This window comes from Rubripirellula obstinata, assembly GCF_001642955.1.
Taxonomy (GTDB): Bacteria; Planctomycetota; Planctomycetia; order Pirellulales; family Pirellulaceae; genus Rubripirellula; species Rubripirellula obstinata.
In genome coordinates, this window is the sequence record NZ_LWSK01000014.1 from 1 (window position 1) to 57,671 (window position 57,671).

General features: G+C 54.1%; 51 protein-coding genes, 1 tRNA gene and 1 other RNA gene (1 of these 53 running past the window's edge). 30 read left to right on the plus strand and 23 right to left on the minus strand.

What is annotated here, in order from left to right; genetic code table 11:
* Nucleotides 1-290 precede the first annotated feature (290 nt).
* The 6 genes from ffs (at nucleotide 291) to RC85_RS06370 (ending at nucleotide 5,773) form a co-directional block, all read left to right on the plus strand.
* An RNA gene (ffs, locus tag RC85_RS06345) (signal recognition particle sRNA small type) lies at nucleotides 291-385 on the plus strand.
* 75 nt (nucleotides 386-460) lie between these two features.
* Nucleotides 461-2,296: a DNA polymerase III subunit gamma/tau gene (gene dnaX, locus RC85_RS06350; protein WP_068260076.1), complete on the plus strand. Its 1,836-nt coding sequence runs from the start codon at nucleotides 461-463 to the stop codon at nucleotides 2,294-2,296.
* A gap of 488 nt (nucleotides 2,297-2,784) precedes the next feature.
* Nucleotides 2,785-3,714, plus strand: coding sequence for a hypothetical protein (locus RC85_RS06355; protein ID WP_068260079.1), 930 nt, complete (start codon nucleotides 2,785-2,787; stop codon nucleotides 3,712-3,714).
* A complete protein-coding gene (locus RC85_RS06360) occupies nucleotides 3,702-4,412 on the plus strand; it encodes a class I SAM-dependent methyltransferase (protein ID WP_084422399.1) in 711 nt (236 codons plus the stop codon). The genes RC85_RS06355 and RC85_RS06360 overlap by 13 nt, the downstream gene beginning before the upstream one ends.
* A 16-nt stretch (nucleotides 4,413-4,428) precedes the next feature.
* The gene (locus tag RC85_RS06365; protein WP_068260085.1) at nucleotides 4,429-5,232 is read left to right on the plus strand and encodes a hypothetical protein; all 804 of its coding nucleotides are present in this window, start codon (nucleotides 4,429-4,431) and stop codon (nucleotides 5,230-5,232) included.
* Between the two features lie 76 nt (nucleotides 5,233-5,308).
* Nucleotides 5,309-5,773, plus strand: a complete 465-nt coding sequence (locus RC85_RS06370; RefSeq protein ID WP_157593888.1) for a hypothetical protein — start codon at nucleotides 5,309-5,311, stop codon at nucleotides 5,771-5,773.
* Here the strand turns inward: RC85_RS06370 and RC85_RS06375 are convergent.
* A complete protein-coding gene (locus RC85_RS06375) occupies nucleotides 5,736-6,767 on the minus strand; it encodes a PDZ domain-containing protein (protein ID WP_068260091.1) in 1,032 nt (343 codons plus the stop codon). The genes RC85_RS06370 and RC85_RS06375 overlap by 38 nt on opposite strands.
* Complete coding sequence (locus tag RC85_RS06380) at nucleotides 6,760-7,998, minus strand: S1C family serine protease (protein ID WP_068260094.1); 1,239 nt, start codon at nucleotides 7,996-7,998, stop codon at nucleotides 6,760-6,762. Before RC85_RS06380 ends, RC85_RS06375 begins: the two co-directional genes overlap by 8 nt.
* A 174-nt stretch (nucleotides 7,999-8,172) precedes the next feature.
* On the opposite strand from RC85_RS06380, the gene RC85_RS06385 reads away from it, so the two are divergent.
* The gene (locus RC85_RS06385; RefSeq protein ID WP_068260095.1) at nucleotides 8,173-9,072 is read left to right on the plus strand and encodes an SDR family oxidoreductase; all 900 of its coding nucleotides are present in this window, start codon (nucleotides 8,173-8,175) and stop codon (nucleotides 9,070-9,072) included.
* Nucleotides 9,073-9,315: 243 nt separating this feature from the next.
* Nucleotides 9,316-10,116: an MBL fold metallo-hydrolase gene (locus tag RC85_RS06390; protein ID WP_068260096.1), complete on the plus strand. Its 801-nt coding sequence runs from the start codon at nucleotides 9,316-9,318 to the stop codon at nucleotides 10,114-10,116.
* A gap of 448 nt (nucleotides 10,117-10,564) precedes the next feature.
* On the opposite strand, the gene RC85_RS06395 is transcribed toward RC85_RS06390, so the two are convergent.
* A tRNA-Pro gene (locus RC85_RS06395) sits at nucleotides 10,565-10,638 on the minus strand.
* Nucleotides 10,639-10,766: 128 nt separating this feature from the next.
* Between RC85_RS06395 and RC85_RS06400 the strand changes: the two genes are divergently transcribed.
* The 3 genes from RC85_RS06400 (at nucleotide 10,767) to RC85_RS06410 (ending at nucleotide 13,513) form a co-directional block, all read left to right on the plus strand.
* On the plus strand, nucleotides 10,767-11,756 hold the full coding sequence (locus RC85_RS06400) for an NAD-dependent epimerase/dehydratase family protein (protein ID WP_068260098.1): 990 nt from the start codon (nucleotides 10,767-10,769) through the stop codon (nucleotides 11,754-11,756).
* Between the two features lie 186 nt (nucleotides 11,757-11,942).
* Nucleotides 11,943-13,205 carry a beta-ketoacyl-[acyl-carrier-protein] synthase family protein gene (locus tag RC85_RS06405; RefSeq protein WP_068260101.1) on the plus strand — a complete coding sequence of 421 codons (1,263 nt, stop codon included), beginning with the start codon at nucleotides 11,943-11,945 and terminating at the stop codon, nucleotides 13,203-13,205.
* Nucleotides 13,206-13,252: 47 nt separating this feature from the next.
* Entirely contained in the window at nucleotides 13,253-13,513 is a 261-nt protein-coding gene (locus RC85_RS06410; RefSeq protein WP_068260104.1) for an acyl carrier protein, read from the plus strand.
* Nucleotides 13,514-13,674: 161 nt separating this feature from the next.
* On the opposite strand, the gene RC85_RS06415 is transcribed toward RC85_RS06410, so the two are convergent.
* The 7 genes from RC85_RS06415 to RC85_RS06445 form a co-directional block, all read right to left on the minus strand.
* The gene (locus tag RC85_RS06415) at nucleotides 13,675-14,625 is read right to left on the minus strand and encodes a TIGR03009 domain-containing protein (protein ID WP_235033149.1); all 951 of its coding nucleotides are present in this window, start codon (nucleotides 14,623-14,625) and stop codon (nucleotides 13,675-13,677) included.
* 224 nt (nucleotides 14,626-14,849) lie between these two features.
* Nucleotides 14,850-16,766: a TolC family protein gene (locus RC85_RS06420; RefSeq protein ID WP_068260106.1), complete on the minus strand. Its 1,917-nt coding sequence runs from the start codon at nucleotides 16,764-16,766 to the stop codon at nucleotides 14,850-14,852.
* A gap of 792 nt (nucleotides 16,767-17,558) precedes the next feature.
* Nucleotides 17,559-19,784 (minus strand): HlyD family efflux transporter periplasmic adaptor subunit, encoded by a 2,226-nt coding sequence (locus tag RC85_RS06425; protein ID WP_068260109.1) that lies wholly within the window; start codon nucleotides 19,782-19,784, stop codon nucleotides 17,559-17,561.
* Nucleotides 19,785-19,800: 16 nt separating this feature from the next.
* Complete coding sequence (locus tag RC85_RS06430; RefSeq protein WP_068260112.1) at nucleotides 19,801-21,354, minus strand: efflux RND transporter periplasmic adaptor subunit; 1,554 nt, start codon at nucleotides 21,352-21,354, stop codon at nucleotides 19,801-19,803.
* Nucleotides 21,351-22,256: an efflux RND transporter periplasmic adaptor subunit gene (locus RC85_RS06435; RefSeq protein WP_068260115.1), complete on the minus strand. Its 906-nt coding sequence runs from the start codon at nucleotides 22,254-22,256 to the stop codon at nucleotides 21,351-21,353. The genes RC85_RS06430 and RC85_RS06435 overlap by 4 nt, the downstream gene beginning before the upstream one ends.
* 4 nt (nucleotides 22,257-22,260) lie before the next feature.
* On the minus strand, nucleotides 22,261-24,240 hold the full coding sequence (locus RC85_RS06440; RefSeq protein WP_338060569.1) for a preprotein translocase subunit SecA: 1,980 nt from the start codon (nucleotides 24,238-24,240) through the stop codon (nucleotides 22,261-22,263).
* A 794-nt stretch (nucleotides 24,241-25,034) separates the two neighbouring features.
* Complete coding sequence (locus RC85_RS06445; protein ID WP_084422401.1) at nucleotides 25,035-27,065, minus strand: arylsulfatase; 2,031 nt, start codon at nucleotides 27,063-27,065, stop codon at nucleotides 25,035-25,037.
* Between the two features lie 149 nt (nucleotides 27,066-27,214).
* Between RC85_RS06445 and RC85_RS06450 the strand changes: the two genes are divergently transcribed.
* Together RC85_RS06450 and RC85_RS06455 are read left to right on the plus strand one after the other, a co-directional pair.
* On the plus strand, nucleotides 27,215-27,802 hold the full coding sequence (locus tag RC85_RS06450; RefSeq protein ID WP_068260120.1) for a hypothetical protein: 588 nt from the start codon (nucleotides 27,215-27,217) through the stop codon (nucleotides 27,800-27,802).
* Entirely contained in the window at nucleotides 27,792-28,475 is a 684-nt protein-coding gene (locus RC85_RS06455; RefSeq protein ID WP_068260123.1) for a hypothetical protein, read from the plus strand. Before RC85_RS06450 ends, RC85_RS06455 begins: the two co-directional genes overlap by 11 nt.
* Before the next feature lie 118 nt (nucleotides 28,476-28,593).
* Here the strand turns inward: RC85_RS06455 and RC85_RS06460 are convergent, their stop codons facing one another.
* A complete protein-coding gene (locus RC85_RS06460) occupies nucleotides 28,594-29,049 on the minus strand; it encodes a hypothetical protein (protein ID WP_235033150.1) in 456 nt (151 codons plus the stop codon).
* Nucleotides 29,050-29,234: 185 nt separating this feature from the next.
* Here RC85_RS06460 and RC85_RS06465 point away from each other — a divergent pair, with 185 nt between their 5' ends.
* The 5 genes from RC85_RS06465 to RC85_RS06485 all read left to right on the plus strand — a co-directional run bounded on the left by RC85_RS06465 (nucleotide 29,235) and on the right by RC85_RS06485 (nucleotide 36,567).
* On the plus strand, nucleotides 29,235-30,335 hold the full coding sequence (locus RC85_RS06465) for a glycosyltransferase (RefSeq protein WP_149752538.1): 1,101 nt from the start codon (nucleotides 29,235-29,237) through the stop codon (nucleotides 30,333-30,335).
* A 94-nt stretch (nucleotides 30,336-30,429) separates the two neighbouring features.
* Nucleotides 30,430-31,668: a hypothetical protein gene (locus tag RC85_RS06470; RefSeq protein ID WP_068260127.1), complete on the plus strand. Its 1,239-nt coding sequence runs from the start codon at nucleotides 30,430-30,432 to the stop codon at nucleotides 31,666-31,668.
* Nucleotides 31,669-31,709: 41 nt separating this feature from the next.
* The gene (locus RC85_RS06475) at nucleotides 31,710-33,512 is read left to right on the plus strand and encodes a S1C family serine protease (protein ID WP_068260129.1); all 1,803 of its coding nucleotides are present in this window, start codon (nucleotides 31,710-31,712) and stop codon (nucleotides 33,510-33,512) included.
* Nucleotides 33,512-34,579 carry a S1C family serine protease gene (locus tag RC85_RS06480; RefSeq protein ID WP_084422403.1) on the plus strand — a complete coding sequence of 356 codons (1,068 nt, stop codon included), beginning with the start codon at nucleotides 33,512-33,514 and terminating at the stop codon, nucleotides 34,577-34,579. The genes RC85_RS06475 and RC85_RS06480 overlap by 1 nt, the downstream gene beginning before the upstream one ends.
* Nucleotides 34,576-36,567, plus strand: a complete 1,992-nt coding sequence (locus RC85_RS06485; RefSeq protein ID WP_068260131.1) for a PDZ domain-containing protein — start codon at nucleotides 34,576-34,578, stop codon at nucleotides 36,565-36,567. The genes RC85_RS06480 and RC85_RS06485 overlap by 4 nt, the downstream gene beginning before the upstream one ends.
* 24 nt (nucleotides 36,568-36,591) lie before the next feature.
* On the opposite strand, the gene RC85_RS06490 is transcribed toward RC85_RS06485, so the two are convergent.
* Complete coding sequence (locus tag RC85_RS06490; RefSeq protein WP_068260134.1) at nucleotides 36,592-37,080, minus strand: hypothetical protein; 489 nt, start codon at nucleotides 37,078-37,080, stop codon at nucleotides 36,592-36,594.
* 22 nt (nucleotides 37,081-37,102) lie between these two features.
* Entirely contained in the window at nucleotides 37,103-37,405 is a 303-nt protein-coding gene (locus tag RC85_RS06495) for a P-II family nitrogen regulator (protein ID WP_068260135.1), read from the minus strand.
* A gap of 1,007 nt (nucleotides 37,406-38,412) precedes the next feature.
* Between RC85_RS06495 and RC85_RS06500 the strand changes: the two genes are divergently transcribed.
* Complete coding sequence (locus RC85_RS06500; protein ID WP_068260138.1) at nucleotides 38,413-39,252, plus strand: purine-nucleoside phosphorylase; 840 nt, start codon at nucleotides 38,413-38,415, stop codon at nucleotides 39,250-39,252.
* Nucleotides 39,253-39,404: 152 nt separating this feature from the next.
* On the plus strand, nucleotides 39,405-40,529 hold the full coding sequence (locus RC85_RS06505; RefSeq protein WP_084422404.1) for an acyltransferase family protein: 1,125 nt from the start codon (nucleotides 39,405-39,407) through the stop codon (nucleotides 40,527-40,529).
* A gap of 300 nt (nucleotides 40,530-40,829) precedes the next feature.
* Here RC85_RS06505 and RC85_RS06510 read toward each other — a convergent pair whose 3' ends face one another.
* Entirely contained in the window at nucleotides 40,830-42,101 is a 1,272-nt protein-coding gene (locus RC85_RS06510) for a PQQ-binding-like beta-propeller repeat protein (RefSeq protein ID WP_084422405.1), read from the minus strand.
* A 728-nt stretch (nucleotides 42,102-42,829) separates the two neighbouring features.
* Here RC85_RS06510 and RC85_RS06515 point away from each other — a divergent pair.
* Both RC85_RS06515 and RC85_RS06520 read left to right on the plus strand, forming a co-directional pair.
* The gene (locus tag RC85_RS06515) at nucleotides 42,830-43,219 is read left to right on the plus strand and encodes a VOC family protein (RefSeq protein ID WP_068260147.1); all 390 of its coding nucleotides are present in this window, start codon (nucleotides 42,830-42,832) and stop codon (nucleotides 43,217-43,219) included.
* A gap of 80 nt (nucleotides 43,220-43,299) precedes the next feature.
* Nucleotides 43,300-43,578, plus strand: a complete 279-nt coding sequence (locus tag RC85_RS06520; RefSeq protein ID WP_068260148.1) for a TIGR03643 family protein — start codon at nucleotides 43,300-43,302, stop codon at nucleotides 43,576-43,578.
* Nucleotides 43,579-43,646: 68 nt separating this feature from the next.
* Here RC85_RS06520 and RC85_RS06525 read toward each other — a convergent pair whose 3' ends face one another.
* Complete coding sequence (locus RC85_RS06525) at nucleotides 43,647-44,243, minus strand: HD domain-containing protein (protein ID WP_068260150.1); 597 nt, start codon at nucleotides 44,241-44,243, stop codon at nucleotides 43,647-43,649.
* A 143-nt stretch (nucleotides 44,244-44,386) separates the two neighbouring features.
* Between RC85_RS06525 and RC85_RS06530 the strand changes: the two genes are divergently transcribed.
* Together RC85_RS06530 and RC85_RS06535 are read left to right on the plus strand one after the other, a co-directional pair.
* Nucleotides 44,387-44,668 carry a type II toxin-antitoxin system TacA family antitoxin gene (locus tag RC85_RS06530; protein WP_068260152.1) on the plus strand — a complete coding sequence of 94 codons (282 nt, stop codon included), beginning with the start codon at nucleotides 44,387-44,389 and terminating at the stop codon, nucleotides 44,666-44,668.
* Nucleotides 44,661-45,167: a GNAT family N-acetyltransferase gene (locus tag RC85_RS06535; protein WP_068260153.1), complete on the plus strand. Its 507-nt coding sequence runs from the start codon at nucleotides 44,661-44,663 to the stop codon at nucleotides 45,165-45,167. The genes RC85_RS06530 and RC85_RS06535 overlap by 8 nt, the downstream gene beginning before the upstream one ends.
* Nucleotides 45,168-45,319: 152 nt before the next feature.
* Here the strand turns inward: RC85_RS06535 and RC85_RS06540 are convergent, their stop codons facing one another.
* Nucleotides 45,320-46,057 (minus strand): DNA alkylation repair protein, encoded by a 738-nt coding sequence (locus tag RC85_RS06540; RefSeq protein WP_068260155.1) that lies wholly within the window; start codon nucleotides 46,055-46,057, stop codon nucleotides 45,320-45,322.
* Nucleotides 46,054-46,473: a hypothetical protein gene (locus tag RC85_RS06545; protein WP_149752539.1), complete on the minus strand. Its 420-nt coding sequence runs from the start codon at nucleotides 46,471-46,473 to the stop codon at nucleotides 46,054-46,056. The genes RC85_RS06540 and RC85_RS06545 overlap by 4 nt, the downstream gene beginning before the upstream one ends.
* A gap of 343 nt (nucleotides 46,474-46,816) precedes the next feature.
* On the opposite strand from RC85_RS06545, the gene RC85_RS06550 reads away from it, so the two are divergent.
* From RC85_RS06550 to RC85_RS06570, 5 genes are all read left to right on the plus strand, one after another.
* Complete coding sequence (locus RC85_RS06550) at nucleotides 46,817-47,119, plus strand: hypothetical protein (RefSeq protein WP_149752540.1); 303 nt, start codon at nucleotides 46,817-46,819, stop codon at nucleotides 47,117-47,119.
* A 385-nt stretch (nucleotides 47,120-47,504) separates the two neighbouring features.
* On the plus strand, nucleotides 47,505-47,753 hold the full coding sequence (locus RC85_RS06555; protein WP_068260160.1) for a hypothetical protein: 249 nt from the start codon (nucleotides 47,505-47,507) through the stop codon (nucleotides 47,751-47,753).
* Nucleotides 47,750-48,163: an HNH endonuclease gene (locus RC85_RS06560; RefSeq protein WP_068260161.1), complete on the plus strand. Its 414-nt coding sequence runs from the start codon at nucleotides 47,750-47,752 to the stop codon at nucleotides 48,161-48,163. The genes RC85_RS06555 and RC85_RS06560 overlap by 4 nt, the downstream gene beginning before the upstream one ends.
* Nucleotides 48,160-48,777 (plus strand): hypothetical protein, encoded by a 618-nt coding sequence (locus RC85_RS06565; RefSeq protein WP_068260163.1) that lies wholly within the window; start codon nucleotides 48,160-48,162, stop codon nucleotides 48,775-48,777. Before RC85_RS06560 ends, RC85_RS06565 begins: the two co-directional genes overlap by 4 nt.
* A complete protein-coding gene (locus RC85_RS06570; protein WP_068260167.1) occupies nucleotides 48,777-49,220 on the plus strand; it encodes a DUF3892 domain-containing protein in 444 nt (147 codons plus the stop codon). The genes RC85_RS06565 and RC85_RS06570 overlap by 1 nt, the downstream gene beginning before the upstream one ends.
* Before the next feature lie 475 nt (nucleotides 49,221-49,695).
* Here the strand turns inward: RC85_RS06570 and RC85_RS26670 are convergent, their stop codons facing one another.
* The 5 genes from RC85_RS26670 to RC85_RS06595 are packed head-to-tail and all read right to left on the minus strand — an operon-like array spanning nucleotide 49,696 to nucleotide 56,336.
* The gene (locus RC85_RS26670) at nucleotides 49,696-50,322 is read right to left on the minus strand and encodes a hypothetical protein (protein WP_149752542.1); all 627 of its coding nucleotides are present in this window, start codon (nucleotides 50,320-50,322) and stop codon (nucleotides 49,696-49,698) included.
* The gene (locus RC85_RS06580; protein WP_149752543.1) at nucleotides 50,322-50,630 is read right to left on the minus strand and encodes a hypothetical protein; all 309 of its coding nucleotides are present in this window, start codon (nucleotides 50,628-50,630) and stop codon (nucleotides 50,322-50,324) included. Before RC85_RS06580 ends, RC85_RS26670 begins: the two co-directional genes overlap by 1 nt.
* A complete protein-coding gene (locus tag RC85_RS06585) occupies nucleotides 50,627-53,062 on the minus strand; it encodes an Hsp70 family protein (RefSeq protein WP_068260174.1) in 2,436 nt (811 codons plus the stop codon). The genes RC85_RS06580 and RC85_RS06585 overlap by 4 nt, the downstream gene beginning before the upstream one ends.
* Nucleotides 53,059-55,167, minus strand: a complete 2,109-nt coding sequence (locus RC85_RS06590) for a hypothetical protein (RefSeq protein WP_068260177.1) — start codon at nucleotides 55,165-55,167, stop codon at nucleotides 53,059-53,061. The genes RC85_RS06585 and RC85_RS06590 overlap by 4 nt, the downstream gene beginning before the upstream one ends.
* The gene (locus RC85_RS06595) at nucleotides 55,164-56,336 is read right to left on the minus strand and encodes a VWA domain-containing protein (RefSeq protein ID WP_068260180.1); all 1,173 of its coding nucleotides are present in this window, start codon (nucleotides 56,334-56,336) and stop codon (nucleotides 55,164-55,166) included. Before RC85_RS06595 ends, RC85_RS06590 begins: the two co-directional genes overlap by 4 nt.
* A 484-nt stretch (nucleotides 56,337-56,820) precedes the next feature.
* Between RC85_RS06595 and RC85_RS06600 the strand changes: the two genes are divergently transcribed.
* Nucleotides 56,821-57,222 carry a hypothetical protein gene (locus tag RC85_RS06600; protein WP_149752544.1) on the plus strand — a complete coding sequence of 134 codons (402 nt, stop codon included), beginning with the start codon at nucleotides 56,821-56,823 and terminating at the stop codon, nucleotides 57,220-57,222.
* 221 nt (nucleotides 57,223-57,443) lie between these two features.
* On the opposite strand, the gene RC85_RS06605 is transcribed toward RC85_RS06600, so the two are convergent.
* Nucleotides 57,444-57,671, minus strand: the final stretch of a protein-coding gene (locus RC85_RS06605; RefSeq protein ID WP_084422406.1) for a DNA glycosylase AlkZ-like family protein. 963 nt of this gene lie beyond the right edge of the window; 228 of the gene's 1,191 nt are visible here — the last part of the coding sequence; its start codon lies beyond the right edge, outside the window; its stop codon occupies nucleotides 57,444-57,446.

Consider the following 57,671-nt stretch of genomic DNA (forward strand, 5'->3'; position numbering starts at 1 on the left):
ATTTTCATCAGCCCAGGCGATGCCCACGCGGTTAAACAATTTAGAAACCCTTCACGGCGTTGGGCATCGCCCCGCGCGCGGTGGAACCAGCGCGACGCGCGGGGCGATGCCCACGCGGTTAAACGAACTAGTACGTGTTTTCCGGGACCAAGGCTCCACACGGCCTACAAAGTGGCCTTCGGCGGTAAGTTTCGAGCGACGCCGGATAAGTAATCGCACCCTGTTTTCTAGCGACAGCAGCTACCAGAAAACGCTGCGACACATTATGATCTGAATCGAACTTGTTTGAGGGTGGCGGCCCTTGCGACTGTAAGTCGTGAACCTGGTCAGGCCTTAACTGGAGCAGCCATAAGCGGTGTAGCTTTGTGTGAGGGTCGCCTCCCCCGAGCAAGTTTTTTCATTCAGCCAGTGCCGAATTCGCGGCTAAATTCGCTCATAAAAACCTATCGCAAGCATTCACATGCCTTCACCATCGAATTCCGAAAGTGATTCTGGGCAGGCTAGCTATGATCGCGATGCGTCCAGTGACGGTTATGTCGTTGTCGCTCGGCGATACCGCCCCAAGGGTTTTGACGAACTGGTCGGCCAAGAACATGTCGGCCAAGCACTCAAAAACGCGATCGAAACTTCTCGCGTCGGTCATGCCTATCTGTTCACGGGGGCACGCGGAGTCGGCAAAACGAGTACGGCCCGCATCTTTGCAAAAGCGCTGAACGATCCGGGCGGCCCGACGGCCAACCCAGATCCAAAGTCCGACGTCGCGGAAGCGATCGATTCAGGCGAAGACGTTGATGTGATTGAAATCGATGGTGCCAGCAACCGCGGCATCGACGAAATCCGTTCGTTGCGAGCCAACGTGGGTGTGCGTCCGAGTCGTTCGCGATTCAAGATTTATATCATCGACGAAGTTCACATGCTGACCGGTGCCGCGTTCAACGCGCTGCTAAAAACGCTGGAAGAACCGCCGGAGCATGTCAAGTTTATTTTCTGCACCACGGACCCGGAAAAAATTCCGATCACGGTCCTCAGCCGTTGCCAGCGATTCGATTTTGCCCCGGTCGAAGTGGCAAAAATTGTTCAGCGGCTGACTGAGATTGTCGCTTGCGAAGGTGCGCAAGCGGACGAACAAGCGTTGGAACTGATCGCACGCCGGGCCGCCGGGTCCATGCGTGACAGCCAGTCGCTGTTGGAACAAGTGCTAAGTTTTAGCGACGGAAAGCTGAGCGCGGATTCCGTTCATTCGATGCTCGGAACGGCGGACGATGCGAGGCTGCACGAATTGGCCACGGCGATGGCTGATCGCGATTCCGCCTTGTCGATGAAGCTGATTGATTCGGCGATCGATGCCGGTGTCGATGCGGGACGCCTTGCCGAACAATTGCTTGGCTATTTCCGCGACCTGATGGCGGTCACGGTCGGCTGCGAACCGTCGCTGCTTCGCCACACTTCGGCGTCGATGCAAAGCGATCTCGCCGAACTTGGTCGTCGCTGGGGATTGCAAACCGTTTTGGCTGTGGTGGGATTGGTTGACCAAACCTTGGTCCGTATTCGCCACAGCGTTTATTCGCGAGTGTTGTTGGAAGCGACACTGATTCAGATTTGCAATCTGCCTGATCTGCAAAACATCGCCGACTTGGCTGCTGCGTCCGGCCAAGTGCGTGGAAAGAAACCCGCAGCGGAAAAAAAAAAGCAGCCACTAAGTCTTGATCCGCCAATCGCACCGGCGGCGGCCGAAACGATGGCGGCTGCTCCGATGGTGGCCAAAACGATGGTCGTTGCCGAGTCGTCTTCTGAATCAGATCCGCCGCTTGCGAAGAACAATGGATCGGCAAAGCCCGCGGCAACCGAACCGCCTGAGGCCGTGGCTGCATCCGCAACACTTGGCGACAAGACAAATCTTTCCCAGGACCAAGCCAACGCTTTGTGGAAAGAAAGCTTGGAGCAATTCGAGGGCATGACGGCGACGTTGGCCCGCAGCGTGATTGCGGTTGAGCCATTGCGACCGGGCCATTTGCGTTTGGTTTACCCGGCGGAAGCAGGCTTGGCGATGCGTCGCAGCGAAGCGCCCGAAAACATTGGTGAGCTGACCGAAAAGCTTTCGTCGGCCGCCGGAATGCCGATGTCTGTTGAGTTTCATGCTGCTCCTCCGAAACCAAAACCCAAGGTCGCGGAAGTCGTTGCCAAAGGGCCTTCTAAGATGCAGCGGATGAAAGACATCGAAACCAATCCGCTGATTCAAGCCTGCGTCAAAATGCTGGATGCCGAGATCATGAGGATCGATCGTCCACGCGGATGAGTCGGGTTTGAGGGATGCGGGCACGGCACTATCGAACCTTGCCGTATTTCGCTCCGCCCAAAACGGCCTACCGATCGCGATCCGATTAGGGTGCCTGCACCGGTATTTGAGACTGCATTCTCAGGGTGAGATTTTTGGCGATCGCTGTTGAGAGCTTGAGCCTGGTTGGAAGCCGGAAAACTCTCGCCGGAGTTCTGGCTAATCACTAGCGAAACTGCCAGAACTGCGCCGCGAAACGCGTCTTGTTGCCGGCCTACGTTAGGTTTGTCAACAAGCATGGTTTTGTTGGCATGATAGATGCGTTACTGGAGTCTTTAGTTATTGGGGGTCTCCCAACTTTATTCCTCCTGTTCCAGGTGACCCTACGTCCGGCAGCTCTCATTCAACGTCGGTCTACTCTCCGGTGCACAGTTCGCTCTTATGGCGGGCTGTGCATTTTTTTGGTTTATTGGGGAACAGCTTTTTACTCCGGCTAACAATTTGACGGAGTGTTTTCGTTTCTTTGGCGAACCAATCTTCCGGTGGCGAAACTCGCACGCATCATCAACGCCGTTTCGCTCGACGCGGTCGCAGTGGCTATTTTGTGGCAATTTGTGTTTTGCATCAACTTCACCCAGCGGGCTCCGACCATTGCTCAAAGCGTTTCGCTCGGCCTGACGGTTTGGCTGGTCTATTGTGCTGATCGACTGTTGGATGCCGCGCGAATGGATGTCCAAGGCCCGGCAACTTATCGGCATCAATTCCATCTTCGGCACCGCCGCGGCTTGACGATCACCTGGATGATCTTGCTGATGGTTGATGCAATGGTGGTCTGCTTTGGCATTGACGGTTCGATTCAGGTGCTAGGGATCGGCTTGGCGGCGGGAGTCCTGGTTTATGGAGCCGGAGTTCACTTCGCCGAAACACCGCTTCACCGAATCCCCAAAGAAGTGCAGGTCGGTTTTCTTTTTGCCGGCGGAGTCAGCGTGGTAACGTGGCCGGGCGTGTTCGCAGAGCCGTCAAAACAAATTCCCATGCTAGTGACGGTCGGACTTGCTTGGGTGTTGTTCGCGTGCAACTGCATTTTTGTAGCTGCATGCGAACTGGAATCAGATCGCGCCCAAGGCTTTGATTCGCTGCCCGGTCGCTGGATCAATCAAGATGGATCATTCGCGGGCGGAATTCTAATCGCACTGACGGCCAGCTTTGCCGCCGCATCATGGGTTGCCGTTTGGTTGGGGTGTGCACCTTGGGTTGCGGGCTGCCTGCTTTCGATCAGCTTTGCGTTTTTATCGATCGTCTCGTTTGCTCGATTCACTTCCAAACTGAATCGTCGAATTTCGATTCAGCGTTATTTGGATCGTAGGCTAACCGCTGGCTTCGTCGCAGATTCGGCATTGTTCCTGCCACCGCTTTTGTGCATGCCGTGGCTAATTTAGACGACGCCCAGCGTGTAACACGTGCGAGCATTGCCGGCTACGATCGGCTGTCATCGGTCTATCGATTGATCGAACGCGTTGCGTTTGGCGGCGTTCTGATGCGAGCCCGGAAATCGCTTGCGGGCGAACTTGCAGACGCTCAGCATATTCTGGTGCTAGGTGATGGCGACGGCAGATTGTTGACCGAACTCACTCGGCTGCAAATCCAAGCCAAGTTCACGTCGATTGAACAGTCACCCAAAATGTTGCAGTTACAACGAACCGGCATCCGCGACGTGGGAGCCGAAAAACGAGTCGAATTCATCCAAGGCGATGCGACGCTGCCCGACCATTTCAACCAAAAATACGACGCAGTCGTGGCTGCGTTTTTTCTTGATTGCTTTGACAGCGACTCGCTCGATCGCTTGCTGCCGATGATCCTGGGCTCGATCGCTGACGATGGTGAATTTTACTTCGTCGATTTCTGCGAACCGTCCAAGTCAATCCCGCGACTTTACTCAAAATGGATGCTGTGGATGATGCACCAGTTTTTCGCATGGCAAACCGGACTGCGAAACCGCAAGCTTGTTGACGTTCCAAAAAAACTTCGCGACCTGGGCTGGGATATCCAGCAGCAACAGGATCATCACTTTAAGATGATGACTGCTAGAATCTACAAGCGGCGGGTATCTAAAACGGCGTCTGCAAAACTCGAATAGCGGTGCAAGGAAAACGATGAGCAATTCAGCAAGCGAACTTTACTATCAACATTCGGGGCGAATCGGTTTTGCGCCGTTGCTAGTCTTGTTTTTGGGGATGCCGATCATCGCGGCATTGGCTGCCGCGTATTCGTACTTGGTCGTTTGGTGCCCTGTGATCGGGTACGTCAACATTTTGTTTTTGGGCGGGTTCATTCTAGCCAGCAGCTTTGTGTTGACGACGCTTGCCCGAATTGGAAAATCGCGAAGCCCGATCGCAATGGCGCTGCTTGGCTTGGCGTGTGGTCTGGTTGCCGTTTACTCCGCTTGGCTGTTTTTCATCAAGGCACTTTTCGAGGACCAGGTTTCATTGGTCGATTTGGTCACGAATCCAGTAGCGTTGGGGAACGCTGTTTACTTCATCAATCAACAGGGATGGTGGCAACCCAGCGGTCTGGCGCAGTGGGCGATTTCTGCGGTTGAATCCGGTGCGATCTTGATTGGCTTGACGATGGCCGGTTGGTCATCGACGGATCGCGAAGTGTTTTGTGAAGACTGTGGCGATTGGTGCGAACCGTTTGAAACAATGCGATTGACGCCCACCGAGGCGTTGTTGGCAACCAATTCCAATCAATTGAAACCAGAAGAATTGCTGACGCTTGAAGAATGCACCGAATCCGATTTCCCGCGATTCGATGCCGAGGTGTTGCAGTGCAATGCCTGTAAACAGTTGCAAGCGATTCGCTTTGACCGCGTTTCTCAAGTCATGGACGACGGGCAACTGAAAGAGAAACGCGAAGACATCCCCGGCGTGCTGATCCAACGCGGCGACTTCGGTTAAAAGCAACCGATCCTAGCCTGTTTAACCGCGCCGGGCATCGCCCCGCGCGTTTCATTCCGCGGGGACGCGCGGGGCGATGCCCACGCGGTTAAACAATTTAGAAACCCTTCACGGCGCCGGGCATCGCCCCGCGCGTTTCGTAGATCTTGTAGGCCGGAACAAGCTTGGCGCAGTTCCGGCAATTGCATTGAACTACGTTGGATTGCCGGAACTGCGCAAAGCTTGTTCCGGCCTACATCAGGGCTTCACCGTGCCGACCGGGCTTCTTGCAGATCTTGTAGGCCGGAACAAGCTTGGCGCAGTTCCGGCAATTGCATTGGACTACGTTGGATTGCCGGAACTGCGCAAGGCTTGTTCCGGCCTACATCAATGCTTCACTGAGCCGACCGGGCTTCTTGCAGATCTTGTAGGCCGGAACAAGCTTGGCGCAGTTCCGGCAATTGCATTGAACTACGTTGGATTGCCGGAACTGCGCAAAGCTTGTTCCGGCCTACATCAGGGCTTCACCGTGCCGAACGGGCTTCTTGCAGCATGCTGCTAAGTTCGGTCATCACCAACGATGATGGTAACGCGTAACTGACGACGCGGCCGGCGCGAGCGATATTGATTCCAATGACGCGGCCGGATAAATCGAGGACTGGCCCACCGCACTGGTCAGGGTCCAAGACGGTGTCGTGCTGGATCACTTTGTCAAATCCGCTAAGGCGAACGCTTCGTGGGCCGTTAACTTTGGTATCGTTCTCGGTCTCACGCAGTTGACTGAAGTCTCGAATGCTGGCCTGCATTTCCATCACTTTTAGGTTGACCAGGTTGCCCGACAGCGGCGTGGGACGCAGAACCTTCAACCGCACTCGTTCGCCAGGAAACATGCCGCCCAGCATTTCAACGACACTGTCACGGCCTCGTTTTTGCAAACCATTGATCGCCACAATCAAATCGCCAGGTTCGATACCGGCATCCGCTGCACCGCTGTTCTCAACGACCTGTCGCACAACCGCACGCCCACTGCCGTCGTCGTACAACCGAACGCCCAACCTTCCTTGATGATCGATCCGCCTAGCGGCGACGCCCAGCACACCAAAACCGATGGGACGCCCCGTGCGGCCGGCGCTGACCAGGAAGCTGCCCGCCGGTGGACTGGAATCGGTCAATTCGATCGGCGTTAGCGGAATATCGGCATCGATTTTTAGCAGAGCGAGATCGTGCGAACGGCGAACCGCGGACACGAGCGCCGAATACATTCGACCATCGGACAGCCGGACCTTGATCGGGTCTCCGCTAAGCTCGCTTCGTTTGGTTAGCAGATAACCGTCTGACGACACGGCTGTTGCCAGCGATACCGGACGACCACCGGTCACGACTTGCGCCACTGACTTCTTTACCGATTGACTGATCGGAGCGATCAAACGCGTCATCGCCGCACTGTCGCGACGTTCATCTGCCGAAGCTGGCAGCGACGGCGACAACACGAAAATGCCGACGAGAAACAACGCAGTCATCCATCGCTTTTGCATCGATACTTCCAACTCATTCATCGCGGCCAACCTCAATGATTCTCTTAAAGCTACTTCCATCCCGGCTGATCCAAACAGCAACACGTTCGCCCGGCATGGTATCGGCCACGGCTTTTTTTAAGTCTTCAAAGCTATGGATCACGACATCACCGAATTGGTCGATCGAGTCTCCGTCTTGGATTCCAGCATCGTCTGCTGGCGAGTCCGGGTAAACCGTGACCGAAGACGAATCAGGGCCGCGGACTCCGATGACAGGACGAAACCCGGGCAGGAACCCCCAAGCTTCGCCCGCCTGCATCCTGTCCCAAGATGTTCCGTAGAAATCGATGGGCACATGTAAGTTTTCGGTGACGTCATTTCCAATCCGGCTGTGAACCGCAATCAAACGACCTGCGATGTCAAACAATGGTCCGCCGCTGTCGCCACCAATCAGTGCGCAATCGGTTTCGATGGCACCCAAACGAGTTCGCAGAATTCGTCCCACTCGGGGCACCGGTCCGCGGGAAGCGTCGTAACCGCCTGGGTGTCCGGTCGCCAAACACCACATGCCCGGCATCAGCGATTCACTTTTTCCGAGCGATGCATGAGGCCAAGGTGTATTCCCGTTTTGGCCAGCATCGATTTTCATCAGGCCAGCGTCCACTCGTCGATTCATGCCCAAAGTTTTCGCCAAGATGACTCGACCGTTAGACATCGTCACCTTTGCCGTTTTCCCCGGCCGCATCGCAACATGGGCTGCGGTTAAGATGTATCCACTTTCGGTGATGATCACACCGCAACCTTGCGCCGGACCGATCTGGACGCTGACGGTGCAGGAGGCCGCTTTGTCGGCGATCAACCGATTCTGTTTTTCCAGCAACCGCAACTGTTCGATCGTGTTGGGCTCGCCTCCGCGGTCGAGCAGAACCTGCAGTTCGCTGGGCACTGCGATTTCAGTCCCCTCGGATTGCGAACGACCGGTGTCCGACGACGCGGCCTCCATTCCAACGGATGATGACATCGGGACTGATTCAGCGACCTGCGTTGGTGACCCCGGAACCGGTGAACCCAAAGCCGGTGAACCCAGAACTGGCCCACTCGATCGCACATCCGGCATGGATTGCCCGAGTGGTTGTTGGGTCAGCACATCGGTTCGTTCGAGGTGCAGTTCTTGCCCCCAAGTCACGAGCTGATCGCCCAAGAACATCGCGATCATCATCGACCCGATGATCGCAAGGCGATTGACCAAATCAATGAGTCGCGATTGGTGCAAGGGGCTGGCTCTTGGGATGAGAGAAATGAATCGACGACAACGATAACGGCGGCTTGGAAAAGTGCAAACGCTGGTCGCCTGCGATGTCTCATTGTAACCTCCGCAGGGCCTGCTTTATTGTAGCCGGTTGTGACAGAAACCCTGAAATTACATTCTAACGAAGAGAACAGCCAAATGAATCGCTCCCTTGTCGTTGGATATGGGTATTTGGGGCGACGAGTCGCCAGTCTGGCAAAAAAAAACGGTGACATCGTTTATGCGACGACTCGCAATTCGCAAAAAATGAAGTCTATTTACGAAGACGGGATTCATCCGATCCAGTGCGACTGGACGGATCGCTCTTCGTTGATTCGATCGATAGGAGAACTCGATAAGATCGACCGCGTTCTGGTCGCCGTTGCCTATGATCGAAGCAGCCAGATCGATCGAGATACGGCGATGGTCGGCGGGCTTGGCAACTTGATCGATGCGCTGCGGATTGATCCAAGCAGTGCCGCCAAGACCAAGTTCTGTTACATCAGCACCACCGGTGTTTACCACCAAACCGGCGGCGTTTGGGTGGACGAAACGTCGCCAACTCGGCCAACACGCGACGGCGGTAAAGCACACTTGCGAGCCGAGGCATTGCTACGCAAAAAACTTGGACCGACGGGCTTTCGTACGCTGCGGTTGTCCGGAATCTACGGCCCCGGCCGCGTGCCACGAGCCGCCGATGTGATCGCCGGTCGGCCAATCGCCTCGCCAGCCGACGGCTACCTAAACCTGATTCACGTCGATGATGCAGCCAGCGCCGTGATGGCTGCTTGGCAGTTACAACCAGGCGATGGTCATCACACTTACGTCATTAGCGACGACGCACCGGTCGTCCGGCGAATGTTCTATCAACACATCGCAGACCTATGCCACGCCGCATCCCCAACTTTTATCGATCCTGATAAAGATGCATCCGTTCGATTTCGCAGCGAGACCAATAAACGAATCTGGAATCGCAGGATGAAGAAAGACCTGGATTTCAAGCTTCAATTCCCAACCCATCGCGAAGGCCTGGCGGATGTACTGAAACCCGAAGCGTGATGAAGCAAGTGTTAATCAGTTTTTAAAAATTGGAACGCGAGCCGCGGACTCGCGTAAGCGGCCGGGCTGATGGAAATGCTCGAGGCGTTACCGCCGGTGGCTCACAAGAGCTTGCCCAGATTCGAAAAGAGAGTTGCCCTTGGCAGTGGAGTCAATCGAATCGACAGCCCCGGCATCCTGGCCTACAATTCGCCGTCGATCACCACTCTCGTTTGCTGTTCCTAGTTCATTTTTTTATAAAATATGCTGACAAGAAAACCTATCTTCCCCGGAATCATCGAACTGAATTTTCAAGCCGGTGAAGTTTTGGGCTGCAACGTGTACTTGATTTACGACTGTGATGAATGGTTGCTGATCGACATCGGATACGAAGATACCGTGGAGGATTTCGTTGAGATCATCCGTCAGCTTGATTTCCCTCTTTCGCAGTGCAAGACCCTGGTTGCCACGCATGCCGATGTGGACCACATCCAAGGACTGGCAAAGCTAAAGCAGATTCTAAAGACCACCGTGACCGCCCATCCCAACGCGGTCAAACCGCTGGAATCCGGCGACACGCTGGTCACGTTGGCTGAGATCGAGGCACAGAATCTGAAACTAGAAATGCCGCCGGTCACGATCGAGCATCAGGTCAACGATGGTGATGTCATCAAAGTGGGCGGCATCGAATTAGAAGTTTGGCACACGCCAGGGCATACCGACAGCCAGTTGGCGTTCCGAGTCGGTGACGTTTTACTGAGCGGTGACAACATCTATCGCGACGGATGCATCGGTGCGATTGACGCTCACCATGGCAGCGACATCAAGGCATTTGTTGGATCGCTAGAACGGATCCGCGATAGCGATGTCCACTGGCTTGCACCAAGTCATGGCCCAATGTTCCGTAACGATAAAGCGTTCATGAACAAGACGATTGATCGAGTGCGTGGCTATCTGGAAATGGCCGACTTTGGAACGCTAGCCGAACGTTGGCCGTTGATGGACCAATGGGATGACGAAGTCGCCAGCGGTACGCTGCCCGAAGGACTTCAACTGCCTTCTTGAAACCTGGTTTAAAACGTAGCTGATCCCGCCAGGGTTCAGTTTGGCATCGGGTCGAGTTCGACTGAACCCTGGCGGGATCAGCTACGGGCAGGTCCGAGCTGGACATCACCACTTTCGGCAGCCGCCTCGCGATAGAGAACGTTCGGCTTAGATCTGCAGCATGCCCGACGGCCAGGATCCACTAGTATTCCGCGTCACCTCAATTTTCGGGTAGCGGAACTCGCCAAGAGTTTCGGCTACGAGGGGGACGCCGAAAGTCTACGCGACTTCCGCTACCTCCTAACCGAAGATTGAGCTGACATGGACTACTAGGACCACCAGCCGATTAGCCTGCCTGCGGCGTTTTCAACGCATCTGATTATCTAAACGCGACGAAATAAGTCGATGCGATCTGTCAGCCCACAAAAAAAGCCGCTCGCACTTCGTGAGAAATGCGGCGACTAATAAGTCGGGGCGACATGATTCGAACATGCGACCTTCTGGTCCCAAACCAGACGCTCTACCAGGCTGAGCTACGCCCCGATTGTGAAAATCGGTTTTTTGCCGACGTGCGGCAGAATAGCTGACGGATCGGTTTTGCGAAAGGTTCGTTTGGGAAGGTTTTTTTGAGGTCCTTTCATCGGGGCCTCACAACCGTCATTCTGGTCATCATGCGTGTTTTAGTGACCGGTTGCGGCGGATTCCTGGGTAGCGAGATCGTGCGGCAATTGATCGGCCGCGGCGACCAGGTGGTCGGTGTGTCGCGTGGCGATTACCCGAAATTGGCCGCGTTGGGGATGATTCCTGTTCGTGGGGATCTGGCGGAACGAGATTTCGTGCGGTCGGCGATCCGCGACATTGACGCGGTCGTCCATACTGCGGCGGTGGCCGGGGTTTGGGGGCCGGCGAGCTATTACGAGCGAAACAATAAGGTCGCGACGGATCATGTGATTGAGGCTTGCCAGGGCTCGGGGATCGGTTCGTTGGTGTTTACCAGCAGTCCCAGCGTGACCTTTTCGGGCGATCACCAGCGGAATGTGGACGAACGCGAGCCGTACCCAGACCACTGGTTGTGTCATTATCCCCGGACCAAGGCACTGGCGGAGCAGGCGGTTTTGGCGGCGGATAAACCGGGCGGGCTGCGGACCGTTTCGCTGCGACCTCACCTGATTTGGGGAAACGGCGACCCACATTTGCTGCCCCGAATCGTCGCCAGAGCAAAAAGCGGGCGGCTGAGGATCGTTGGCGACGGGACCAATCGGGTGGATACTGTTCATGTGGTCAACGCTGCGGCGGCTCATTTGGATGCGCTGGATACGTTAACGCAATCGACGAATCAGGCGGCTGGGCGGGCCTATTTTATTGCTCAGGATGAACCGGTGAATTGCTGGGATTGGATTGCGCAGATTTGTCAGATCGCTGGCGTGGCCCCGCCGAACAAAAAGATCTCGTTTTCGGCCGCCTTTCGGTTGGGAAGCGTTTTGGAAGCGGCTTATCGCATCACGGGGCGAAAATCTGAGCCGCCGATGACGCGTTTTGTGGCTGCTCAGTTGGCAAAGGATCACTACTTTGACATTTCCGCGGCTAAAGAACGGTTGGGGTATCGGGTCCGGGTCAGCATGGCGGAGGGTTTGGATCAGTTGCGGGGTGAATTCTTCTAGTGCTGGCTTTGCGGGCTCTAGGAATTTGTCGGTGAAATCGATCGCTCGGAATCGCTGCCGAGACATTGCGGGTTTTGGTGTGGATTGTTAGCCTTTTGAATTGCCAGCGGATATGCAATCCGGCAGGCCGATAACCGTTTTGCACTTAAAAACTTTGCCTTTTCGCACGTAGGCTTTTTCTCGACTGTGATCGCTCCCAACCTGGCTTCTGATTTACCCGACAACCAACGCATCGTGATTACCGGTGTCGGATTGACCGCGCCCAACGGCAACGATTGGGCTTCGTATCGCGAGGCTCTGTTGGAGGGTCGCAGCGGCGTTCGTCCTTATGAGATTCGCTACTTTGGCGAGACTCTGGCCGGCGTCTGCGACTTTGACAACAAGCGTTATCAAACCAAAAAAGACCTGCGTCGTGGAACGCGTGCGGGCAGCGTCGGGTGTTACGCGGCCAACGAAGCCGTCAAACATTCCGGGCTGGATTGGGACAATTTCGATAAGTCACGCGTCGGCATTTACGTCGGTGTGACTGAGCACGGGAACGTCGAAACCGAAAACGAAATTTTCGTGATTAAGGGATTTGATTACGACACCAGTTGCTGGTCGCATCACCACAATCCTCGCACAGTCGCCAACAATCCGGCGGGCGAGATTGCGTTGAACATGAACATCACCGGGCCGCATTACACGATCGGTGCCGCCTGTGCCGCCGGCAACGCTGGGTTGATCCAGGGTGCCCAGATGTTGCGTTTGAACGAATGTGATTTGGCGATCGCGGGCGGAACTAGCGAGAGTATTCACACGTTTGGAATCTTTGCCAGTTTCAATTCACAGAACGCTTTGGCCACCAACGAAGATCCCTCGAAAGCGTCGCGGCCGTTTGACATGGACCGAAACGGAATCGTCGTTGCCGAAGGCGGATGCCTGTACACGTTGGAACGGCTTAGCGATGCAAAAGCACGCGATGCAAAGATCTACGGCGAGTTGGTTGGGTACGCGATGAACACGGACGCGACCGACTTTGTGTTGCCCAATCCGGAAAGGCAGGCACAGTGCGTTGAAATGGCTCTGAAACGAGCGGGTTTGAACGCCGACCAGATCGACATTGTCAGCACTCATGCGACCGGCACGTCCAGCGGTGATTCGCAGGAATGCAAGGCGCTTCGCAGCGTTTTTGGCGAGTGCAGCAGTACTCGGATCAACAACACCAAGTCATACATTGGCCACGCGATGGGTGCGGCTGGGGCGTTGGAATTGGCCGGCAATTTGGCGTCATTTGATGATCATGTCGTTCACCCTACAATCAATGTGGACAGCCTTGATCCCGAATGTGCTCTGCCCGGTTTGGTGCTGAACGAGTCGCAGCAGGCAAAACGAGTGGACTATATTTTGAACAATTCGTTCGGGATGTTGGGAATCAATTCAGTCGTTATCATTGGGCGAATGAATTAACTTTTGGGTCACCCTTCAAATACACCTTTCGACAAGCAAGAAAAAGAATGACGCCTGCTGAAATTCGCGATGAAATCATTGACATCCTGGAAGACATTTCGCCTGATGACGAGATGGACAACCTGGATGATGACCAAGCCTTCCGCGACCAATTAGAATTGGACAGCATGGATTTCTTGGACATTGTGATGGAATTGCGAAAACGCCACCGCGTGCAAATTCCAGAAGAGGATTACGGCAACCTGGCCAGCATGACTTCGACGGTGACTTACCTTGAACCGAAGATGAAGGACATCGTCAAGGCGTAGCCGGGCACGGATCGGTTTGAACGTAGCTGATCCCGCCAGGGTTCAGTGCAAGATTAGTTCAGGCCACGATTAGTTCAGGCCACCATTGGTTCAGTTCACGATTGGTTCAAGCTCGACTGAACCCTGGCGGGATCAGCTACGGGCATGTCGCATGCTACGTCTTATCGCTTCGCGGGGCCGTTTGGACCTTCGGCTTGCTGTGCCGCTGGTTCCTCTGGAACGGCAAATTCTTCGCGAAGGATTTTCCAGTCGGATGGTGGTTTTTCGGGAATGAAATTCCGGGTCACGAAACGTTGGAAGTTATCCGCCAGGCTGTTGCGCTTCACTTCTTGGAATTCGTAGTGATCCCAAACCGGTGCAAGTTTTGCGTCGAAGTTGGGTGCGTACATGACCAAGGCTTTGGGTTGGAACGTTTTGGCCTCCAGAGCGACCTGCACCATCTTGTATTGGGCTCGATCTTCGCCGCGTTTCGGCCAAACTTCCAACAGGATGACGTCGGGTGCGGGAGCTTGCGTTTGGCGAACCCAATAGCGTTGTTTCAGTTGAGCCGCGTCCAGATTGAACACGAACGGCAACGGGCTGCTGATAATGTTTTTGCCTTGCATTCCCGGTGGCAAATCTTGGATCCGGCATTCTTTTGCGTTGCGGTCAAATTCGATCAACTGCTTGCCGTTGCAGACCCAGTGTTCGCCGAAGCGATCCGCAGCCGGCTTGAAGTCAGGTTTTGCGGCAACCATGCCAGCGTAGAAAACAATTTGTTCGACACGAATCAGGCCGCGATCAGGCGCGGCATACTTGATGATGCCTTGCGATTTATTGGCGGGCACGCCCAAGGGAGCTGACGCGGCGTCGTAATGAAAACGCAGGAACTTGACGTCCAACGTTTTGGTGCCGTTGCTCTGGTTTTGCCAGTTTTGCAGGACTTGATCGAGCTGTTGTTGGGCGGCCGGAGAGATCGCGCCAAAGGGCGCTTGCCCAGCGGCGTTTGCATTTCCGTTTTGAGCTGCAGCTTGTTGTGTTCCAGCTTGTTGTGTTCCAGCTTGTTGTGTTCCGGCTTGCTGTGTTCCAGCTTGCTGGGCAACAACTGAACTGGAAACCAGAAAGACCAACATACTAGTCAAGATCGATCGCATCATCCGTGAGCGCCTGTGTGGGTACGCGTGAAACTCGCCGGGCAAAGGTTCCTTCCCTCGCCCGCGTCCTGCCCTTGTAACAAGGCTAACCCAATCAGCGAAAGGTCAGAAAGCCAATTAGATCCCGTCGTTCCATCAAAGTAGGCCGTAGCGAGTGAAACGAGTTACGGCAGGGCGCGTAGAACGTCTGCCGATTGGGGTGTCTACCTAGGTTCCATCAAATCGACGTCTTGCAGATCCATTGAATTTTCGTCGAAGAAATCCAGGGTGCCTTCGTCAGCAACAGGTTGCGTTAGCGTACCGGTGTCGCTTGGCGATTCGATCGTGTGCATGAACGGCGCATCCAACATGTCGCTGTCAATCATGTCGGTGGCGGCAATCGAATAGTCGGGTTCTTTGCTGAGAACATTTCGCGGCAAACCGCATTCGCAAATTCGGCTGATATCAACACGCTCGCTCTGCAACAACAATCCGGTCACTCGTTTTAGATTGACCAGCGACAGGTTGTAGGTCAGTTGAGCCGTCAGGTATTCAAACTCGGCACCGGCGAGCTGGTTTTGTGCGATCAACAAGTTTTCCAACGACAGCGCTTTGTCGGTTTGGTCGCCAGGCAGGCTGTCCCAGCGAGCCGTCATCGCGTCAAGCTGAGCCGCCCGAGCTCGCATGGCGGCTTGCTTGGTTGATAATTCTGTCATCGATGTCTGCAATTCGCGAACACCCACGGCGACTTCGTGGCGAATCGTTTCCAGCGTCGTGTTGTACTGGTTACTGATCTGCCGAACTTCCAACTTGCGACGACGCAAACGAGCTCTGGCGGCCCGGTTGCCGACGGGGCGTTCGTACTGCAAACCGATTCCGTAACTGGGGGCTCCGATCGAAAATTGGTTTTCAAACGCTTGGACCGCATTGCCCTGAGCCGCCAAGCCGGCAACGTAAGTTTGTGTGACCAAGTTCAGCACGGGCATCAATTCGTTTTTGGACATGTCCAAGCGGATGCTAGCCGATTTGATCTGCTTGATCGCCTGCAACACTTCCGGCCGATTCTGCATCGCCATCGCGACGGATTCTTGCAGGTCAGCGGAACTGGAAACGAACGATGGTGCATCGGTGGGCAGCAATTCAACGTCGGCGTAGGCCGGATTGTTGACCAGCGAACGAAGGCGAGATTGTGCGTTGCGAACCGCAGCTTGGGCACGCACCAAATCACTGTGACGTGATGCGATCGCGGCTTCGGCACTGACCAATTGCGATGCGTTGGCGTCGAATTCACTGCGGGCAGCCAAGCGGTCATAGATTGCTTTGCCTCGCAAGTAGGAATTGGTTTTCTGGAACAACGCGGCACGTTCCAAGTACAACGCCCAATAGGATCGAGCGACTTCCAACAGGTGCGATTCAAGTTGCCGACGAAATTCATCGCTGGCGACTTCTTGGTCAATCTTGGCCAGGCAAATCAAGCTCTCGTTGTAACGTCGGCCACGGCCACGCATCAGCGGCTGAGTGAATCCCATCACCAATCTCGCGGTGCCTTGCGGATCGGGAACAAAGAATTGTGAATTGTTGTCCTGAAATCCGAATTGTTGCGAGACGTCGAAGGTGCCGCCGGTGCGAGTTCGTTTTCGCATTCCGCCACGCGCGGTCAGGTTATGATCGTTGAAACGGTCAATGCCGGCACCCGCGGTCAGCGTGTTGCCGATCGGATCGCTGACGTCGTCCCAGCGGGAATCGAGGTATTGGTGCCAATCGAACGACGCGGACGCTTCCACGACTGCGGTTTCGCGAATCAACGGCAGGTCGCTGAAGACTTGAACCTGGGCGCTGTATTGCAGCGTCGCCATCAACGCGTCTTCCAAGCGAAGTGGCATCGAGGTGAGTTCCGCGTTGAGCGGTTCGGCCACAAACGGCGTCCACCATCCCGCGTCGTACTGAACGTTGACGGATGGGGTAAAGGACTGTTCCAGGTTGGCGTGCGTTTGTTGCATCGCGGCCAAGTCGGGCGACAGTGACGACGAGGCCGATTGAGCTGACGCATTCTGCGTTGCTGCGGGAGCGGCCACACCAACGATCAGTACAGCTAAGCCGCATCGAAGGAATCGGCGAAGTCGTGATGGTTTGCGAGTCAAAGGTGCGGCTGATTTGTGAGAATTCGTTTCAGCAGGTGCGCACGAAGTTTGAGGCCGTTGAGGGAGCAAGGCACCATTCCGTTGGTGAGTGGGGGGGAGGAGGCCGGTAGCGCAGAACGCTACCGAATGCTTTGCTAGCATCGGAACGATCTCTCGCTCGGGCGCAGTGAACTTATTTGCGCCATCCCAATCGCTTCATTCGGAAAGATTCCGAAAGTTGGTTCATTAAGAAGCTTGGCAGATTAGTTCGGCCACTACGGTAAGACCGTGCCTGCTGCTCGCCTTAGCGTTCCGGAAAACGATGCCGCGTGTCGAATCGCTCCACACAGCCTTCATGCTCCCAATTTTTTTGTCTTTAATTTTTTTGTCTAATCTTCACCAGAAGGCGTGGTGTGCTGTCTGGTTGAAACGCGACATTGGGAGGATTTAGACAAAAAAAATAGCGACAAAAGATCGCGGTGGTCGCTGTGTCTTTGAGGCAATCGGCAGATAATTTCGTGCAAGTGTTAGTGGACGCACTAAGGAACTGTCCCTAACTAACTTCCCGGTTTTCCCGTAGCTGGTCCCGCCAGGGTTCAGTTCACTGCTAGTATTCCGCGTCACCTCAATTTTCGGGTAGCGGAACTCGCCAAGAGTTTCGGCTACGAGGGGGACGCCGAAAGTCTACGCGACTTCCGCTACCTCCTAACCGAAGATTGAGCTGACATGGACTGCTAGCTGTACCCGACTGAACCCTGGCGGGCCCAGCTACGATAGATTTCGCCAAAGACGGAACTTGTTTCAGGACAGTTCCTAACGCGATGCCATCGCGGCGATCGGCGATGCGTTGCGATACCACTGCATCACGTCGTCGACCAGGATCTGGCCCACCATCCGCCGGCCAAGCGAAAAACGTACGGTGCCGGTTTGGCCACTACGCAGTTCGATGCCGCCAAGCAACTGATCAGCGGCTTGATCGGAACCGAACCTTGCTTCCGCGACGACACGCGGCTGAACCAACTTCCATTGTTCGTTGACATTCTTGGCCTGTGGATTCGAGTACACCGACAACGGACCACCCAACGCACTTGCCATCGCCGGATGCGCCAGATCTCGGGTCGCACGAGGCTTCAAATGATCAAAACAGATCTCGTCGATCACACGGCCTTGTCCGCCGATCCATACGTCCGCCGAAAACTGATCTCGCGTCCGCAGCGTCACCGCATCGTCTTGACCAATCATCGCGACCAACTTGATGCGATCCGGATCAGCGATAACGAACAATCGTTTGCCAGCCGTTACTAACGTTCCCAACTGATCCACCAAGTCAGACTGCATCACTGTTCCGCTAACTTGGCTTTGCACCAACAAGCCATCAATGCGGTTTTGTAATTCGCCGCGGCGTGTTTGCATGGCAAGTTCATTGGCTCGTTCGATTTCCAATTCCACCAACGCACGCTCTCGACGAAGCACTCGTTGTCGATGGCGCGATTGGCTGATCTCTGTCCCCAAACGTTGCAAGTCGATTTCCAATTCTTTGTTTTCCAATCGACAAAGCACGTCGCCCACATCGACCGCCTGACCCGGCACCACCGATATCTCACGCACGAATCCGCGGACACTCGCACGAATTTCCGTCGGTTGGTCCAACGTCACGACCATCGGTGCCATCACACGGCGCTGATAGGGAATGACCAGGACGCCAATCAACACAACCGACAATCCAAGGCAGATTCGTTTGAAGTACCAACGATTGATTCGCATGGGATCGTTCCAGTTTGAAAGAAAGCGAGCGAGCGGTTTTCCTGTCCAGAATCCGATCGCCACGATTGCCAACAGAATGCCCGCACCCCAGAACAAACCGGTCGCAGCCATGGCCAGCGAAACACAAATTAAAATCCGCCAAACGAATGCGGCGACCGCGTAAGCCGCAACTAACCCGACACGTCCTTCGGGCCAAGTCGGACGAGTCACGTTGGCACCAAACAAATACTTTTGCCGCACATACGACAACCAGCGAGTCGCATTGGTGGAAAGATTCGGCATCTCCAGATAGTCCGACAACATGTAATAGCCATCGAATCGCATCAGCGGATTTAGGTTAAACAAAACCGTCGTGAATGTTGCGGTGACAATCAAGTTACGAGCATGCATTTGGACCAGCGGGTCGGTCGAGTGCATCCAAACCCAAATGCCAACACTGGCAAGAACCGCTTCGACGATCATTCCAGCGGCGGCAACTAGAATTCGATGCCACTTGTTTGGGAATGCCCAGGAACTGCTGACTTCGACGTACGGCAGCGGCATGAACAAGACCATCATCACGCCGGCTTCCCCCACGCGACCGCCCAACCATCGACAAGCAACCGCGTGCCCAAGTTCGTGGACGCTTTTGACAATCAACCAAGTCGCGACCAACCACATCCAATTACCGCTGGCCAGCACATTTCGACTAGCCGCCCAAAACGAATTGAAATTCTCAACAACGGCCAAGCAAGTAATCGCAAACCACACCACACCGACAACCACGCCAATCAACATCAACCACTGATTCGCCAAACCGCGTTTCAGTAAACCTGCGATCGGGTTGACGAACCGCGAAGGATTCCCGAGCGGTATTTTTTGGAACATCGGATTAGCGGCACTGGCAATCTGCTGCTCGCGATCTTTTTGCTGCGACTGCGCGACCCGTGATCCCGACTGCGACGTCACCGTGTGGGCCAACCCCGATTCGACCAACCATCCGACCAGCGATATGGCATCGGATTCGTCCAGTGCATCGAGTCCATGCTTCGACGCCGTCGCGGACAAACATTCAGCGACCGTGGTTCGCCCATCAAGCAGCGACACAAACGTGTATTCAGCAACGCCCAACCGAGAGAATCGGCCCGAGGTGGGATCTTCAATCAGAAAACTAATCTGCCCCGAATCAATGTGCCTGGTAATTCGCAGATCGTCACGAATTTGCGGACACATCCCCATCACTTCGACCGTGATCGGGTCGGCTGCAAGCGAATCGTTTGGTGAAGGATGATTCATAATTGTCGGCCGTAAACTACCACGGCATCCGCATGCAAACTTGTTCCCAAGCACGATGCAAGAACACCCAACCGATTGAATGTTTGGCACCACGAATCTTGGCACTGCCCTTCATCCCGGGCCGAAGTCTTCCGTCGGCATTGGCAAGAACACATTCGGCGACGAAAACGTTTTGATCGTCGCGAACTTCGCTTTGCGGCCAAATTTTTTCGATAATGGCAACAAATGTTTCGTTACCAAAACCCGCAAACATCATTTCAACGTCGGTGCCTTCGCTGATATGAGAAACATCGTCACCGCGGACACTCAGTTCAATCCGAAGTTCATCCAACGGCGAGATTTCATACAGCACTTGTCCTTGATCGACCGGAAAATTCTGTCTTCGATCCATGCTGCCTGACAAAACGATTCCCGAGATCGGTGCCGTCAACGTCAGGTTCTCTTCTCGGTGACTTAGCAAATCGATTTGCGATTGCAGCCGTTGCATTTCCAATTCAGCTTGCATCGCATCGGTCGTTTTGTGCGCAGCCAAATGAGCGTCATGTTGCTTGGCGGCGCGTCGATGCTGGGCAACCAACCCGGCCAATTCCCAGCGGACTTCACGCCCGTCCATCGATGCGACCGTTTGATCCGCCGTGACCACATCACCGGGTTCCACCAATGTTGTTTGCAGCAAACCGTCGTGCGGTGCGACACAGAATTGACGCTCCACCGGTTCAATGACCGATGGCGCAGCGACTTGATAGTCGATGGGAATCCAGGCCGCCGCAAACGCCGCGACGCACGCGCCCAACACGACCGTTCGCTTCGCCGCCGAACATGATTGATACCAACGAACCAACTTCGTTAACCGCGTGCCTTCGGATCGTTCGCAACTCATTAAAACGTCGGCGATGGGCGAAGCCGATGCAGCGACAAAGTCCAACGACCTTGGTTGTAACGCCAACTGACCACGAGATCCAATCACCAGCAAGCTACCAACCGTGATTCCATGCTTGGTCACCAAAGGAACCGACACGACCTCGCGATCCCGACCCGCAAGTTGCTTGTGTGAAAGCATCGATGACGTGTCTTCTTTACTCGCGGCCGGATCACGATTGGAAAGCGGATAGACGCCCAACGATTCGCGCGTGATCGCTTCATCCAAACACGACTGATACAGCAGCACTTCTTCGGACTGGTTGTCCTGATTTGCGACACCGGAGATTGAAACAACGCTTTGCCGCGAACGATTGCCCTGCCATCCCAGAACCACTCGAACGGAATTCAAATGAGCATGCATTTGTGAGGTCAATTCATGACAGGCCGATGCAAACCGATCGCAGGCCGCCAAAGTCTGCAACAGTTCAACCAACCAGCCAGCGTTCTGAACCTGTCCCGTTGCATCAGCCAAACGCAGCCGCATCTGAATCAATGAATCGTTTGCCGCTTTGGTGTCATCGTGTGATTGAGCGGTTTGATGAGACGCGTGAACGCGCCGTCCGGCAACCGGATTTCCCGACACCGTCGTGAAGGTTGATGGTGTGCCCAGCACCGGTGGATTTACGGGATTTGCGTTTCTGGATGTCATCGTTTCAACCTTCCGTTTTCAAAGGCGGGGGCATTTGAAATTTGAGTGTGCGGGGAATCGAAACGGCACCGCAAGCCACTGCGTAGTTGTCGATCTTTGTTCTCGATCAAAACATCCATTCGGACTCGTCCGCTATCGGCCTGAGTCACGGCAGCGATGTATTCCACTTGTCCAGCGACCCTGCGTTCACCCGATGCACCCGTGCGTTCCATCATGACGTCGACCGATTCGCCCGCTCGGTACAAATCAGCGACTGCCGTAGAAACAAAAAATGTGCATCGCAATTGGTCCAGCACCACTACCGTTGCAACGTGTGGATCTGCGGTGGAAACATACTCGCCCGGTTCACGCAGCACATCGATGACTAAGCCGGATACCTGACCGCGAACACATCGTTGTTCGATGCGTCCATCAATTTCAACCAAACGCAGAGCAGCAAGTTTTTGTTTTTCGATCGCCGCATCTCGGTTCAGTTCGGCGATCTTTGCATCCGCTTCGCTACGTCTGGCTTCTTCCCGGCTGACTGCGCCTTTGCCGAGCAACTTCAAGACTTGTTCGTGACGATTGCGTTTGATTTCATATTCGATGTTCAGCGAATCGATTTGCGTGGTGCTTTCTGCTTCCAGTCTTGCGATTTCACGTGACGCTTCCAAAACTTTGGAATCCAACCGCATCACGATCGTATCGTTTCGAACGTGATCTCCACGTTTGACGCCAACTTCATCGATTCGCCCTGGTTCTGACGCAGACAAATGAATCGTTTGAACAGGTTCAGCAAACGCATCAAACGAATCGGCGTTTGCGTTGCCGCCGCTGATGATGGTGCCAGCAAAAATAGTGACGGCGAAAAACGTAACAGCAAGAGCCGTGGTCCTTGCCAAGTTGATGAAACGAACGTGCATGGTTCTACCCGGTTTTGGCGAGTGTGTTTTGAATGTTTTCGAGCCACGCGTCACGTGACACCATTTGGCGGCGTTGCTGAAAGCGTTGGTTGCCGAGGCTGTGTTGCAACCGACTGATCGCCCTGTCCAAGGCTTGGTCGTGAACGCCAGCCCGCGATTGAATTGACGAGAGACGCTCGGCCAATTTGGGATCGTGATCCTGGATCAGCTTGTCGTCGGGGCAGGCTAGAAATTGAACCGAACCTGGATCGCCTTGTCGGGCGGCGCGGCCGGCCAGTTGGCGGTCCACTCGAGACGAATCTTGGTGTTCGGTGGCGATCACGTGCAGTCCGCCAGCATGTGTTGCTTGTTCGCCGACGGCAATGTCTGTCCCGCGACCCGCCATGTTGGTCGCGATCGTAATGCAACCGGGGTCGCCAGCTCGCGCGATGATATCAGCCTCGGCTTCGTCCTGAACTCCGTTCAAGACACGAATGTCCGAATCGGAAAAATGGTTCGCGACCGCGACACTTTCCAAGATCGATCGTGTTCCGATCAATACTGGCTGTCCGTTCGATTGACGCGTTCGGGCATCGGTGGTGATGTATCGCAGTTTGTCTTCGTGGTTGGCGAAGTACTTTGACGGCACCGTCGTTCGCTGGCATGGGCGGTGAGTTGGAATCACGCTGACGTCCAAACTGTAGAACTCGCGAAAGTCTTCCGAGCTATCGCCCACCGTTCCGGTCAATCCGCAAAGCCGGTCGTAATACTGGCAATAACGCTGACGCGTGATCCGGGCTTCGGTCAGGGTGTCGGCCGACGGTGTTAAACCACAGGCAATCTCGACCGCCTGGTGCAGTCCGCCTTGCCACCGGCGTTCTTCGTGAATCCGTCCCGTATTGGCATCGACGATCATCACTTCGCCGGCTTGAACGACGTAGTCAACATCACGAACCAATCCGATGCGAGCTTTCAATGCGTTTTGAACAAGAACCGTCCAACTGCGTGACAGTTTTCGTTTGGGCAGTGATTCAAACGCTTTTCGTGCGAGCGTTTTGCCATGCTCGGTCACCACGATCACTCCGCCTGATTCGATTTTGTAGCCCTCGCCTTCAATCAACGAATCTGCAAACCGATCCGCGATCGCGTAGAGCTCTGGATCGGTTTGCGGACCTGGTTCGCGGCCACCCAACACCAACGGAGTGTTGGCTTCATCGATTAGAACGCTGTCGGCTTCGTCGATGATGCCGAAGGCGCAGGGCCGTTGAACCGTTTGCGTTGTGGTGAACCGTTGGCCGCGAAGTTGTTCAGTAAAACGTTCGCCCAGATGCCGTGCATCACTTTTGCGACGCTGGATTTGGTCTCGCAAATAGTCGAAACCAAACTCATAACCAGGTCCGTAAGTAACGTCGCAACGATAGGCGTCTCGTTTGGCATCATTCTCATGGTCGGTGTCCAGATGAGCGGTGGTTAGTCCGAGTAGGCGGAATGCGGGGCGAGTGGTTTCGTAATCACGCCGCGAAAGGTAGTCGTTGGTGGTTGCAACATGCACGCCGCGACCATGAAGAGCAAACAAGAACGCCGGGATCGCAGTGATCAGCGTTTTGCCTTCCCCGGTCTGCACTTCGGCGATCGTCCCCTGGGCCAGTTTGTAACCGGCCAACAATTGGACATCGTAGTACGTCATGCCCGTCACCCGTCGGACCGCCTCGCTGATCAATGCAATTGCATCGATGATGGCGGCGTGTTTCACGACTGAGGAATCAAAACTGAATCCATCCGATTGCAGTGCATTCGTTTCGCCGACCAGAGCGTTGGTGGTCAGCTTCGACAGCGACACCATACGTTCACGCACGTCCTGCACGAGAGTTTTCTCCCGTGAGGCGAGCGAAGATGACGAAAAGAAATGGTTGAACAAAAGACGGAATGCACCGGCGGAAACGAATGACACAGTTCTTCCGATGTCATCGACACTGCGGGTAGCCAGCGGTGATCGCGCCCCCACCAATCGTTAAACTCCCCGCAGCCCGAACCGATGCAAAGTGCATCCGGTTCCCCAAATCCCGTCACTCCCAGATTGTGTGTCTAATCTTCACTAGAAGGCATGGTTTGCTGGCCGATGCAGGCACGAGGTGGCGAAGATTTAGACAAAAAAATTAAAGACAAAAAAGGTGCGTTCGTGATCGCCGTAGCTTTTTGCGGTTCTTAAAGTAGGCCGTAGCGAGCCTCAAGCGAGTTACGGCAGTGCGCAAAGTGCCGTAACTCGCTAGAAGCTCGCTACGGCCTACAAGCAACCAATTTTTTTGTCTTTAATTTTTTTGTCTAACTTTCACCATAAGGCGTCATGTGCTGGCCGGTGCAGGTAGGAGGTGGGAAGGATTTAGACAAAAAAATTAAAGACAAAAAAAGGTGCGTTCGTGATCGCCGTAGCTGTTTGCGGTTCTTAACCGTAGGCCGTAGCGAGCCTCAAGCGAGTTACGGCAGTGCGCAAATTGCCGTAACTCGCTAGAAGCTCGCTACGGCCTACAAGCAACCAATTTTTTTGTCTTTAATTTTTTTGTCTAACTTTCACCAGAAGGCGTCGTGTGCTGGCCGGTGCAGGTAGGAGGTGGGAAGGATTTAGACAAAAAAATTAGAGACAAAAAAATGGTGTGTTCGTGATTGGCGTAGTTGTTTGTGGTTTTTAAAGTAGGCCGTAGCGAGCTTCTAGCGAGTTACGGCGGTGCGCAAAATGCCGTAACTCGCTTGAGGCTCGCTACGGCCTACGATGTCCAACCTCCACTCGAAGGCGGCGTTTAATTACGGCCACGACATGAGGGTCTTGTTGGACTCATTGGTTAGGTGTAGTCCTCGAATACTGGCTTGTCCTTTGCCGTCGCTGACGTCGAGCCTTAGTTTGTTTAATTGCTGCGTCGTCGGAATCTTGATGACGTGTTCTTGCCAATTTCCATCGCGAGTGACGGGGATTGGGATTTGTGTGCCTTTATTTAGCGGAATTTTTGCATCGGTCGTGAAGTAGACTTCGCCGTCGCCGATCGCTGAACTGTTGAGTCCGAATCGCAGGACATAGGGTCCGGCGGGCAAGTGAGCCGGTAAACGATCCATTGCGATTCCGGGATCATCGCCGTTGAAAGTGAGTTGAAGCTGATTGTTTTGCACTTCGATCTTTGTGTTCTTGCGAGCACGCAACGAGGGAACTGGTTTTGATTTTGATGGATCGCGTTTGGGCGGTCGCGCGTCTCGAGCGGCGGTGGTCGCACTGCCTCGAATCCCGGCGACGGGATCGAGTGCAAAATTGGTCCATTCTGGGTGACGATGCGGGGCTGCGTTGGTGGCAACCGGGCTGATCGTTTTTCCCTTGGCATGCAAGACGTCGGCTGCCATCTTGGTCCACGTGTCGATCATCGATTGCAAACGCTCGGGTTCGCTGGCGGCCAAGTTGTTCAATTCACTGCGATCGTTTTTTAGGTCATAGAGTTCCCAAGGACCGCTGCGGAAGCTGACCAATTTCCAATCATCGATTCGCAATCCACGGTCGGTCGAAAACAGAAAATGCAATGGTTGCTGACGATCGAATGATTCGCCATCAAAGATCGGCCGCAGCGATTGACCGCTGACCGGACGCAATTCACGATTGGCAAAGTCGGATGGAATTGGCGAATCGGTAATGTCGGCCAGCGTTGGCATCACGTCGATCAGGTGGACTGGTTGCCGGTTAACTTCGCCGGGCTTAATTTTCAAACCGGCCGGCCAGTGCAAAATTGCCGGAGTGGAAATGCCGCCTTCGAATTGGTTTTGTTTGTAATAGCGAAACGGACTGTTGCGAGCCCACGCCCAACCGGTCGAATCGCCCCAAATGATTGATCCGTTGGTAGGCTTCTTGTCGATTTGATGACTCCATCGATCATACGGACACGCTCCGTTGTCGGAAACGAACAGAATCATCGTGTTGTCCAACTGATCGGTGTCCTTCAAGTGCTGAACCAGTCGGCCGATTTCTTGATCGAGTCGGTCGATCATCGCCGCCAACGTGGTCATGCGTTTGGATTCAAATCGTTGACGTTTCTTGCTAAGGGTGTCCCACGCCGGAATGTGTTCGGGTCGCGGCGAAGGTTTCAAATCGCTGGCCAAAAGCCCGAGTTTTTTCTGTTTGTTCAGGCGAGCATGGCGGACTGTATCCCAACCCGCGTCGTATCGGCCTTCGTACTTTTCATAATCACTGGGCAACGCTTGCAGCGGTTCATGCGGCGCATTGAAAGCGACATAGAGGTACCAGGGTTTCTGTGACTCGCCAGCATCTTTCAAAAACTGCAGCCCGAAATCAACCTTCGCCACGGTGGTGTAGAAACCTTGTTTGGGAACCGGCCAGGGTTCGCCATCGAGTCGAAAGGTGTCGTTGCCGTGGAAGTAGTTTGATGCGCCGCTGAGGTGTCCAAAGTATCGGTTAAATCCAAAGTCCGTCGGTTGTTTGTCCAGGTGCCACTTACCGGACATCGCTGTGTAGTAACCGCTATCGCGAAGGACTTCGGCACTGGTCACGGCATGCGCCAGGCTGACGTCGCCCGCCGCTAGGCAATACTGTCCCGTCAAAAGACTGACGCGAGAAGAGTGACATTTGGCGGTGTTGTAAAACTGAGAGAAACGTAATCCGCCGCCTGCCAATGCGTCCAAGTTCGGCGTTTCGATTTCGCCGCCGTAGCAACCGACATCAGAAAACCCCAAGTCGTCCGCCATGATGACCAGCACGTTGGGACGATCGGCAGCGAAAAGTATCGCTGGCGTCGTTATCGTTGCTAGTGCTAACAACAGGCGAAGAAAAGATTGCGGCATGATGGGTCTCGAGCGATTGGAAACTGTTTTGCATCACCGTAGCTGATCCCGCCAGGATTCAGTCGAACAGGATTCAGCTATGATTGCATCAGTATAGCGGCAACGATTCGTTGTCGCTGGTGAGCAAGATGGAATAGACTAACTCGACTATGAACAACGACAGCGAAAACGACAGCGTTTACAACCCTTACCAACCTACGGAATTCGTTGGGACCACTGAACCGATCACCATCGGCGGAATCACGTTCCCTGGCAACATGCGACGCGGTATGGTTGGGCACGTTCAGATTCTGGGTGTGTTGATGATTGTGCATGGGATCATCGATCTGTTGGCGGCGGTTTTCATGATGGCATACGCTTGGATGATGCCGGGCTTGATGCGTCAAATCGGTGCGGGCAACGGAGCAAAACCAATGCCGCCGCAAGCGGAGTGGGGCATGCTGTTGGTGATGGGCGGGATCGGTGTCGTGTTCTTGATCGCCGGCGTCAGTAATCTGTTGGGCGGCATTTGGGCGATCCAGTTTCGGCGTCGCCCGGGCGTCGTGGTCGGTTTGGTAGCGGGTTTTGCGATGCTGCTGAGTTGCTACTGCTTTCCGACGTCGTTGGCGTTGATGATTTACGGTATGTTCGTGATGTTTAGCCAGCCGGTGATCTACGCATTTTCGCTTCGCCAGCAGGGACACGATGTTAAAGAAATACAGCAAAGCTTTTTGGAGTTAAGGCAATATGTCGGATGAAAGACCTGAACCGTTAGGCGACGTTCCCGCGAGCGAGATACAGATGCCGCCTGCGAATTATGCCAGCACCGCTGGTACGCAATCGTCCGCGGTGCTTCGGCCATTGGGCGTTACCGTGATCATGGTGCTGTGCTTGATCTCTGGCATTGGCGGTTTGTTCAGCGGTTGTTTTGCGGCGGGTGGAATCGTGTTCGGTGAGACCATTTCATCGATGGCCGCGACTGTCCAGGATGAAACTCAAAGAAAGATGCAAGCTCGGCTGCAAGAAACAGCTCGCGAGATGATGATTCCCAACATCATTATGACCATCGCCGGTGCGGCGGTGTCAGCTTGTTTCCTGGCGTGCGGACTTGGATTGTTGAAGGGCAAACCGTGGACGCTGAAATTGCTAAGTCGAACTCTGTTGGCCGCGATTGTTTTCGAGCTTCTTCGCGGCGTTACGGTTGGTTGGATGCAGATGAAGAACGGCCCGATCATGCAAGAGGCCTACCGAGACATGGCAAAGAACAGCAAAGGCCCCGACATGTCTGGAATGATGGAGGCCTTCATGTGGATCGGCATCGCCGCATGGACGATGTGGGCGGTGGTCAAAATCGGCCTGATGATTTGGGGCCGAGTTTACGTGGCTGGCGACACCGCGAAGAACTACATCGCCGAAGTAAACAAAACGTAGGCGGCAGCCAAACGTAGGCCGGAACAAGCGAAGCGAAGTTCCGGCAGATTCTGCGTGACTGTAATGCCGGAACTGCGCCGCTGTCGCGTCTTGTTGCCGGCCTACGGGATCTACAAAATCACTTCTTGGCTAGGCGATCAACGTTGTCCACGAATGGGTTCAGTTGAACTTCGCCCTTGGTGACAACTTGGTTATCGCTGGGACGTTCGGCGCGAGTGTGGATGCACGGATTGCTCATCATCGGTGACGACGTCGGTGGTGCCATGAACCCGCTGCTTAAACGGCTGCGGTATCCGGGACCGGCACCGACAACTGGCGGAGCAGCGAAGGGGCTGATCCCGTAAGGTCGTGAATGGCGAGCTCCGTAATAAACCGGTGGGTTGGTCGCAAAGTAAGGCGGCGTTCGGATCGCTGAACCGAATTGGGCACCGAAAGGCTGGTAGAATCCGAACGGTTGGAAACCGAAGTTGCCGAAACCCTGGGCCTGGGCTTTGCCCGAATCGGACGACAAGCAAGCCGCGAAAACCAACGTCAACGAGGCCAAAAACATCGGGAAACGCTTAAAACGGGACATGAGTAGCTCTGGGGTTCAAGACGAATATCAGGTTGTGTGGAAAGTCAAATGCCCGCCGCGTGCTTTCGACCCTTTTCACGCTAGTTGCTCTCTGCGACCCTTTCAACTGCTGGTTTCGTAAGAATCCCACCAAACCTAACGCCACCAAACATCAGCCCCCCAAACATCAGCCCCCAGTTCGCCGCGTGAAAATAGCCTGCCTGATCCACTCGCTAGACGGAGGCGGGGCCGAACGAGTCATGGCGGGCCTGGCGTCTCGCTTTGCCAATCGCGGTCACGACGTCACGTTGATCACGCTGGGAAACGGGCACGGTGATCGACACGAACTAAGCCCCAATGTGTCGCGAATCGATCTAGATCTAATGCGGGGAAGCACCGGTTGGATGTCCGCGTTAAAGAACGTATCGAAACGAGTCCAGGCGATCCGCCAGGCCACGCAATCGGTATCGCCACACGTGCTGCTGTCGTTCTGCGACCGTACCAACGTCTTGGCAGGGTTATCCGCCGACTCAAAAATTCCGGTCGTGTTGAGCGAACGCAGTGACCCGAATTTCCAGACGCTTCCCTTTGCATGGCGATTGCTTCGACGATACTCCTACCGACGTTCGGGCGCGATCGTTGTGCAAACCGATTCAGCCGCAAGCTTCTTTGACGGTTACCAAGTCCCCTGTCACGTCATTCCATCAGCCGTCGATCCACCGCCAATCACGATTACTGCGGAAACGATTTCAGAAAGCAGGCAAGTGATTGCAATCGGTCGTTTCGCACCTGAAAAAGGTTTTGAGCGTTTGCTGGATGCCTTTGCGATCATCAACCGCAACCATCCACAGTGGAAACTTTGCATCCTGGGTGACGGTCCCCAGCGTGGATCGATGCAGGAACAAATCAAGCGATTGAAAATCAGCGGAGCCGTTTCGATGCCCGGCTGGGTCAATCCCGTGTGGTCGCAGCTCGCCGAGTCGGCGGTGTTTGTTTTGCCCAGTCACTACGAAGGCTTCCCGTCGGCGTTGTTGGAAGCGATGGCAGTCGGCGTGCCGTCGATTGCCTTACAAAATCAAGCTGGCTCGCGAGCGATCATTGATTCGGGCGTCAATGGAATTTTGGCGGACGATAACGCAGCGTCAATCGCCAAGGCTATCGATCATTTGATCCAGGATCCGGGACTTCGCAGCCAATTCAGTCAGGCTGGCCAGCAGGTCGTCAACACATTTAGTTGGGAATCGATGGTCGGCCAATACGAAACCGTGTTGCGGTCGGTTGTGAATTCGCCAGATGCGTTAGAATAAAACAACAGTCGCCTTTCGCTCCGCTAAAGTACGTCAGAGCACGCTTTCGCGCAGCGAAAGGCGACTATCACCAAGCTGTTCCGTCATCAACCTTATGGATCTTTCTAACATCGTGTATCGCTGCCAACGTATCGTCGTCGTCTTTCTACTGAGTTCTGTTTTTCTAACCAGTTCTTCGTCAGCACAAGGGCTGTCCGTCGATCTAACCACCAACACTGGTGCAACTCAGACCGGTACGCTCGCCGCGGTGACCGAAACCGGAATCGAAATCGATCAATCTGGGGAAGCGGTTTCGATCGACAACACCGAATTGATGTCGATGGAATTCAAGTCAGTCGAGAAACGTTCGTCTCCTTCGACAAGAGTGCTGTTGGTCAACGGTTCACAATTGGTCGTCGATGAAGTGCAAATCGATCGCAACCAGATCACCATCGAGCCTCGCCGGCAAGCCAGTTTGCAATTGCCGCTCAGTCAGGTCAAAGCGATCCGCTTCCGACGACCTTCCGCCGTTACCGACCCGGTGTGGTTGGGCATGTTGGAAACGCCTTCGCGCGGCGACCGAATGGTGATTCGTCGCAGCAATGATCGTTTGGATCCGACCGATGGAATCATCAACGGGATTGCGGATTCTAAGGTTGATTTTGACTTGGACGGCGACGCGATCTCCGCGCCCATCGATCGTTTGGAAGGCCTGATCTTTGGTGGGACTGACCCGACTCAAGGCTCATCCGGCGTCGTCATTTCCGATGCTTACGGATCCACTTGGGCGGCCGACGCATTGTTGCCAGTCCGTTTGGATCAACCGGCGGCCGATCAAGGGATGCGTTTCCAATTGCCTGGCAATGTGTTTCATACCATTCCGATTGACCTCGTTCGCAGCGTTCGCTGGTCCAGCGGTCTGGTAATGCTGGCCGAAGCCAAACCGGCCGAATTGAATGTTCAAACCGAGTTTGCAATCGACTGGAAGGATGACGCGTCAAAGAAATGGTTTGGCCCGCTGGCGGTAAAGGCGAACAAAGCATCTGCCGCGCAGCCCAACCAGGACCTGATGCTCTGCGGCGGCAGCGAAGTTGAATACCGAGTCGAAGAAGGGTTCCGTTTGTTGAGCGGTTCCGTGCGGCGAGCTAGCGAAATCAAAAACGCCAGCAGCGTGACGGTGCGAATCAAATTGGATGACAAATTGGTCTGGGAAAATGATTTACCCAACGCCGACTCGCTAGGTTTTGAATTAGAACTCGGTGAAGCTCGTCGAATCAAAATCGAAATCGACTCGGGTGACGATGGCGACCTAGGCGCGATGGTACGAATGGTCCGGCCAAGGTTTGTGAAGTAGTTTTTCAAATCATGAAAGCAAGTTTCTTGAGAACCAGTTTTATGCGACGCGGAAAATTGTTGACGCTATCCTTGTCGCTTGCGATGTTGATGTCGTCGCCGACGTTACGGGGTGCCGAACCGCTGACTCTTTCCAGCACCATTGAAAAAGCCGAGCAGCGACGTGTCGAAGCGATCGCGCGAGCGACCAAGTCGGCGGTCAGCGTGTTTGTTCCGGGCGGTGGCGGCGGAGGCAGTGGTGTTTTGATTTCGCCCGATGGCTACGCACTGACCAATTTTCACGTCACCAGTCCCGCGGGTTCGGCGATGCGATGCGGGCTTAGCGACGGCAACATTTACGACGCGGTCATCGTCGGCATCGATCCGGTCGGCGACTTGGCCATGATTCGTTTGCTGGGGCTGGACGGAAAACCGCGGTCGGACTTTCCGTATGCAGAACTCGGCAACAGTTTGACTGCCGAGGCTGGTGATTGGTGCATGGTGATCGGTAACCCGTTCTTGTTGGCGACCAACCTGCAGCCCACCGTGACTTGGGGCATCCTTAGCGGGGTCCGACGGTATCAGTATCCGTCGGGAACGTTGCTGGAATACGGTGACTGTTTACAAACAGACGCGTCGGTGAATCCTGGCAATTCAGGCGGTCCGATCTACGACGCCGACGGCAAGTTGCTTGGGATCGTCGGCCGTTGTTCGTTTGAAAAACGTGGCCGAGTCAACGTGGGTGTGGGCTACGCGATTTCGATCAATCAAGCCGTCAATTTCCTGGGGTATCTGCATAGCGGTCGGATCGTCGACCACGCAACGCTGGGTGCGACGGTGGCGACCGATCAAGACGATGGTTCGGTTCGCGTGACCAACATCCTGGAATCCAGCGATGCGTATCGGCGAGGTCTACGCTATGCATCGGAGGTTTTGTCGGTTGATGGTCGGATCGTTCAGTCGGCGAACGACCTGCAGAAAGTCTTGGCAACCATTCCGGCGGGTTGGCGAGTAAAGATGAGCTATCGCGAGGACGGCAAGACGGTCGACACGCTGGTGCGACTTCGCAGCGTTCATTTGCAAGACGAGTTGCTGGAAAAAATGTCCGGCGCGTTGCCTCCGCCGCCACCGATTGAAAAGGAAAAGGAAAAGGAAAAGGAAGACGACAGCGATGATGAAGAAGATTCAGATGAAGTTGAACCCGACGCAGCGGCCGACGACAAGATTCCGCCTGCGGTGCGAAAGCAGTTGATCGAGCGGAAGGGTTATGCCAACTATTTCTTCAACCAAAAACAACAAACACGTTTTATCGATTCGCTACGGTCGCAGTTTCCTGGTCAAGCTGATCAGTCAAATCCGGCTTGGGAGATCGAGGGCAACACCGTGGAAGCGAAGCCTCGTCCCGTTAAAATTCGCGTTGGCCCAGACGCGATCGCGATGATGGTGGGCGAGACGCCGATGACGGCTGAGGATCGTGGCGAATTGTACGACGCGATCAGCCAGCGCAGCATTGGCGGCATCGTGTCGGCGCTGGAGGGATGGCGTCGAATGCTGGCCGATGGACCTAAGAAGTTTGGCGAGAGTTTTTATCTGGGCACGATGCCGCTGGGTGGTCAGCGACCGCTGCGAGATTGTATGGTCGGTATCGACGGAGAAATTGAGGTTCGTTTCCTGAGCCACCCGGATACCGGAGTGGTCGAGGTGGTCGAAGCCTTCGCCGATCGTGACGAAGATCCGGCTGAGTTGTGGATCCTGCGAGATGAGGTTTCGTCAGACCAACCGCCACAGATGTTGGACCTGCGATACGGAACTGATTCGGTGCTGAAGATTAAAATCGACAGTTGGAAAAAAGTGGAGGCGAAGTGATGGTACACGAGCAACCTCGAAGTCAGTGCATCCCCAGTCAGTGCGTACCCAGACACAGCACCCCCAGTCGCAGCCTGCGATTGACTACTTTCTTGCTGTTTGTCTTCCTGGCCAACACCGCATCCGCACAAACGTCGGCCCACGACTGGGCTAGGACCGCTCAATCCAAAGTCGTCAAAGTCTACGGCGCGGGTGGCATGAAAGGGCTGGAAGCTTACCAAAGCGGGTTCTTGGTTTCGCCCGAAGGCCACATTGCGACGGCTTGGAGTTACGTGCTGGACGTGGAGCCGATCGTTTTGCTGGACGACGGCCGGCGGTTTGAGGCGGAGATCATTCACTTTGAACCTTCGCTTGAAATCGCAGTGCTTAAGATCGATGCATCGGCGCTGCCCTACTTTGAATTGCCAAAAATTCGCGAAGTTCAGTGGGGTGATCCCGTGTTGGCGATCAGTAACCTGTTCAACATCGCAACGGGTGACGAAGCGGCCAGCATCATGCAGGGTCGAGTCGCATCGATCGCTTCGTTGGACGCCCGAAGCGGCACGCTGAAAACGCCTTACCGTGGCGAAGTCCTGGTGCTGGATCTGGTTGCCAACAATCCCGGTGCCGCTGGCGGAGCGGTGGTGTCGGCCGATGGGAAATTGGCGGGCATGCTGGGCAAAGAACTGCGAGATTCGGCAACCGGCGTGTGGCTGAACTACGCTTTGCCAGCCGACGTGTTTCGTAAAACGATCGGCGACATCATCGCGGGACGAGCGACGTCATCGGCGGCAGCCAAAGAACCGCAACTGCCTCGCGATCGGTCGCACAATCTGCAAACGCTGGGGCTAGTCCTGGTTCCCGATGTGTTAGAAACGACGCCCGCGTTTGTTGACCGTGTCGTCACCGGCTCGCCTGCCGAAGAACAAAATCTGCGACCCGATGATTTGATTCTGTTGGTGTCCGGACAGCGAACCGAGAATCAACGTCTACTTAAAAAACGGCTCAGATCGATCGATCGTCGCGACGACGTGACCGTCACGATTCAGCGAGACAACGACATCCTGACAGTGGTGCTAAAACCATGAACGGTATTTTTACTTCCCGAATTGCACATTCCTCGTTGATAGGTTTAGTGCTGTTCGCATTGCCGGCTAGTACTAGTGCGGACGACATCCAGTATCGTCAAGAAATGGCGGCCGCGGTTCGTTTGGCAACCCAACGCGTGCTGCCTTCGGTCGTCACGGTCGAGGTGATCGGAACCTCGGGAACCGTCAAGGGCGAGGTCGCACAGGACGCGCCGACTTGTGGTGTGATCGTGGGCCAAGACGGGAACGCGGTCGAGATTCTGGCGTCCAACATTGTGCTTCGTGGAACCGCAGCAACAATCCTAGTGGTGCTGCCCAACGGTTCGCGACATGCCGCATCGGTCGTTGCCAAGGACAACCATCGCGACTTAGTGTTGCTAAAGATTGAAACCGACGAACAGGTTTCCGCGGTCGATCTACCGGACCAAAGTCAACTTCCGATCGGTTCAACCACGATTGCGATCGGTCGCTACGGTGAAAATCAGTCGCCGATGATCAGCACGGGAATTTTGAGTGCGACCGGACGATTGGATGGCATCGCGATCCAAACCGACGCGCGTGTTTCGGCGGCAATGTACGGTGGTCCGCTGATTGATTTGTACGGGAACGTTTTGGGAATCCTGATTCCCGCAGTCGCGGCGGGCGGCGCGGAAGATTCGACAAGCTGGTACGACTCGGGGATTGCGTTCGCCATTCCGGCTGACGTGATCGCGAAAAAGTTGCAACGCCTTCGCGACGGGCAAGACATCAACAAAGGTCTGATCGGAATTGTCGCTGGAAGTGCGGACGCCAATGAAGCGGATACGACCATTGCCGCCGTGCGAACTCGTTCGCCAGCCGAAGCCGCTGGCATCAAAGCAGGCGACACGGTGAAGTCCGTGGGCGGCCAACTGGTTCGCCGACATCAAGAAATCAAACAAGCGCTCGGGAGTCTGGACGCTGGCGAGTCGGTTGCGATCGTTGTCACTCGAGACGACCAGGAAATGACGTTCGACGTCACGCTGGCCGATTCGATTCCTCCGCTAGATCCACAACGGCTCGGGATCGTTGCATCGCAATCCGACGCAAACGTCGTTGTCGATGCCACGGTTGCCGGTTCGCCGTCGGATGACGTTCTTCTTGCGGGCGACGTGATCAAGAAATTTGGCGGCAATGATGTTGGCAATGTCGATCGCTTGCGACGTCAATTGATTACGGCTGAATCGGATCAGTCGATCGAATTGAAAGTCATGCGAGATGGAAAGCTGATCACGAAAACGCTGACGCCCCAGTCGATCGGCGGGCCGGTTCAAGAAGGTTATCCGGATGCGTGGTCATCAGATGAATTGACCGATGATTCGATGAAGGAATTGACGAAGAACTGGGCAATTGCCGAGATCAAACTGCCCGATGCCGCCAACGTCGCCGCGATTCTGGCTCCCAAAGCGAGTAAGCCTTCCAAGGATGATCAACCGTCGGCTCAGGATCTTGGGTTGCTTGTCTTGCTGTTGGAACCTGGTGAAAAGGATCCTCAAAAGGTTTTAGAATCGTGGAAGTTTGATGCCGCCAGCAGTGGTGTTGTGATGGTTGCGATTGCTTCGGAAGATGCGTCGCGATGGCAGGCAAAGGAAGTTCAGGTTATCGCCAATTTCGCCGCTGCAGCGATGAAGAAGGCACCGATTCACTCGACCGCGGTGGCAGTAGCGTCATCCGGTTCGCTGGCCAAAGGAAAAGTGTCCGCAGCGGATTCGATGGCGATCGCGGTCGCGATTTCGCAAAGCGAAACGTTCTTTGGTGTCGCATTTGGCACCGACACTCGGCCGCCAGCGGTGCGGCTGCGCGAAAACGAGCCGGCAACTTCATTGCAAATCCTGATGCCGGTCAAAGACCCCATCGATCTGCCCGAATGGATTCCGGCGCTGAAGCGAGCCGGCTACCCGGTCGTTCTTGGCGGCGACGTTGACCAGCAGGTATTGTTGCGATGGTGCCGTTTGTTGCAGGCGATTTAGAAGATCGCGGGATGCACCATGCTACTATTCTTCAAACGCTTCGCGATCGGTTTGGTCGCCTTTCCATTGGGGCGACGGATACTCAAAGTTTGCTTCTTTGACGGTCTCTTTGTCCGTTAAGACCTTTAGCTGATCGCGAGTGTAGAGTCGGGGTGCGATTTGTTCGCCGCGGCGAAGTCGGTACACCATCCGGCCTTTGCGACGAACGTAGTGAATGCCCCACACCGTTGCAACGAATAGTTCTCGCTCCAACCCCAACCCGATCGTTTCGACCTGGTCGCCGATGTCGATGCCTTCGTAATCAACCTTCAACCACATCACAGGTTTCAAGCGGAAACGAAACTTGCCGTAGGAATAGTGGTAGTAGGTTCCATCGAAAGAATCCCGCCGCAAAACTCGTTCGCTGGGAAAACACTGCGTCGCAATCGGATGATCGTCGGGATGAATGAAGTCATCGCCATCACGCGGCCAACGAGCGATGATTCCGTAATCGGGAAGAGGTGGCCATTGCATCGTTTCGCTCACCGGAATGTGTCTAAAGAAACTCGCTGACGGGCATCAGGAAAATCTTCCCGTCACCGATTCGACCGCAGCGAGCGATCGAGATCACTCGTTCCATCACTTCTTCGCAGCGTGTGTCATCGACCCAGAGCGTGATTTCGATCTTGGGCATAAAGGTCTGATCAAAATCCGTTTCTTGATACTCGTCGAGATAACTTTTTTGTCGGCCGAATCCCTTGACCTCCAAAACGCTCATCGCTTCGATCGGAGCACGACGCAGCCCGTCAAGCACTTGCTCGGCGAGGTGCGGTCGGACGATGGCGATGATCTGTTTCATGGTTATTCTGTTTGCGTGTCCCTTTAGTTTAGCAGGGACTGGCAACCCCCGGGACTGGTCCCATCAAATCAACACCGTGGCGGGTTTCCAAACCGTTTAACCGCGTTGGGCATCGCCCAATGGCACTTACTTGAGAATTTAAACTGCTCCGGGGGACATCGATTTGATCGCTGCCGGATTGGTGTTGTCGTGGATCGCTCCGCAATCAAATCGTTCGTGAATAGTCCTGGAGGGACGGAAGCCAACGCCGTGAAGGGTTTCTAATTCGTTTAACCGCGTGGGCATCGCCCCGCGCGTCCACGTGGAGCGAAACGCGCGGGGCGATGCCCACGCGGTTAAACGGACTAATCCGTGTTTTCCGGGACCAAAACTCTTCACGGCGTTGGACGGAAGCCCTCTGTCGGGGATGTAAATCCCCGGATGGCAGCGTCTAATCTCCCTTTTTCTGTGTCTTGGTATCGCGGCGTACCCGCGAAACCGAGACACAGAAATGATGTGGGGGCAGCCATCCAGGTGCTCGCCGGCTAGTCGACTAAAGTGAGCCTCGGGCGCGTGAGCAGCCGGCCCTCCAGGCCTAACTTGCAGTCATTAGGTGCCGTCATTCATGCGACGTCCCGAAGGAGCAATCAAGCTGCAGTGCTGTAAAGCATTGTTGCAACGGCACATTTCCCTGATCGCCATTATGTAGGCCGTAGCGAGCCATAGCGAGTTACGGCAATTTGCGCACCGCCGTAACTCGCTTTGGCTCGCTACGGCCTACTTTCAAAAGGCGTGATAAGTTGACAACGACACATTGTCATCAGGCCAGGCGATGCCCCGCGCGTTCGGGGTCGGACGACGCGCGGGGCGATGCCCACGCGGCTAAACGATCTGGTCCGTGTTTTTCGGGACCTAACTATTCGCGACGTTGACTGGTCCCGTCATACCAATGCGGGGACTGCCGCGAAAACGCCTGATCGCTTATTCTCGGCCAGTCCCGTTTCGACCCTCTACACGCCATTTTCATCATGTTAGATCTGTTTGACAAAATAGAAGAAGCCGCTGCGACCATCCGCAAGTCGTTTTCAAAGACGCCCAAAGTTGGCATTATTCTGGGCACGGGGCTAGGCGGGATCGTCGAACAAATCGACATCGAAGCCACGATCGATTACGGCGACATCCCTCACTTCCCAACCTCAACCGCCACCAGCCATCGTGGTCGGTTGGTGTGCGGAACTTTGGAAGGCGTGCCAGTGATTGTGATGGAAGGCCGGTTCCACATGTACGAAGGATATCCGCTGAAACAGATCACTTTGCCGGTTCGTGTCTTCAAGGCGTTGGGATGCGAATTGATGATCGTTAGCAATGCGTGCGGCGGATTGAATCCGTACTACGACGGTGGCGACATCATGGTGATCGAAGACCAAATCAACCTGTTGGGCGATAACCCTCTTATTGGAATCAATGACGATCGACTCGGACCGCGGTTCCCTGACATGTGTGAACCCTACGATCAGACTTGGGTCGACCGAACAATCGCAATTGGACGGGAAGCCGGCATCGGGGTTCACAAAGGTGTCTTCGTGGCCGTCGCGGGGCCGAACTTGGAAACGCGAGCCGAGTATCGGTTTCTGCGAACGATTGGTGCGGACGTTGTTGGCATGAGCACCGTGCCTGAAACGATCGTTGCCGTTCACTGCGGATTGAAAACCGTTGGGTTGAGTGTGATCACTGACATGTGTTTGCCCGATTCGCTGAAACCGTCCGACGTAAACGAGATTATCGCTACAGCCGGTAAAGCTGCGCCCAAGTTGATCGCAATTGTGCGAGGAATCGTTAGCGAAGCTGGACAAACGCGAATGGCGTGAATCCAGCACAATCGACACGATGGTCAAGGTCGCACGGCAATGCGTGCGAATTGGAACAGAGAAGCAGTGCTGGAGATGGAAAGTGGCGGTCGTGACTTAAAGTTGAATGAGTCTTCTGCAGAGCCTCGTCCAACCCCCTGCCCTGGATCTTCATGTCAACCGTCGCCGCCAACCTCGTATCCAGCGAATCACCTACGGCACTGAAACCGCACACGCGGATTTTGGAATTGGACGCCTTGCGAGCGATCGCGGCGCTCAATTTGGTTCTGTTCCATTTCACTTGGGTTTACGCAGAAAAGTTCGGGTACAGTTCGGACCTAGGATTCAAATGGCCGTTTGGTGCTTACGGTGTCGAGATGTTTTTCATCTTGTCCGGATTCGTCAACAGCATGTCGTTAATGCGACGTGGCAAACCCGTTGATTTTGTTGCCGCTCGGTTGATCCGAATCATTCCAATCTTCTTTCTTGCAATCATCGCCAATCTGTGGATTCTGCAATTGGCACCGATGAACCAGCACGTGACTCAGGGCCAATTCTTGGCCAACATGACGCTGCTGCCAAAGGTCCTTGGTTACGAATGCGTCGATCCAGTGATGTGGACATTGCAGATTGAAATGATGTTCTACGCAACGCTGGTCATCATGTTCAAAACCGGATACCTGAAACGCTACTTCGTTGGCTGGGGCAGCTTGTTGGCATGTTCCGTTATCCTTTGCCCGACGCTGGACGCATTGTCCGCTCACTCTGAAACCACGTTGCACATTGCCGCAACCACATTGCGTCGATTGATGCTGCTGGACTTTGTGCCACTCTTTGCGATCGGGTTCTTGCTGTACATGATCAAAACTGGCGTTGGAAAGAAGTGGCAAAATTTGCTCGGCATCGCCGTCGCAGCGGGCGTTTTTCACACGATCGATCATGGCAAGCACAATCCGGCAGTCACTTTGCTGATCATTGGCTTGGTGACCGCATGTGCGTACGGAAAGGTTCCACCACTGCGTTTCAAACCACTGATTTTTGTCAGCACGATTTCTTACGCGTTGTACCTGTGTCACAACAATTTGGGATCAGCGATGATTTACACGTTTGATCAAGCAGGCGTGCCACCGATTGTTTGTTTCGCAATTGGAATCGTGTTTTCGTTTGCGTTGGCGATCATCATCACCAATCGCATCGAACAACCGATCACGAACCTGCTAAGAAAAGGTTGGACGCGTTTAAGAAACCGCACCGACCTGTTTAGCCGCGCGGGCAACGCCCCGCGCGCCATCAGGTAACCACGCGTGGGGCGTTGCACCAATGGCACTTATCTTTAGATCGTTGACTCTAAATGTAGGCCGGAACAAGCGCAGCGCAGTTCCGGCAATTGCATTGTACTACGTTGGATTGCCGGAACTGCGCTGCGCTTGTTCCGGCCTACGTTGGATTGCCGGAATTGCGCTGCGCTTGTTCCGGCCTACGTTGGCGCAATCTGCTAAGAAAAGGTTGGACGCGTTTAAGAAACCGTAGGGAAGAAACCGGAACGGTTGGCGTGACTTCTTAGTCAGAGCATGAGGAGGACTCCAGCGGTCCAGCAGTTAAAGCTTAATGCACGCGCCTTCTTTGGTGCTGCGAATGTACAGCTTTCCATCGCTATAAGCCGGCGTCGACCAACATTTTCCATCCAGGACATCGGCCTTCGCCAGTTCGGTGTACTCGCCGGGGTCAGCGGCAACGATTGCGACTTCGCCCGCATCGGAAAGCACGATCAAGTGATCGCCGACCAGGATGCAATTCCCTTGACCGAATCCGGGTTGAGACCATTTGATTTTCCCTGTTGCCAATTCTACGCATTGCAGCGGAGCAGTTCCGTAGCCTTTGAAACCAAATAATCCGTAAATATGTCCCTTGTGAATCACCGGGGTGCTCCAGTGGTTCATCAGCTTGCGTTCCTTGAACCAGACGTCTTCGGTGTTGTCACCCGACAGAACTTGCAGCAACAACGCGCCGACGTTGTACCCGGCGGATAAGTAAACCAGGTTCCCGCTGACCACTGGCGAAGCGGCCGTGGAGACGTTGTATTCAAAATTCGTTCGCCATCGTTCGCTGCCGTCATCGGGATTGATTGAAATAGGCCCGGACCGCATCAGGAAAATCACCTGATCGACACCATCAATTTTGGTCAGCGTTGGTGTTGCGTGCGTGAACCGATCGTCACCCGTTTCCCAGAGCGAATCACCCGTTTTCTTATCGAACGCAAGGAACGTTTGACCAGGACCGCCGCCGGAAACCAGAACCTTGTCACCAACAACGATGGGCGAAGATGCGGATCCCCAGGTGATATTCTTCCCATTGAAATCTTCCTCAATGTCTTGTTTCCAAACCCGCTTACCCGTCGCCGCGTCCAAACAATGAAGCGTCATTGCGGCGTCGTAAACATAAACGAAACCATCGTTGACAGTCGGCGTCGATCGCGGACCATCCCCGCCCTTGTTCCCCTTTGCTCCCGCATTGCCGCCACCCTGGTAGATGTCACTGCGAAGGGGTGTCGCCCATATTTCTTGACCATTGTCTGCATCCATCGCCACAACAGTCGATTGGCTATTGCGTTGGTCATCCTCACGAACGATCAACGTAAAGCAACGCCCATCGGCAACCGCAAAAGAACTAAACCCCTTCGGCGTGGCAACTTTCCAAACCGGTGTCACTCCACCCGCCCAATCAAGATCAGTCAACGATTCATCGCTTTTCCCATCGCCCAACAATCCACGATACTGCGGCCAATTGTCGGCTTGCGAATGGGTAAGACAAAGCGACAAGCCGATGACAGAAAGACTGAAACGGATCACTGGATGAAAGCATGGAATCATAAGAAATTTTCTAACGTAATTGTTGGATGCTACCGAGCGGACGCCAACCCAATTCTAGGAACCCTGCATGGTGGCTGTCGAGTGAACTAAAAAATACGAACCTGATCGCTCCACGATAGCTCTACCCAACGCAGAAAAAGCCTAGCAATACAACGTGCAAGCTCAGGGCACCTCGACGTAGTTCTTCCCACCCAGGAGGTAACTTAGCTGGACAGCGTCACTTTCGTTATCCGTTTTGGGGCGCTCGCTACGGTTTGCACGTTCAAAAATCCGGAAACGTCACTAACGCCAAAGCGTCTCAGAAATCGAATGAAATTGGGGCACTTCTCCTTGAACGCCACCACTTAGGTTTCTGTAAATTGCATCCAGAGATTGTTTTTCAAGGGATCCCACCCAACGCCGTGAAGGGGTTCTAAATCGTTTAACCGCGTGGGCATCGCCCCGCGCGTTCGGGTCCAGCACAACGCGCGGGGCGATGCCCACGCGGCTAAACGAACTAACATTTGTTTTCCTGGACCAAAACTCTTCACGGCGTTGGGCCTTGTTCGTGACAGTGATAGTCTCGTATCTCGATAGGGTGAATGGTGCGGAGGCTGACCTTGTCCGATCATTCTGTTATTACCTGAGAAGCAACAACGGTACTACAACTTCAAAAAAGAAAGCCGACCTGTTCTACCGCGTGAACATGCATGGCTGACGATTTCAACCTGACTTGAGCTGAGATACAGATGAAGCTTGGATACATTATTTTGTACGTGCCCAATGTCGAAGAAGCGGTCGCGTTTTATGAAACCGCCTTTGGATTAGAATGTCGTTTCTTCCACGAGAGCGGCGATTACGCTGAGATGAAAACCGGCGAAACGGCGTTGGCGTTTGCCTCCGAAGAACTGGCGGATTCGCACTTTTTCGCATACCGTAAGACAACCGCCGACCAGGATGCCCCTAGTGTCGAGGTCGCGTTCGTTACCGACGACGTGCAAGCCGGATTCGATAAAGCGGTTGCTGCGGGAGCGTTCTCTGCAAAGCCGCCGACAACGCAGCCGTGGGGCCAGGTTGTCTGCTACGTTCGGGACGTCAATGGATACCTTGTCGAAATTTGCTCACCAGTGGGTGGATGATTCTCGCTCATTGACATCCATTGAGAATATCCCGAGTTCGACAATCCCCTATGTACTCCGATCGTTGTTTCCCAGCCTCCATGTCCGATTCCAAAAACAACGAACTGACTCGAGGCGAGATCGACCGCATCATCATGATGGCGTGGGAGGACCGGACAAGCTTCGACGCGATCCGAACCCAGTTCGGCCTTTCACCCGGCGACGTCATCAAGCTGATGCGATCGGAAATGACCGCGAACTCATTCAAAATGTGGCGAAAGAGAACGCACGGGCGAACCACCAAGCACGAAGCGAAGTTTGCCGAGACCGACGCCGGCGACGAGCCGCGTCGTTTCCGAGCGAAATCGCAACGAGGTTGAACCACAGAGTCACAGAGGGGCACAGAGTCCTTGATGAATCTTCTCTGTGTTCCTCCGTGTCTCCGTGGTTAATTCGATCCCCCGCACTCGCTCATGAACTGGTCCAAAAACGTTCGCATGAACGCTTCGCGATCCTCCGCCATCCGTCGTCCCGCGTCCGTGTTCATCAAAGACTTCAGTTTGAAAAGCTTTTCGTAAAAGTGGCCAACGCCGGTTTTCGCGTCGCCCGCATCGGCAAGATAGAACGGCTGGTCAAATGCTGCACCATACTCGATCGTCCGCACGATCCCGATCGCTCCGAGTGCATCGAGCCGATCCGCGTCCTGCACGACTTGGCCTTCCAGCGATAGAGGTTTTGCCGATTTCCCTTTGCGAAACGAAATGTTGTCAACGATGTGAGCAACGTGCTCGATCAAGTCAACGCCTGCACCAAGACTACCCAAAATCTCGAGAGCGAACTCGGCGCTCCGTTCCACACCGTCATGGAATTTTGCGTCACCCACATCGTGCAACAAAGCCGACAGTTCGATCGTTTCCAAATCGCCGCCGACTTCGGATTGAATCGCCCGAGCCGATGCCAACACTCGCAGCACATGATCCATCCCATGCCCGGCGGCCTGGCCGTCCATGCGTTGCCGCACGATTGCTTCGACTTGCTCAATCATTGAGTTCTCTTTTGTTGGTAGTGGATCTTGTTAAAGATCCTGGACTGGAAGGATCTTTGACAAGATCCACTACACCACTTGCCTCCTGAATACTGCGTGCGTACAATGTACTCACATTCGCATCTTCAGCTCAGAGGCTCAAAATGTCAAGCGTCAGCGATAGCAAACCCACACGACTGAACATTCGCGTCAGTGAACACCAGAAAGACGTGATTTCCCGCGCCGCGATTGCTACAGGCGCGACCGTGAGCAGTTTTGTGCTTGAGAAAGCGTACGCGGAGGCTCAAGCGATCCTTGCCGACCAAAGCCAGTTTGGTTTGGACGAGAAGCAATGGAAGAAGCTCTGTAAGGCACTCGATGCACCGCCCCGAAAGATTCCTGAGATGAGGAAACTGCTTTTGGAGTCGGGCGTTTTCGATGACTGAACCGAAACCCGAAGCTCCGGTCCCGTTACAGAAATCACACCGGCTCGACGGCTTTGATTGTGGCGATGCTTCACTGAATGAGTACTTGGTGCGATTCGCGAGAACGAACCATCAATCAGGTTCAGCGCGAACATACGTTGCCTGCCGTGGAAAAAGAGTCGTCGGCTTCTACTCGCTCGCCTTCGGCAGTGTCGAAGTCAGAACCGCCACCACGCGAGTCGCCAAGGGACTGCCGCAGCACCCGATCCCGATCATGCTGCTAGCGCGACTCGCCGTTGACGTATCCGAACAAGGAAACGGAATAGGTAAAGGTTTACTCAAGGACGCAGTCCTAAGAACCTTGCAAGCGTCGGAGATCGGCGGATTGCGGGCGATGTTGGTTCATGCGAAGGACAAGCAAGCCCAAGCCTTCTACAGGAAGTTCAATTTTGAATCGTCGCCCACGAACGATCTTCATCTAATGATGTTGCTCAAGGACATCCGCAAATCCATTTCGTAGCGTCGGTCATACAGCGATCCACTACCTCTGTGTATTCAGCCACGGATTCTCACGGATCAAACACGGATTGAGTGAACCGCGTCCGTATCCGTAAAGATCCGTGTCCATCCGTGGCTTACCCATCGGACCACCACTACGCCAACTTTCACACCTCACACTTCAAACTTCCCCCTCATCCATTTCGTTCGTTCTTCCCGTGACAACTTTTCGATTGAGTAGCGAAGCATCGTTCGGGGCATCGTCTTGGCGTGCTTCTTCAAGAAGGCTTCCAGTCGAGCCTGATCGCGCTTGCCCATTTCGCGAAGCATCCATCCGATCGCCTTGTTCATCAGATCGTGTCCGTCGTCCATCAAACGCTCGGCAAGTTCGATGATCTCTTCAAACTCGTCGTTCTTGATCAGCAAGAAAGTCGCCAACACCGCCACGCGCCGCTCCCACAACACTTCGCTCGCAGCCAACCGATCGAGAACGCCGCGTTCATCGTAGTTTTCAATCAGCCAAGCCCCCAGAATCTTCGGTGCCGTCGTGTCAACGATGTCCCAATTGTTCACCGCGTCGAGGTTCGCCAAGTAGAACTCCACAATGTCACGACACTCAAAATCACGATGAGGATTCTTCGGCTTTGCCGCCCGCTCGTACTGACCAACCAGGATCAGCATTCCCGTCAGCCGACACTCATGCCAAGGCGAAGCAAACAGTTTTACAAGCTCATCCCGCGACAAATCACGAAACTGCTGAGCCACCTTCCGCTGGTTCGGCACCACGCATCCCAAGAACCGATCACCCTCGCCGTACCCACCCGGCACTGCCTGAAAGAACCCAGGCAAAAACGCAGCCTTGTCTTCGCGAGCCACCTCACGAAGCGTCGAAAGAACCTGCTTCGCCGTCATGGTTGTTGATCTTGAATACGCGACTTCAGTATGGCGGCACGTTCGAAGTCTTCTGCCTCGATCGCCTTACGGATTTCATAGTCAAGCATTTCTTTACTGTCGGTCGCTGTAACCAACGCCATCCGACGCGACTTAAAGGCCGCTAGATGCATTTGCAAGTTATGGTAGGCCGTCAGGGGAGTCATCGCGAAAGCCTCCAGCCCTTGTGGTATCTCAGGCATCTCAGGGTGCTTCGAAATATAGGCTTCTAACTTCTGAAGGTTTCTCGTGGCATCTGCTATAAATTCGTCCGCTTCCTCGATCGTATGAATCGTTGAAGCATGCTCGGCCGCAGAGCACGAGGCACACTTCGCCAGACCAACCAACATGCCAGCCGCAGGTTGACCACATTTTGAACACTTTGCGTTGCTTTCCATCGAACTTCATTGACTGACCGAGAGGGATTAATCATAGAATGTTTGAGAACGCCGCTGAACGACACCTCGACAGTCGTTGGTTCTGCCAATTGGGCGTTTTGAGTCCCCGGCAATTGAAGTTTTAGCAGATGAATCCAGAGACCAGGACAGCGATGCTGAAGTTTGATTGTAATCGGTTCGATGCGTTCGGGTTCATTCCGCGCCGGTCCATGGAATGTTGCCCGAGGATACGGTGGTACGTCTCGGCTGCCGTGCTGTTGATTATCAACGGGACCGGATACAATGAGTGCGATGCGTGGCGGACTAACAAGAGGACTTCGATTTGACCAGCGGAAACGAAAAATTGACGCGGATTTCTATTGACGACCTCGATGCGTTCGCTGATACGAAGCCCTTCGCTCCACAGCACGACTACGATGCCTATAACGCTGTGATCGCGAAGACACTGCAAACGAAGACTGAGCCGTCGTTTGATGAAAAATTTCAGCGGTACGCGGATTACTACGACACATTAATGCAAACACGTCGGCAACTTGCGACTTGCACAGACGAAGCCCGCATCAAACAAAAGCGAAAAAAGATTCAGTTGCACACCCGACTGGTCCAAATCTATCGCACCTTAGATGACGCACGCGATGGAGAGTAGGTTCCAAGCCGTCATTCGCGAAATTGTCGAACAACTCGACTTGAACAAGATTCGGAACTGCCTTTGTGCCCGAGAGCTAAGCCACGAATCCACACGGATTCGCACGGATTCCTGAAGCCGCAACAAGATCCGTAGCTGCTTCTTCCTGGTAGTGGACGAGGCAACGAGTCGCTGAATCGCTCTAGCGGGCAAGGCAATTCGCAGCAAACACCCATCATCCTGCCAAAATAGCGATAGTTCATTGAACAGTCGCCGCTACGCTCACGCCCAGACTCGCTTCCCAGTCTCCAATTCTTACTCTGAGATTGCCTTATTGCCTGTGGATTCGCAGACCTCGCTCTTGGTATCCTATTGCCTACCAGATGCCTTTGCGGGGAGATAACGCATGTCAAACAAAACAGAACTTTTGCCAAACGTCAGCGTCGCTGGCTTGAAGGCGCTCGCCAGTGGGAAGCTTGCGCCGGAGGCTCAGTCGCAACTTATCGAGCTACTGGCTCGAAACGCGGACGGCAAGTTATCTGAGCAGGAAACCAAACAACTTGATTCACTCATCGAGCAAATCGACGAACTCAATTTGTTGAAAGCTCGCGCTGAATTCACGCTGCGTCACCTACATGAAGTCGGCGACTCGTGAGTGAGTATGTCCCCGTCGATCTTCGGCGACGTGTAAGGGACGCCTTCTTCTCCCGCTGTGCCTACTGTCAAACCGACGAGGCTCTGACGGTTGCGATTTTTGAAATCGAGCACATCACCCCCGTCTCGCTCGATGGGCAGACAGAATTCGACAACCTGTGCTTGGCCTGCTCATCTTACAGCCGTTTCAAGTCCAATCGGACGCACGGAACAACTGACGCTGGTTTAGAGTGTCGTCTTTTTTATCCACAACAAGATTCGTGGCTAGAACACTTCGACTGGACGATCAACGGAACCGTGATTGTCGGCGTCACAGATGTTGGCATTCAAATCGCAGCCCGACGACGAAGCTGCTACAATTGGTTCGAGCGTCGAAGAGTTTCGGTTTGGGTTGACCAGGACAACGAATGAATCAGTTCGGAAGAATCGTGATGGGCTACCATGGATGCCCTGCTGACCGCCCAGAAGCTCTTGATTTCGTCCGGGGTCTCATAGCGGGAACGCATCGAGTCGAGGAATGGCGTCCAAGCAGCAACGAGTACGATTGGCTTGGCGGTGGCGTTTACTTTTGGGAATACGGTCCCAAGAGAGCAAGGCAGTGGGCTGGTGATGATGGAGAAGTTATCGGAGCGTTAATCCAACTGGGCAATTGTTTCGACTTGACTGATCCTGGCTGTGAAAATTTGCTGCGAATCACTTACGAGAAAGTCGCGACGACGTATCAGAACCGCAATGCATCGCTTCCTACCAATGAAGCGGCGGGCGGGTTTTCTCGGAAACTGGATCGCCTCATTTTGGATCAAGCGATGGATATCGCTGATGCGGCTGCAATCGACGGCAATCAGCCCGAGCTCGCTTTCCAGACCGTCAGGAGTGCGTTTGAAGAGGGTGAAGCCGCGTTTCCTGGATCGAAGTTGAGAACGAAAACACATATTCAGATAGCGGTCCGAGACTTGAGTTGTATACTGGGTGTATTCCGCCCGAACTTCCAAGAGGACCGGTTCGACACAAATGGAGCAAGTTGATGACCGAGAAAGATCTATACCAGCACCTTCATAAAGCGTTTGATGCGTTCGCCGCCAAACCGTCTGGTGAAGTGTTTCTCGACATGCAGCGAAGTGGGCTGATCGACGCAAGTGGTGAATTGCAGCAGTGGGATGCGTTCCTGGCGATCGTTGCAACCAACGCGACCGAATCGAACAAAGCGACCTACTTCCGATGCCGAAAGCCAACGCTCGGTCTGCCCGGAAGAGCGGAAATCGACATTTCACGCCAGTCCATGCTGCATTACCTATCCGAAGGCAAACGCATCATCACCGCTGTCGTCGACGATCAAACCGGCGCTCTTCGCGAAGGTGCAGAGGTTCATTGTATTGATGGCAAATTTCTGCGAACCGATGCGAACGAAATCAAGAGCGACAATCTCGGAAACTTGCCCACGTTTGTCGGAGTCAGAAATCGGATGTAGCCGCTTGGCACGGTTCGTCGTTCGCGCTCACTGACTCGCAGAGGTCGACAAAGGCGTTTCGGTAGCCGATTTGCCATTTGAAAGTAGAAACGCAAAACTCGATCGCGCCGGGAAAATTAGTTGACCACGCTTCCGTCAGCGCCGCCGGCCTGAAGACGCTCGCCAGCGGAGAGCTTGCGCCGCAGGCTCAGTTGCAACTTAGCGAGCCACTGGCTCGAAACGCAGACGGCAAGCTATCCGAGTAGGAAAGCAAACAACTCGATTCACTCATCGAGCAAATCGACGAATTGAATTTGTTGAAAGCTCGCGCTGAGTTCACGCTGCGTCACCAACACAATGCAAGCGACTCGCGAATGAGTAGGTCCCCGTCGATCTTCGCCAACTTTCAAACTTCACCCTTCACTCTTCAAACTTCCAATGGTGCCACCTTCCGCTGGTCCGGCACCACGCAACCAAGAAACCGTTTGGAAACATGCTAATGACAATGAGCCTTCGCGCGGCTCAACACTTCGCCCGATTCCGTTTTCAAGATCATTCCATACGGCTGCTTAACCCGTAGTCCTGGGTTCAGCGGCCACATGGTTTTTTCGTCAACTCGGGCACCGGATTTCACAAGCTCAACACGTTCGACCTTTTTCGCTAGCAGAACGCTGCCTTTGACTCGCTCCACGGTCATCGCAAATATGTCTGTCATCAAGGTGTCGTTAAATCCAAAACGTGCTTGAAGACGATAGACGGACTTGACGAACCGCTCAAGATTCGCAAGTTTGATATCACCGTTGAATGCTGCTTTGCATTCGCTTGCAACCTGGGCGAGCAGCGTTTGCACGGTCAGATTGAGATCCGCTTCCTCCACTTTAGGGACGGTAGTGGTAAGAGAAAGGTATCGCCCTTGCGGGGACCATGATGGTTCCGCCAAGCTCAATATACTTCGCCGCAAGACACGAAGAACCTCGTTGTCCCAATCTTCTCGCTCGACCACCAACGCCAATGTCTTTCGCCGGTGATTGCAGATGCGAATTAAACTGAGAATTGCGAGTGCCAAGAGTGAGTTCGTGATGCAGGCGAGTATGAGGAAGTTGATGACCATCTCTATTCGCATCAATTGTTCTGAGGACGAGGCGTCACGCGGTCGGAAAGATCACGAACCGACTTGTCGAGCGATTGTTCGTGAGCGCTGAGCCGCTGGAAGATCAGGTTAAGTGTCCCAGCGAGTTCTTCAGCCTGCGTGTTTCCCTGTCGCGTTGGTTCACTTGAATTCGCCAACTCGGCTTCGATCGCTCGAACTTTTTCTTGAATTTGCTTATCGCCACCCTGCTCGTTTAGCACTAGGAACAATGCGGCAGTACTAGACAATGTAGAGACTAATGCGAGCACTAAAATCAGGGTGAGTAGCCACTTGGTGTTCATTCCCCATCTCCCTCGTCGTCTTCCGCATCTTTGTCCTCCTGAATCCAAGCGGACTCATTTCGAGTGAGGATTCGGGTCATGAAGTCCTCAGGTTCCCTGTCGATTTCACCAGTGTCGTTGAAGTTGTCGACAATGATGTCGTTTCCTCCCGGAACCCACTCCGCCAGCAGAATGTCGTCGTGTGCTCTCATCTCGACGGAGAAATCGTCCAGCAACTCAATTTTGACTTCGCGACGGTGGGTGCGGGACTTGTTTGATAAATTGGCGATCACTTGCGCTACCCCGTCGGCACGAAACGCATGGCCGATGCGAACTGCCTTTTCGGGGTCGACGGAAACGGTGATCGTCCGTGGTCGCAAATCGCCAGGTTCAACATGAACACGATTTAGTTTCAAGCCATTGGGCGTCTCTCGAACCGTGCCGATGAAACGATTGAAGATCGGTTCATCTTCCAGGGCTACAAATCGGATGTGGTCTCCAAATCGAAAACGCTGCGCCCCTAAGACAACCGCAAGTTTGTCCATATTCTCGTGGTTATGTAGCTTCAAGCTGTCAGGAAGAATCTCGGAAAGAGTACGAATCCGATGCAGCGGAAGACCGAGGTGCTTGGCTGTTTGATTGCGAATGAATGGCATCCGGGTTGATCGCCCGCTTAAGACGACGACGTGAGGTGCACGATCTTTCGCTTTCAGACTCTTTTGGAGCTCGTCCAGGTAGAGGAATATGTCCATGAAGCCTGGCTCGCCGTTTGTTTCCAACGACTGCCTGTCACCTTGGACCCAATCTTCGAGAGTGTCATGGTCAATCTTTAAGAACGGACCTTGGGTCAGCTTGTCTTCGCCGATGACGCCGACAAGCGGCTCGAAAGGACGGAGCAATTCGTGTTCGTCCCTTGGTTCCAGCTTCCATACCCCTTCGTTACTTGACAAAGCAATCTTCGCTTTTTCGACTAGCTCCGCTATGAATGAAACCGCTTTGCGCTTGTTGTTTCGAGTGAACGCTGCGTTTCGTGACGGCTGCTTGAATGACAGTGTTTCGTTGATCGAGTATTTTTGCTTTAGGAATTGCTTAATCGCTGTTGCGACAAGATGTGAAAGCCGATCACCAGCACGATTGAAACGCATCGACTCAATCATTTTGAAAGTCACGTCGACTGAATCGTCTTCCTCGCGAACGCTCCATTTGATGTCAATGCAAGCGATGTCGGTCGACCCACCGCCCATGTCGACGACGAGCATGCGAAGCTCGTCGTTTCCATCGGTGTTCCCTAGCGTGCTAGCAGCCATCCTCAAGTTGTGCGTATCAAAGTGGAAGAAGTTCTCCCAAAGCACGAAAGCCGCGACCGCCATCGGCTCGCTACAAATTAGCTCGACAGTGAACTGCGACTTTGTACGGTCCTCGTGAACGAACAACTGTCGCGATATGCTCTCGACGAGATCCCGAAACAGTTCTTGATCGACCTTGCGCCACGTCAGCGGATAAGTCAGCATGACCCGTGCGATTTGAGGGTAGAACTCTGGGACGTGAGAAGTGTTCAGCGGGTTTGTGATAGCCGCCAACGCATACTGGAACATCTGTTCCATCGTGATTCGCACAAAATCCAAGACTGGGCGAAGACGATCTCGCTGCCCAAGTAGTCCTTGAAACGGCATCGTCGGCTCTTCAGCCTTGAGATGCTCTGGCCAATGACGAACATACTTCTTGGGCGCATAAAGGTATGTAGCAAGTGGTGCCTGTTGGATCAGTTCCTCCGCCCGTGTTCCAAGCACGATCCAAGGATTCTCAGTTTCGCCGTTTCCAGCTCGCAACACGATCATGTTCGACTTCAGGATATTGCTCTCGCCCTCGGGTCGAGATTGATAATCTGGGTCAAACGGATTATTTGTCTCGATCAAGCGAGCTTCCCGTGGACCGGCCCCTTCACGCGAGAAGACGAACGCGGTGCCGCTGTTTCCAAAATCAACGATTAGGCTTCCAATTTCATTGCGTGCCTTCAAGTGTTCTTCGACGAACACATCAGCCAAATGAAAGTTGGTGCCAAAAGCTTTGCCAAGCTTGGGAACGCCTTTTTGCAGCGAGATTGGAACTTTATTAAGCGCCATCGCTCCAGCGCCACTCATGGTGTCGACGATCAAATCGAGCTGAGTCTCATTGCCGACTTGAGTGAGGCGAAAGAAGATATAGTCTTCGACGTCAATGGCTACCCAAGGCGTGTGCGTAATCTCTCGATCACACGCAGCATGCTCTTCGACCAAACCGACGATTTCGTGTTCGGACTGTGCCTTTGCGAGCCTCTCGACTGTCTGGCTAAGCTGAGCGTATTGGCCCTGCATCGCAGGGGGCAACGGGAAGCCACGGCAAACCTGCGTTCCCGTCTTGGGAAGCACGATAAGCTGGTAAACATTGCTCGCTGAAGTCTGGTTCGTACTCATAGACTCACTCCATGGGAAGCGCACAATGTTTTCGTCATGGATCTTGCTTCATTGAGCCACGTGATGATCTGTAGAATACGCTTCTGGTCTTCTGGACTTTGCTCGAACCCTTCTGAATCGCCTGTCGACTCTTGCTCGGCCATCAATCGCAGCATGATCTCGCGTGCGTGCAACTTGAGGCAGTATCGCATTAAATCGGCAGAGTTCGGAGAGTTGACGCTGGGAGCGGGAATCCGCAAATCATCGTAACCCCACCTCGATGACCAGTTTGCAATCTGAGTGTCAAAATGCCGCTCGAACTCCGTCGCAATGTCTGGGAGCGGACTGCTCGCTGCAACGATCTCTCGTTTTAAGAGTTTGGCAGTTTCCTCGAACGCTTCAGCGCCCCATGTCTCTGGTCGTTGATCTGAACCAGAAAAATCCATGCGATCGACGGCCGGGTCAATCTTGTCGCCAATGAAGTTTTCGAGTGATTGCGGGTCATCAAGGTCGATGAACTGCAGGCATCTCAACAATGCGTCTAAAACCGCTCGCCGGTTGAGCGATCCCTGCTCATCGTAGTAGGTGTTGATTGCCTCAAGCAAGTTTTCAACTTCCTCGAACACCTTCGTTCGGACCAGAAACTTCTTAACGAGCAGATAAGGGCCACGCCGATCGACAAGGTCAAAGAGTTTCCGCACCAAGTGCCCTTGTCCGCGATCTTTCGGATCAACCAAAGCGGAAATATTCTCCTTAAAACCCTCAAGTATCCCGAGTCTGGAAAGCGTGCCATAGCCAACGCCGCTGGGTTCCGTCCAACTCTGCATGGTCGCTTCGCAGGAGCGATAGTAGTCGCCGTACGGCTGCCGCTTATCCGCTTCAACGATTGACTTAGAATCGAAGAAGCAGATTTCTGCTGGTTTAATTCGACCCCGAGGGCTCATCTTTTGAAGGATGTTATCCTCAATCGTTGTGGCGAAGTGATCACCACCGGATACCGCTTGGTCTGGCGACTCGTACTTGTCGATCAGATTCTTGTCGCTGAAGTACCGGTTCATGCCGTTGACTGCAAGCACCAACCTCTCGGACAAGTCATCCATCTGTCCTGGTTCGCAGTGTGTTTCCAGTGTCCGCCATAGTTCCGCGAAATCTGAGTTGCGACCGCATAGAACTAGGTGGACGACGATGTCAAGCTCGTCATTCATCCACATTTGCAAAGCGATGTGATTGCTCTTCTTGCCCAGGAAATGACGAAGCACCTCGTCCTTTTCGCTTCCTTGAACGGAGATCCCCGGCGTGTCGACGAACTGAAGCCGAATGGCTTCCTGCGGTGTTCGCTTGCTCCACCTCAAGATGTTTTTGTACCCATCTTTCAAACGCACTTCTTTGACGACAGCGCGTAATTGCAGGGCGTTGTATGAATTTCCGTCGAAGGCAACAAGTGAACCTCGGTCGATCTGATCCGATGGTTGCTTGACCGTTAGTGCTCGCACAAAACGCTTGTCCGAAAGCTTGTCCGTTGGCACGCGGTAACTTGTAGGAAACGGCCGCAACTCTGTTCTCAGTGGGAACTTGAACGATTGCATGTCTCTCAGATTGGCCGAGCCTCCGTCGATCACAACGCGATCTTCAAGGAATTCAACATTGATGCCATCAGTTTCGTTTTGCCGCTTGACATCGTCGTCCTCCATTAACGACACCATTTGGGTATGGCTCCAAGAATTTACAAAAACTTCGTTCAGCTCCTCGGGCTTGTCAGCGAAACTGATATGCAATGCTTGAGATGTCGTGTCAGTAACGTCCGTTACCAACAATCCTCGGTTTGACAGGCCAGGGAACATCTCATCCAACATCGTCGTCTTGCCGTTGCCACTCGATCCAATGATCGCGCAATTGATCCGTCCGTTACACCATTGCTCGACCCGCGAGTTACATCTAGCCGCAACGGTTCGGTCAAACGCCTCTTTCACAACCGGCGTCGTTTGACAAAGAGTGCGAAAGCTCGGAATGGTCTCTTGCTTCTGCAAGTAGTCGACAACGGAACGAAACCGCTTCAGAACTTCATTGATCTGCTTGACAACATCGTCTTGCTTCGCATTTGATTGCGTCGAACCTTCCTGCGTCATGGTGTGCCCCCTTCTGAGCCGAAGCTACCGCCAAATTGAGTTGCAAAATCCTTCAGTCCATTCTCCGCGGGCGTCACTGGGGTCGGATCGCCACCATTGAATAGTCGCGGCGTACAAGTCTTCACAGTCACATCAACGCCGTTGAACTTGTCTTTGACCGTTTGTATTTGCTGAAGCATCGAACCAATGCTGTTGTCTTCGCCATCGGTGAGGACAATTGCTGTCACCGGCCGGTCGTGGCGAGCAATTTCTTCTGACGCGACATCAATTGCGGATTCGAGCTTCGTGCCGCCGCTCATTTGAAGCGTATCCAAGAAGCCGTTAAGCCGGTCAGCGGTTTTTTGATCCACCACCTGAAGATCTCCAAGTGCGCTGGTGGCGTTGTCGTTGTACGCAATGACATTGATGTAGTGCGAAGTGTAAGTGTTCTCCCACCTCGACAGCAATTGCTTCGCCTCGTCGCGTACCTGTTGCATGTATGGGTCCATGCTGCTGCTCTGGTCGATAATGATGACCAAGCTCTTCGTCTCAACGGGAATTCCAATGAATTCCCCCCCAGAGTCGCAACCGCGAAGCCACAACAACAGAAACAAAAGAGGGATAAAGTACCACCACCAAGGCGGACGCCACTTCTTCTTGAGCGACAGCTCTTTCGCCCAAGCAAGCAAACCGTTCATCCCGGTCGCTGGGTCGAACTGCTTAGGATGTTCAACTCGAAACCCTGACTTATGAATAACTTTGATAAAATTCGCGTGAGTCGCTTTCGCAGCAGTAGACTCATCAACGAAAGCGTCGTCGCATGTCAGGCCGAACTTGATTCGATCGACCTTGTTTTTGTCTCGTGAACGAACACAGTCTCGTGACACGACCACGCTTTCCATGCCCGGTGAACTCCGGAGCTGCATCAGCGACGAAACCACGTGCGACATGTCCCACTGAACTTGCTCCCGGGGGCGAGAGGAATCATCCTCCGACGTGGTGTCCTGGAATCGGACGCCGCTATTCTTAACGACTTTCTTCCGCGCCGATTCGTTTAGCTGGTAATGGTCGCCAACCCAGGCCGACCGATCAAGCGGGAAGAACAACTCTGCATCGAAGTTTGGTTTCTGCATGGCCGTGGCAAAACGGTCAACGTCAATCCCCGTCTTGTCATTTTCGGCTGTTGGCATTTTAAAGCAAGAATCGAAGCAATTAATCTGGACATGCGTTCAAAGATGATACTTCCCGTGCCCCCCCAGCAGCAAGTCCCCAGGCGTTAGTTTCCGGACCGTGCCGGGCGCACGAGTCATGGATCAAATTGCCGCGGTTTGATCTCATTTTTCACTTAACCGCTGCGAATCGCACGCGAGCCCGAATGTGCTTTGTTTCTCGAACGCCAGCGTCAACGACAGTGGCGTTTCTCAGTGCTTCATCAAGTGTAGAGCAGCTCACCGTGGTCGCGTCGGCAGTTTATAGCGATGGTCGCCGCTACATTGTCAGACGCCTATTTCTGAGGATACCGACAGTATTTGTAACAGTGTGCGACATGAAATTGTGCGGATAGAATGGGTGGTAGCGATACTCGCCAAGAGTTTCGGCTTTCGCAGATATGAAATCAGAGGCCGAAAGTCTTGGCGACTTTCGCTACACAGCCAACCATTCCAGGGACGATCAATGAATCGCTTGAGGGTGCCTTCGCCGAGTCTGAATACGCGTATCCGACTGTCTGTCGCTTTGTTTGCTGTTGCGATGTTTTCCGTGGTGTCTTCATCCGGATTGGCTCAGGAGGCAGAGGCCAAACCGCCGGTCTCGGTCGTGCAAACGCTCGGTTCTTTGCCGGAAACTTGTGCTGTTCCGAAGTCCCCGGTGACTCAACGTGGCAATGCTTCTGCGGTGGGCCAAAACCTGCAAACCGACGCGAAGCTCAAGGCGATTGTTCCTGGTTTGCCTGTTGTTGGTTTATTGATGTACGACGACGTTTTGCAAACTGAAATCACTGCACCGATGGACGTGGTCAGCAAACAATCCGAATACGGCGGGCGGATGTTCAACTTGATTGCGATCGCAGCGTTCTAAGAGCTGACCAATAGTGAAGAAGGACTCAAAATGTTCCCGGACTACAGCTTCGAGAATGCTCCCGGGATGGATGCTACCCTTGTGCTAGTCGTTCTGACGCCGAACCACTCACGCCGTTTGATACCAACTCGGAATGCCCAATTCACGACGGATTTGCGTTGTCCCAGTCCTCTGCGTCTCTCCGCCTCTTGCGACTTTGCGTCAAAATTACCTTCGATGAATCAGAATGCGATTGAGCCGACTTCCAAGTTCAGAAAATCTGCCATCGCAATGATCTCTTTTTCCGCCGCCAATCGAAATGCCTTTGCTCGCGGGCGTTTGTTGACGAAGCCGACTTCGATCTTAAGACGATCATCGACGACGGTCGCGTTGGCCCAGCCGATGACTTGGTCACGCCACAACACCGGCATGGCGTAGTAACCGCGAACACGCTTTGCCGCGGGCACGTA

Coding starts and splice junctions, on each gene's coding strand:
- dnaX (WP_068260076.1), top strand. CDS start 461: ATGCCTTCACCATCGAATTCCGAAAGTGATTCTGGGCAGGCTAGCTAT.
- RC85_RS06365 (WP_068260085.1), top strand. CDS start 4,429: ATGAGCAATTCAGCAAGCGAACTTTACTATCAACATTCGGGGCGAATC.
- RC85_RS06370 (WP_157593888.1), top strand. CDS start 5,309: ATGCCCACGCGGTTAAACAATTTAGAAACCCTTCACGGCGCCGGGCAT.
- RC85_RS06375 (WP_068260091.1), bottom strand. CDS start 6,767: ATGAATGAGTTGGAAGTATCGATGCAAAAGCGATGGATGACTGCGTTG.
- RC85_RS06385 (WP_068260095.1), top strand. CDS start 8,173: ATGAATCGCTCCCTTGTCGTTGGATATGGGTATTTGGGGCGACGAGTC.
- RC85_RS06390 (WP_068260096.1), top strand. CDS start 9,316: ATGCTGACAAGAAAACCTATCTTCCCCGGAATCATCGAACTGAATTTT.
- RC85_RS06400 (WP_068260098.1), top strand. CDS start 10,767: ATGCGTGTTTTAGTGACCGGTTGCGGCGGATTCCTGGGTAGCGAGATC.
- RC85_RS06410 (WP_068260104.1), top strand. CDS start 13,253: ATGACGCCTGCTGAAATTCGCGATGAAATCATTGACATCCTGGAAGAC.
- RC85_RS06415 (WP_235033149.1), bottom strand. CDS start 14,625: ATGTTGGTCTTTCTGGTTTCCAGTTCAGTTGTTGCCCAGCAAGCTGGA.
- RC85_RS06425 (WP_068260109.1), bottom strand. CDS start 19,784: ATGAATCATCCTTCACCAAACGATTCGCTTGCAGCCGACCCGATCACG.
- RC85_RS06430 (WP_068260112.1), bottom strand. CDS start 21,354: ATGACATCCAGAAACGCAAATCCCGTAAATCCACCGGTGCTGGGCACA.
- RC85_RS06435 (WP_068260115.1), bottom strand. CDS start 22,256: ATGCACGTTCGTTTCATCAACTTGGCAAGGACCACGGCTCTTGCTGTT.
- RC85_RS06445 (WP_084422401.1), bottom strand. CDS start 27,065: ATGCCGCAATCTTTTCTTCGCCTGTTGTTAGCACTAGCAACGATAACG.
- RC85_RS06450 (WP_068260120.1), top strand. CDS start 27,215: ATGAACAACGACAGCGAAAACGACAGCGTTTACAACCCTTACCAACCT.
- RC85_RS06455 (WP_068260123.1), top strand. CDS start 27,792: ATGTCGGATGAAAGACCTGAACCGTTAGGCGACGTTCCCGCGAGCGAG.
- RC85_RS06460 (WP_235033150.1), bottom strand. CDS start 29,049: ATGTCCCGTTTTAAGCGTTTCCCGATGTTTTTGGCCTCGTTGACGTTG.
- RC85_RS06470 (WP_068260127.1), top strand. CDS start 30,430: ATGGATCTTTCTAACATCGTGTATCGCTGCCAACGTATCGTCGTCGTC.
- RC85_RS06475 (WP_068260129.1), top strand. CDS start 31,710: ATGCGACGCGGAAAATTGTTGACGCTATCCTTGTCGCTTGCGATGTTG.
- RC85_RS06480 (WP_084422403.1), top strand. CDS start 33,512: ATGGTACACGAGCAACCTCGAAGTCAGTGCATCCCCAGTCAGTGCGTA.
- RC85_RS06485 (WP_068260131.1), top strand. CDS start 34,576: ATGAACGGTATTTTTACTTCCCGAATTGCACATTCCTCGTTGATAGGT.
- RC85_RS06490 (WP_068260134.1), bottom strand. CDS start 37,080: ATGCAATGGCCACCTCTTCCCGATTACGGAATCATCGCTCGTTGGCCG.
- RC85_RS06495 (WP_068260135.1), bottom strand. CDS start 37,405: ATGAAACAGATCATCGCCATCGTCCGACCGCACCTCGCCGAGCAAGTG.
- RC85_RS06500 (WP_068260138.1), top strand. CDS start 38,413: ATGTTAGATCTGTTTGACAAAATAGAAGAAGCCGCTGCGACCATCCGC.
- RC85_RS06505 (WP_084422404.1), top strand. CDS start 39,405: ATGTCAACCGTCGCCGCCAACCTCGTATCCAGCGAATCACCTACGGCA.
- RC85_RS06510 (WP_084422405.1), bottom strand. CDS start 42,101: ATGATTCCATGCTTTCATCCAGTGATCCGTTTCAGTCTTTCTGTCATC.
- RC85_RS06515 (WP_068260147.1), top strand. CDS start 42,830: ATGAAGCTTGGATACATTATTTTGTACGTGCCCAATGTCGAAGAAGCG.
- RC85_RS06520 (WP_068260148.1), top strand. CDS start 43,300: ATGTCCGATTCCAAAAACAACGAACTGACTCGAGGCGAGATCGACCGC.
- RC85_RS06525 (WP_068260150.1), bottom strand. CDS start 44,243: ATGATTGAGCAAGTCGAAGCAATCGTGCGGCAACGCATGGACGGCCAG.
- RC85_RS06530 (WP_068260152.1), top strand. CDS start 44,387: ATGTCAAGCGTCAGCGATAGCAAACCCACACGACTGAACATTCGCGTC.
- RC85_RS06535 (WP_068260153.1), top strand. CDS start 44,661: ATGACTGAACCGAAACCCGAAGCTCCGGTCCCGTTACAGAAATCACAC.
- RC85_RS06540 (WP_068260155.1), bottom strand. CDS start 46,057: ATGACGGCGAAGCAGGTTCTTTCGACGCTTCGTGAGGTGGCTCGCGAA.
- RC85_RS06545 (WP_149752539.1), bottom strand. CDS start 46,473: ATGGAAAGCAACGCAAAGTGTTCAAAATGTGGTCAACCTGCGGCTGGC.
- RC85_RS06555 (WP_068260160.1), top strand. CDS start 47,505: ATGTCAAACAAAACAGAACTTTTGCCAAACGTCAGCGTCGCTGGCTTG.
- RC85_RS06565 (WP_068260163.1), top strand. CDS start 48,160: ATGAATCAGTTCGGAAGAATCGTGATGGGCTACCATGGATGCCCTGCT.
- RC85_RS06570 (WP_068260167.1), top strand. CDS start 48,777: ATGACCGAGAAAGATCTATACCAGCACCTTCATAAAGCGTTTGATGCG.
- RC85_RS26670 (WP_149752542.1), bottom strand. CDS start 50,322: ATGCGAATAGAGATGGTCATCAACTTCCTCATACTCGCCTGCATCACG.
- RC85_RS06580 (WP_149752543.1), bottom strand. CDS start 50,630: ATGAACACCAAGTGGCTACTCACCCTGATTTTAGTGCTCGCATTAGTC.
- RC85_RS06585 (WP_068260174.1), bottom strand. CDS start 53,062: ATGAGTACGAACCAGACTTCAGCGAGCAATGTTTACCAGCTTATCGTG.
- RC85_RS06590 (WP_068260177.1), bottom strand. CDS start 55,167: ATGACGCAGGAAGGTTCGACGCAATCAAATGCGAAGCAAGACGATGTT.
- RC85_RS06595 (WP_068260180.1), bottom strand. CDS start 56,336: ATGCCAACAGCCGAAAATGACAAGACGGGGATTGACGTTGACCGTTTT.
- RC85_RS06600 (WP_149752544.1), top strand. CDS start 56,821: ATGAATCGCTTGAGGGTGCCTTCGCCGAGTCTGAATACGCGTATCCGA.